This is a genomic window from Burkholderia sp. HMSC10F09, from assembly GCF_001806955.1.
Lineage (GTDB): Bacteria > Pseudomonadota > Gammaproteobacteria > Burkholderiales > Burkholderiaceae > Burkholderia > Burkholderia multivorans.
In genome coordinates this window covers 1-57,258 of record NZ_KV786628.1, presented here as the reverse complement: position 1 = coordinate 57,258, position 57,258 = coordinate 1, and the positions used below count along the sequence as shown (strand labels likewise).

Annotated in this window: 50 protein-coding genes, 1 tRNA gene and 2 pseudogenes (1 of these 53 only partly in view); 34 read left to right on the top strand and 19 right to left on the bottom strand. The window is 64.9% G+C overall.

The genetic code is table 11. The features are described from left to right. A protein-coding gene (gene tsaD / locus HMPREF3115_RS08670; protein ID WP_006404126.1) for a tRNA (adenosine(37)-N6)-threonylcarbamoyltransferase complex transferase subunit TsaD crosses the window boundary here: on the bottom strand, positions 1-497 show its start. 544 nt of this gene lie to the left of the window's left edge; only the first 497 of its 1,041 coding nucleotides appear in the window; it begins with the start codon at positions 495-497; the stop codon falls past the left edge of the window. 121 nt (positions 498-618) lie between these two features. Here tsaD and HMPREF3115_RS08665 point away from each other — a divergent pair, with 121 nt between their 5' ends. From HMPREF3115_RS08665 to HMPREF3115_RS32300, 8 genes and pseudogenes are all read left to right on the top strand, one after another. Beyond that, entirely contained in the window at positions 619-1,848 is a 1,230-nt protein-coding gene (locus HMPREF3115_RS08665) for a BaiN/RdsA family NAD(P)/FAD-dependent oxidoreductase (RefSeq protein ID WP_227747568.1), read from the top strand. Between the two features lie 75 nt (positions 1,849-1,923). After that, on the top strand, positions 1,924-2,136 hold the full coding sequence (gene rpsU, locus HMPREF3115_RS08660) for a 30S ribosomal protein S21 (RefSeq protein WP_004190342.1): 213 nt from the start codon (positions 1,924-1,926) through the stop codon (positions 2,134-2,136). 172 nt (positions 2,137-2,308) lie between these two features. Continuing rightward, entirely contained in the window at positions 2,309-2,755 is a 447-nt protein-coding gene (locus tag HMPREF3115_RS08655) for a GatB/YqeY domain-containing protein (RefSeq protein ID WP_006404124.1), read from the top strand. Positions 2,756-2,822: 67 nt separating this feature from the next. Then, entirely contained in the window at positions 2,823-4,688 is a 1,866-nt protein-coding gene (gene dnaG, locus HMPREF3115_RS08650; protein ID WP_070554118.1) for a DNA primase, read from the top strand. Positions 4,689-4,777: 89 nt separating this feature from the next. Next, on the top strand, positions 4,778-7,189 hold the full coding sequence (rpoD, locus tag HMPREF3115_RS08645; protein ID WP_083302174.1) for an RNA polymerase sigma factor RpoD: 2,412 nt from the start codon (positions 4,778-4,780) through the stop codon (positions 7,187-7,189). A gap of 129 nt (positions 7,190-7,318) precedes the next feature. Further along, a tRNA-Ile gene (locus HMPREF3115_RS08640) sits at positions 7,319-7,394 on the top strand. Between the two features lie 766 nt (positions 7,395-8,160). Next, entirely contained in the window at positions 8,161-8,607 is a 447-nt protein-coding gene (locus tag HMPREF3115_RS08635; RefSeq protein ID WP_035946253.1) for a MerR family transcriptional regulator, read from the top strand. A 1-nt stretch (position 8,608) separates the two neighbouring features. After that, positions 8,609-8,810 (top strand): annotated as a pseudogene (locus HMPREF3115_RS32300) (acetoacetate decarboxylase); the annotation flags it as partial. Positions 8,811-8,844: 34 nt separating this feature from the next. Here the strand turns inward: HMPREF3115_RS32300 and HMPREF3115_RS08630 are convergent. Further along, entirely contained in the window at positions 8,845-9,753 is a 909-nt protein-coding gene (locus HMPREF3115_RS08630; protein WP_035487900.1) for a LysR family transcriptional regulator, read from the bottom strand. Positions 9,754-9,839: 86 nt separating this feature from the next. On the opposite strand from HMPREF3115_RS08630, the gene HMPREF3115_RS08625 reads away from it, so the two are divergent. From HMPREF3115_RS08625 to HMPREF3115_RS08545, 17 genes are all read left to right on the top strand, one after another. Further along, positions 9,840-11,462 carry an ATP-dependent acyl-CoA ligase gene (locus tag HMPREF3115_RS08625; protein ID WP_059937558.1) on the top strand — a complete coding sequence of 541 codons (1,623 nt, stop codon included), beginning with the start codon at positions 9,840-9,842 and terminating at the stop codon, positions 11,460-11,462. 111 nt (positions 11,463-11,573) lie between these two features. Beyond that, positions 11,574-12,929 carry an MFS transporter gene (locus tag HMPREF3115_RS08620; protein ID WP_006404116.1) on the top strand — a complete coding sequence of 452 codons (1,356 nt, stop codon included), beginning with the start codon at positions 11,574-11,576 and terminating at the stop codon, positions 12,927-12,929. Positions 12,930-12,953: 24 nt separating this feature from the next. Continuing rightward, positions 12,954-14,120: a thiolase family protein gene (locus HMPREF3115_RS08615; RefSeq protein WP_070554114.1), complete on the top strand. Its 1,167-nt coding sequence runs from the start codon at positions 12,954-12,956 to the stop codon at positions 14,118-14,120. After that, positions 14,117-14,422 (top strand): Zn-ribbon domain-containing OB-fold protein, encoded by a 306-nt coding sequence (locus tag HMPREF3115_RS08610; protein WP_006404114.1) that lies wholly within the window; start codon positions 14,117-14,119, stop codon positions 14,420-14,422. Before HMPREF3115_RS08615 ends, HMPREF3115_RS08610 begins: the two co-directional genes overlap by 4 nt. Positions 14,423-14,539: 117 nt before the next feature. Then, positions 14,540-16,030, top strand: a complete 1,491-nt coding sequence (locus tag HMPREF3115_RS08605; protein ID WP_070554112.1) for a 2-hydroxymuconic semialdehyde dehydrogenase — start codon at positions 14,540-14,542, stop codon at positions 16,028-16,030. Beyond that, positions 16,027-16,452 (top strand): RidA family protein, encoded by a 426-nt coding sequence (locus tag HMPREF3115_RS08600; protein ID WP_006404112.1) that lies wholly within the window; start codon positions 16,027-16,029, stop codon positions 16,450-16,452. Before HMPREF3115_RS08605 ends, HMPREF3115_RS08600 begins: the two co-directional genes overlap by 4 nt. A 48-nt stretch (positions 16,453-16,500) precedes the next feature. Then, positions 16,501-17,034, top strand: coding sequence for a 3-hydroxyanthranilate 3,4-dioxygenase (locus HMPREF3115_RS08595; protein WP_006404111.1), 534 nt, complete (start codon positions 16,501-16,503; stop codon positions 17,032-17,034). 25 nt (positions 17,035-17,059) lie between these two features. Further along, positions 17,060-18,094 (top strand): amidohydrolase family protein, encoded by a 1,035-nt coding sequence (locus HMPREF3115_RS08590; RefSeq protein WP_070554111.1) that lies wholly within the window; start codon positions 17,060-17,062, stop codon positions 18,092-18,094. After that, a complete protein-coding gene (locus HMPREF3115_RS08585; RefSeq protein ID WP_006409489.1) occupies positions 18,084-18,797 on the top strand; it encodes an SDR family NAD(P)-dependent oxidoreductase in 714 nt (237 codons plus the stop codon). Before HMPREF3115_RS08590 ends, HMPREF3115_RS08585 begins: the two co-directional genes overlap by 11 nt. A 52-nt stretch (positions 18,798-18,849) precedes the next feature. Beyond that, positions 18,850-20,088: a dienelactone hydrolase family protein gene (locus HMPREF3115_RS08580; RefSeq protein ID WP_006409479.1), complete on the top strand. Its 1,239-nt coding sequence runs from the start codon at positions 18,850-18,852 to the stop codon at positions 20,086-20,088. 116 nt (positions 20,089-20,204) lie between these two features. Next, positions 20,205-21,326, top strand: coding sequence for a porin (locus HMPREF3115_RS08575; protein ID WP_227747553.1), 1,122 nt, complete (start codon positions 20,205-20,207; stop codon positions 21,324-21,326). 154 nt (positions 21,327-21,480) lie between these two features. Then, positions 21,481-22,266, top strand: a complete 786-nt coding sequence (gene trpC / locus HMPREF3115_RS08570) for an indole-3-glycerol phosphate synthase TrpC (RefSeq protein WP_070554138.1) — start codon at positions 21,481-21,483, stop codon at positions 22,264-22,266. A gap of 62 nt (positions 22,267-22,328) precedes the next feature. Then, entirely contained in the window at positions 22,329-23,126 is a 798-nt protein-coding gene (locus HMPREF3115_RS08565) for a 2-keto-4-pentenoate hydratase (RefSeq protein WP_083302175.1), read from the top strand. Further along, positions 23,123-23,890, top strand: coding sequence for a 2-keto-4-pentenoate hydratase (locus HMPREF3115_RS08560; RefSeq protein ID WP_070554107.1), 768 nt, complete (start codon positions 23,123-23,125; stop codon positions 23,888-23,890). Before HMPREF3115_RS08565 ends, HMPREF3115_RS08560 begins: the two co-directional genes overlap by 4 nt. A 133-nt stretch (positions 23,891-24,023) precedes the next feature. After that, positions 24,024-24,986, top strand: a complete 963-nt coding sequence (locus HMPREF3115_RS08555) for an acetaldehyde dehydrogenase (acetylating) (RefSeq protein WP_070554105.1) — start codon at positions 24,024-24,026, stop codon at positions 24,984-24,986. Next, on the top strand, positions 24,983-26,026 hold the full coding sequence (gene dmpG, locus HMPREF3115_RS08550; RefSeq protein ID WP_006409488.1) for a 4-hydroxy-2-oxovalerate aldolase: 1,044 nt from the start codon (positions 24,983-24,985) through the stop codon (positions 26,024-26,026). The genes HMPREF3115_RS08555 and dmpG overlap by 4 nt, the downstream gene beginning before the upstream one ends. A gap of 79 nt (positions 26,027-26,105) precedes the next feature. Continuing rightward, on the top strand, positions 26,106-27,044 hold the full coding sequence (locus tag HMPREF3115_RS08545) for an MBL fold metallo-hydrolase (RefSeq protein ID WP_070554103.1): 939 nt from the start codon (positions 26,106-26,108) through the stop codon (positions 27,042-27,044). A 165-nt stretch (positions 27,045-27,209) separates the two neighbouring features. Here the strand turns inward: HMPREF3115_RS08545 and HMPREF3115_RS08540 are convergent, their stop codons facing one another. Next, the gene (locus HMPREF3115_RS08540) at positions 27,210-30,866 is read right to left on the bottom strand and encodes a CheR family methyltransferase (RefSeq protein WP_070554102.1); all 3,657 of its coding nucleotides are present in this window, start codon (positions 30,864-30,866) and stop codon (positions 27,210-27,212) included. 322 nt (positions 30,867-31,188) lie between these two features. Here HMPREF3115_RS08540 and HMPREF3115_RS08535 point away from each other — a divergent pair, with 322 nt between their 5' ends. Then, entirely contained in the window at positions 31,189-32,769 is a 1,581-nt protein-coding gene (locus HMPREF3115_RS08535; RefSeq protein WP_070554099.1) for a hybrid sensor histidine kinase/response regulator, read from the top strand. Positions 32,770-32,964: 195 nt separating this feature from the next. Here HMPREF3115_RS08535 and HMPREF3115_RS08530 read toward each other — a convergent pair whose 3' ends face one another. Next, positions 32,965-34,443, bottom strand: a complete 1,479-nt coding sequence (locus tag HMPREF3115_RS08530) for a sensor domain-containing diguanylate cyclase (protein ID WP_070554098.1) — start codon at positions 34,441-34,443, stop codon at positions 32,965-32,967. Between the two features lie 259 nt (positions 34,444-34,702). Here HMPREF3115_RS08530 and HMPREF3115_RS08525 point away from each other — a divergent pair, with 259 nt between their 5' ends. Next, the gene (locus tag HMPREF3115_RS08525) at positions 34,703-34,996 is read left to right on the top strand and encodes a hypothetical protein (protein WP_070554096.1); all 294 of its coding nucleotides are present in this window, start codon (positions 34,703-34,705) and stop codon (positions 34,994-34,996) included. A 25-nt stretch (positions 34,997-35,021) separates the two neighbouring features. Here HMPREF3115_RS08525 and HMPREF3115_RS08520 read toward each other — a convergent pair whose 3' ends face one another. From HMPREF3115_RS08520 to HMPREF3115_RS08485, 9 genes are all read right to left on the bottom strand, one after another. Next, positions 35,022-35,984, bottom strand: a complete 963-nt coding sequence (locus HMPREF3115_RS08520; RefSeq protein WP_070554093.1) for a Csu type fimbrial protein — start codon at positions 35,982-35,984, stop codon at positions 35,022-35,024. After that, positions 35,981-38,266, bottom strand: a complete 2,286-nt coding sequence (locus HMPREF3115_RS08515) for a fimbria/pilus outer membrane usher protein (protein WP_227747552.1) — start codon at positions 38,264-38,266, stop codon at positions 35,981-35,983. Before HMPREF3115_RS08515 ends, HMPREF3115_RS08520 begins: the two co-directional genes overlap by 4 nt. A gap of 106 nt (positions 38,267-38,372) precedes the next feature. Then, positions 38,373-39,095: a fimbrial biogenesis chaperone gene (locus tag HMPREF3115_RS08510; protein WP_070554090.1), complete on the bottom strand. Its 723-nt coding sequence runs from the start codon at positions 39,093-39,095 to the stop codon at positions 38,373-38,375. A 15-nt stretch (positions 39,096-39,110) separates the two neighbouring features. Further along, a complete protein-coding gene (locus HMPREF3115_RS08505; protein ID WP_083302172.1) occupies positions 39,111-39,584 on the bottom strand; it encodes a Csu type fimbrial protein in 474 nt (157 codons plus the stop codon). Between the two features lie 631 nt (positions 39,585-40,215). Beyond that, entirely contained in the window at positions 40,216-40,464 is a 249-nt protein-coding gene (locus HMPREF3115_RS08500; RefSeq protein WP_070554086.1) for a hypothetical protein, read from the bottom strand. 239 nt (positions 40,465-40,703) lie between these two features. Continuing rightward, the gene (locus HMPREF3115_RS08495; RefSeq protein WP_070554085.1) at positions 40,704-42,134 is read right to left on the bottom strand and encodes a cryptochrome/photolyase family protein; all 1,431 of its coding nucleotides are present in this window, start codon (positions 42,132-42,134) and stop codon (positions 40,704-40,706) included. A gap of 5 nt (positions 42,135-42,139) precedes the next feature. Next, positions 42,140-42,376, bottom strand: coding sequence for a hypothetical protein (locus tag HMPREF3115_RS28825; protein WP_083302170.1), 237 nt, complete (start codon positions 42,374-42,376; stop codon positions 42,140-42,142). A gap of 15 nt (positions 42,377-42,391) precedes the next feature. Then, positions 42,392-43,561, bottom strand: coding sequence for a zinc-dependent alcohol dehydrogenase (locus HMPREF3115_RS08490; RefSeq protein ID WP_006404093.1), 1,170 nt, complete (start codon positions 43,559-43,561; stop codon positions 42,392-42,394). An 85-nt stretch (positions 43,562-43,646) separates the two neighbouring features. Beyond that, positions 43,647-44,306 carry an O-methyltransferase gene (locus HMPREF3115_RS08485; RefSeq protein ID WP_070554084.1) on the bottom strand — a complete coding sequence of 220 codons (660 nt, stop codon included), beginning with the start codon at positions 44,304-44,306 and terminating at the stop codon, positions 43,647-43,649. Between the two features lie 333 nt (positions 44,307-44,639). Here HMPREF3115_RS08485 and HMPREF3115_RS08480 point away from each other — a divergent pair, with 333 nt between their 5' ends. The 4 genes from HMPREF3115_RS08480 (at position 44,640) to HMPREF3115_RS08465 (ending at position 46,562) form a co-directional block, all read left to right on the top strand. After that, entirely contained in the window at positions 44,640-45,371 is a 732-nt protein-coding gene (locus tag HMPREF3115_RS08480; protein ID WP_083302169.1) for a TetR/AcrR family transcriptional regulator, read from the top strand. Positions 45,372-45,534: 163 nt separating this feature from the next. Further along, positions 45,535-45,774 (top strand): hypothetical protein, encoded by a 240-nt coding sequence (locus HMPREF3115_RS08475; protein WP_006404087.1) that lies wholly within the window; start codon positions 45,535-45,537, stop codon positions 45,772-45,774. A gap of 199 nt (positions 45,775-45,973) precedes the next feature. After that, positions 45,974-46,159 carry a hypothetical protein gene (locus tag HMPREF3115_RS32295; RefSeq protein ID WP_227747551.1) on the top strand — a complete coding sequence of 62 codons (186 nt, stop codon included), beginning with the start codon at positions 45,974-45,976 and terminating at the stop codon, positions 46,157-46,159. A gap of 190 nt (positions 46,160-46,349) precedes the next feature. Next, a complete protein-coding gene (locus HMPREF3115_RS08465; RefSeq protein WP_070554082.1) occupies positions 46,350-46,562 on the top strand; it encodes a hypothetical protein in 213 nt (70 codons plus the stop codon). Between the two features lie 13 nt (positions 46,563-46,575). On the opposite strand, the gene HMPREF3115_RS08460 is transcribed toward HMPREF3115_RS08465, so the two are convergent. After that, a complete protein-coding gene (locus HMPREF3115_RS08460; protein WP_035946240.1) occupies positions 46,576-46,875 on the bottom strand; it encodes a hypothetical protein in 300 nt (99 codons plus the stop codon). A gap of 180 nt (positions 46,876-47,055) precedes the next feature. Between HMPREF3115_RS08460 and HMPREF3115_RS08455 the strand changes: the two genes are divergently transcribed. Together HMPREF3115_RS08455 and HMPREF3115_RS08450 are read left to right on the top strand one after the other, a co-directional pair. Then, the gene (locus HMPREF3115_RS08455; RefSeq protein WP_070554135.1) at positions 47,056-48,027 is read left to right on the top strand and encodes a chromate resistance protein ChrB domain-containing protein; all 972 of its coding nucleotides are present in this window, start codon (positions 47,056-47,058) and stop codon (positions 48,025-48,027) included. 13 nt (positions 48,028-48,040) lie between these two features. After that, positions 48,041-49,255 carry a chromate transporter gene (locus HMPREF3115_RS08450; RefSeq protein WP_070554081.1) on the top strand — a complete coding sequence of 405 codons (1,215 nt, stop codon included), beginning with the start codon at positions 48,041-48,043 and terminating at the stop codon, positions 49,253-49,255. A gap of 258 nt (positions 49,256-49,513) precedes the next feature. Here the strand turns inward: HMPREF3115_RS08450 and HMPREF3115_RS08445 are convergent. The 4 genes and pseudogenes from HMPREF3115_RS08445 to HMPREF3115_RS08430 form a co-directional block, all read right to left on the bottom strand. Next, positions 49,514-49,828, bottom strand: a pseudogene (locus HMPREF3115_RS08445) (hypothetical protein); the annotation flags it as partial. A gap of 350 nt (positions 49,829-50,178) precedes the next feature. Then, a complete protein-coding gene (locus tag HMPREF3115_RS08440; protein WP_070554076.1) occupies positions 50,179-51,663 on the bottom strand; it encodes an efflux transporter outer membrane subunit in 1,485 nt (494 codons plus the stop codon). A gap of 7 nt (positions 51,664-51,670) precedes the next feature. Next, positions 51,671-53,260, bottom strand: a complete 1,590-nt coding sequence (locus HMPREF3115_RS08435; protein ID WP_006404073.1) for an MDR family MFS transporter — start codon at positions 53,258-53,260, stop codon at positions 51,671-51,673. Then, a complete protein-coding gene (locus HMPREF3115_RS08430; protein ID WP_053298820.1) occupies positions 53,253-54,371 on the bottom strand; it encodes an HlyD family secretion protein in 1,119 nt (372 codons plus the stop codon). The genes HMPREF3115_RS08435 and HMPREF3115_RS08430 overlap by 8 nt, the downstream gene beginning before the upstream one ends. Before the next feature lie 91 nt (positions 54,372-54,462). Between HMPREF3115_RS08430 and HMPREF3115_RS08425 the strand changes: the two genes are divergently transcribed. After that, positions 54,463-55,293, top strand: coding sequence for a CerR family C-terminal domain-containing protein (locus tag HMPREF3115_RS08425; protein ID WP_006404071.1), 831 nt, complete (start codon positions 54,463-54,465; stop codon positions 55,291-55,293). A gap of 43 nt (positions 55,294-55,336) precedes the next feature. Here HMPREF3115_RS08425 and HMPREF3115_RS08420 read toward each other — a convergent pair. Then, positions 55,337-57,258: mechanosensitive ion channel domain-containing protein (locus HMPREF3115_RS08420; protein ID WP_070554075.1), on the bottom strand; the 1,922-nt coding region annotated here is incomplete at its 5' end.

The window sequence follows — 57,258 nt, the reverse complement described above, 5'->3', positions numbered from 1 at the left end:
AACGCTTCGCCGGCCGCGTCGTCGAGCGTTTCGCCGAGCGTCTCGTACACGCCGACGTCGGTCACGCGCATCAGTTGCGTATGTCCGCCCGACACGAGCAGCGCGACGAACGGGAACGGCGGCGGCTCGGCGACGAGCAGCGGCGACAACAGATGGCCTTCGAGATGGTGGATGCCGACGGTCGGCTTGTTCCATGCGAGCGCGAGCGCGTTCGCGATGCTCGCGCCGACCAGCAGCGCGCCGGCGAGCCCCGGGCCTTGCGTGAACGCGATCGCGTCGATGTCTTCACGGCGCGTGCCGCTTTTCGCGATCACTTCCTCGAGCAGCGGCAGCGCGCGCCGGATGTGATCGCGCGAGGCGAGCTCGGGCACGACGCCGCCATAGTCGCGGTGCATCGCGATCTGCGAATGAAGCGCGTGCGCGAGCAGGCCGCGCTGCGTGTCGTAGAGCGCGAGACCGGTTTCGTCGCAGGAGCTTTCGATGCCGAGAACGAGCATGGGTGCGGGCGCGGCGCGCTGCATCGAGCGCGCCGCAGGAATATCGAGTAACCGGAAAGTATAGCAGGCAAGGGCCCGCCGCCGCTCGCGCCGGGCCCGGACGCGGTGCCGGGCGGGTACAATCCGCGCCATGGAAACTTACGACATCGCCGTGATCGGCGCGGGCGCGGCCGGCATGATGAGCGCCGCGGTGGCCGGGCAGCTCGGTCGCCGCGTGGTGCTGATCGACCACGCGCCGCGGCTCGCCGAGAAAATCCGCATCTCGGGCGGCGGCCGCTGCAACTTCACGAATCTCCATGCGGGCCCGGACAACTATCTGTCGGCCAATCCGCACTTCGCGCGCTCGGCGCTTGCACGCTACACGCCGCGCGACTTCCTCGCGCTGCTCAAGCAGCATCGCGTGACGTGGCACGAGAAGCACAAGGGCCAGCTGTTCTGCGATCACGGCAGCGACGCGATCATCGACATGCTCAAGCACGAATGCGACGCAGGCGGCATCGCATGGCGCCGGCCGGTCGTCGTCGACGCCGTGCGTCACGCCGCAGACGACGGCTTCACGCTCGACACGCAGCAGGCGGGCCCGATCCGTGCGCGCGCGCTGATCGTCGCGACCGGCGGCCTGTCGATCCCGAAGATCGGCGCGACCGACTTCGGCTATCGGCTCGCGAAGCAGTTCGGCCACAAGCTCGTCGATACGCGGCCCGCGCTCGTGCCGCTGACGTTCGCGCAGCAGGACTGGGCGCCGTTCGCGGCGCTGTCCGGCGTGTCGCTCGAGGTGCGCGTGTCGACCGGCGACAAGAAGCGCGGCGGCGAATTCGTCGAGGATCTGCTGCTGACCCATCGCGGGCTGTCGGGGCCCGGCATCTTGCAGATTTCGAGCTACTGGCACCCCGGCGAGCCGATCCGGATCGACCTGGTGCCGCAGCGCGACGCCGTGGCCGAACTGCTCGAGGCGAAGCGCACGTCGAAGCGGCAGATCGGCTCGCTGCTCGCGGACTGGGTGCCGTCGCGGCTCGCGCACGTGTGGCTCGACACGCACCGCGTGGCCGCCGACGCGCGCCTCGCAGATCTGCCCGACAAGGTGCTGCGCCAGATCGGCGACGCGCTCGCCGGCTGGACGCTGACGCCGAACGGCACCGAAGGCTACAAGAAGGCCGAAGTGACGAAGGGCGGTGTCGATACGCGCGAGCTGTCGTCGGCGACGATGATGAGCGCACGCGTGCCGGGGCTGTTCTTCGTCGGCGAGGCGGTCGACGTGACGGGCTGGCTCGGCGGCTACAACTTCCAGTGGGCGTGGGCATCCGGGCAGGCCGCCGGCAAGGCCGCCGCGGAGTTCGCTCGCGGTGCTTGACGTCTTAGTGCCTTTGTGCAAAGCCTCTGCTATACTCGTTAATCTTTCCCTGCAAACCTTTATTCGTGTCGGATCATGACGATCATTCGCGTTAAAGAAAACGAGCCGTTCGAAGTTGCCATGCGTCGCTTCAAGCGCACGATCGAGAAGAACGGTCTGCTGACCGAGCTTCGTGCGCGCGAGTTCTACGAGAAGCCGACGGCCGAGCGCAAGCGCAAGAAGGCTGCGGCGGTGAAGCGTCACTACAAGCGGATCCGCAGCCAGATGCTGCCGAAAAAGCTGTACTGAACGATTGGGCGCCGCGCGGTTGGCCGAGCGGCGCACCGGCGAAACCCGCGCGACCGGGCAGCGAGTCGCCGATGCCGGATTCGAGCAACCCGCTTGAGACACTGTCCAAGCGGGTTTTTGTGTTGACGCCCATTGGCGGGCGTCGCGTCCACGTTTCCATCTCGGGTGAAAGATGAGTTTGAAAGAGCAGATCAGCGATGACATGAAGACCGCGATGCGCGCGAAGGAAAGCGAGCGTCTCGCGACGATCCGCCTGCTGATGGCTGCCATCAAGCAGCGCGAAGTCGACGATCAGGTCACCCTCGACGACGCCGGCATCACGGCCGTGATCGACAAGATGATCAAGCAGCGCAAGGACTCGATCAGCCAGTTCCAGGCCGCCGGCCGCGACGACCTCGTCGCGAAGGAGCAGGCCGAGCTGACGGTGCTGAGCGCTTATATGCCCGCGCAACTGTCGGACGCCGAAGTGGCTGCCGAAGTGCAGGCGGCGGTCGCGCAGACGGGCGCAGCCGGCCCGCAGGACATGGGCAAGGTGATGGGCGTGCTGAAGGGCAAGCTCGCGGGTCGCGCCGACATGACGGCCGTGTCCGCGCAGGTCAAGGCCGCGCTGTCGAAGTAAGTCGCGTTATCCGGCGCGCGGCAGCGTGCGCCGGGCGTCGTATCGTCCTCTTTCGCTCGATCCCACGGTGATTCCGCATTCGTTCCTGCAGGATTTGCTGAACCGCGTCGATATCGTCGACGTGGTGGGCCGGTACGTGCAGCTCAAGAAGGGCGGCGCGAACTTCATGGGGCTGTGCCCGTTCCATAACGAGAAGAGCCCGTCGTTTACGGTCAGCCCGACGAAGCAGTTCTATCACTGCTTCGGCTGCGGCGCGCACGGCACGGCGATCGGCTTTCTGATGGAACACGCGGGGCTGACGTTCCCGGAAGCCGTGCAGGAACTCGCACAGTCGGTCGGTCTGACCGTGCCGCACGAGCCGTCGACGCGCGGCGGCGGCGGGGGCGGCGACTATCCGGCGTCCGTATCGAAATCGGTGGCGACGGCGCTCTCCGACGTGATGGCGACCGCGTGCGACTACTACCGCAAGCAGTTGCGCGGCGCGCCGGCCGCGATCCAGTATCTGAAGAACCGGGGCCTGACCGGCGAGATCGCCGCGCGCTTCGGGCTCGGCTACGCGCCGGACGGCTGGCAGAACCTCGAGGCCGCGTTCCCGGACTACCGCGACGATGCGCTCGTCGAGTCGGGGCTCGTGATCGTCAGCGAGAAAACCGACGCGCAGGGCGCCGCGCGCCGCTACGACCGGTTCCGCGAGCGGATCATGTTCCCGATCCGCAACGTGAAGGGGCAGGTGATCGGCTTCGGCGGCCGCGTGCTCGGCAGCGGCGAACCTAAGTATCTGAACTCGCCCGAAACGCCGCTGTTCAACAAGGGCAGCGAACTGTACGGGCTGTTCGAGGCGCGGCTCGCGATCCGCGAACGCAAGTACGTGCTGGTCGTCGAAGGTTATATGGACGTCGTTGCGCTGGCGCAGCTCGGTTTTCCGAATGCGGTCGCGACGCTCGGCACCGCGTGCACGCCGATTCACGTGCAGAAGCTGTTGCGGCAGACCGATACGGTGATTTTCAGCTTCGACGGCGATTCGGCCGGCCGGCGCGCCGCGCGGCGCGCGCTGGAGGCTTGCCTGCCGCACGCGGCGGACAATCGGACGATCCGATTCCTTTTTCTGCCGCCCGAGCACGATCCGGACAGCTATGTGCGCGAGTTCGGCGCGGATGCGTTCTCGGACCAGGTCGAGCGTGCGATGCCGCTGTCGCAATTTCTGTTGAACGAAGCAATTGCGGGCAAGGCGCTCGACCAGCCCGAAGGCCGCGCGAAGGCACTGTTCGACGCGAAGCCGCTGCTGCAGGCGCTGCCCGCGAATGCGTTGCGCGCGCAGATCATGCACATGATCGCAGATCGCCTCGATATTCCGTTCGAGGAAGTGGCGGCGCTGTCGGAAGTCGATGCGCGGATCGCGGCCGCACCGCGGCAGGCGCCGGCGCGCAGCGATCGCCGGCGCGTGACGGAGAGCGAAAAGCGCGCGTTGCGCACGCTGGTCATGCATCCGCGTATCGCGCTGGCGCTCGACGACGAGCAGGTCGCGACGCTGCGCGCGCTGCCGCGCATCGGCGAACTCTTTGCGGAAGTCGTCGACCACGCGCGCGCGCTCGGCGACGGCGCGGAGTTCCGGCTGCTGTCCGACGTGCTGCGTACGTCGCCGAACAGCGCGACGTACGAGGAAATTTTCCGCGAAATTCTGGACTATGATGAAAACGTCCGCGATTTGCTGTTACAGAATCCGGACGACGAGGCGGTGGCCGAGCGGCAGCGCGAACAGGAACGGATCGCCGGGGAGGAACTGCAGGCGGCCGTGCTGAAGATGCGCTACGACGCGTGCTGCGACCGGCTCGATCGGCTGGCGCGGCAATCCACGTTCACCCCCGAGGAATTGGCCGAATTGACGGAATTGAACCGGCAGCGAACCGACATGAAACGTCGGCTCGGGCTGTAGGCAGCCGGGGCGCCAGGAGAGAGGCTCCCCAGCGTGCTATAATATAAGGTTTCCAGCGGTTTGTTTTCTAAGCAGAGGCGAGATTCGCGATGGCAAAGACGACAGGCGGAAAGAAAGCAACGGGCAAGGGCTCGACGGAGCCGACCAAGAAGGTCACAGCGGCCAAGTCTGCTTCTTCCGCCAGGACGACGTCTTCGGCTACATCAACCCCTGCAGGAAAGAAAACCGCGGCCGGCACTGCTCAAGCTGCGCCGGCGCCGGCAGCCAGAACACGGGCTGCCGCCAGACCCGACTCCGGGCCGGCCAAGCCGGCGGCGAAGCGGGCAAGTGCGAAAAGCGCAAGGGACGCGGCTGCCGCGGCGGACGAAACGGCAGTACGTACTACTCATGCACCCACGGTTCAACCGGCTGTCGTCCAGCAGCCGCGAGTCGATATAGCCGGTACGGCGAACTCCATGACGAAAAAGCTGAACGAAGTATCCGTCGATGACGACGCAAATCAGAGCGACGAGCAGCCCGCAGCGGCGGCTGCGCCGGGCAAGTCCAAGGCGCGCGACCGCCGCGCCAAGGAAAAGGCGCTGCTGAAGGAAGCGTTCGCGACGAGCACGCCCGGCACGGCCGAGGAGCTCGAAGAGCGCCGCGTGAAGCTGCGCGCGCTGATCAAGCTCGGCAAGGAGCGCGGCTTCCTCACGTACGCCGAAATCAACGACCACCTGCCGGACAACTTCACCGAGACCGAAGCCCTCGAAGGCATCATCGGCACGTTCAACGACATGGGCGTGGCGGTTTACGAGCAGGCGCCGGACGCGGAAACGCTGCTCCTGAACGACAACGCGCCGGCCGCGTCGTCGGACGACGAAGTCGAAGAGGAAGCGGAAGTTGCGCTGTCCACCGTCGATTCCGAATTCGGCCGCACGACCGATCCTGTGCGGATGTACATGCGCGAGATGGGCACCGTCGAGCTGCTCACGCGTGAAGGTGAAATCGAGATCGCGAAGCGTATCGAAGACGGCCTGCGTCACATGGTAATGGCCATCTCCGCATGCCCGACGACGATCGCCGACATCCTCGCGATGGCGGAGCGCGTCGCGAACGACGAGATTCGCGTCGACGAGCTCGTCGACGGCCTGCTCGATCCGAACGCTTCGGACACCGACACGGACGGTTTCTCCGCGAAGGAAGCGGAGGAGATCGAGAACGAGGACGAAGAGGTCGAAGAGGAAGAGGAAGAAGAGGAAGAGGAGGACGATGACGGCGCCGCGCAGGCGACCGCCAACGCCGCCCAGCTCGAAGCGCTGAAGCGTGCCTCGCTCGAGAAGTTCGCGCTGATCAGCGAGTGGTTCGACAAGATGCGCCGCGCGTTCGAGAAGGAAGGCTACAAGTCGAAGTCCTACCTGAAGGCGCAGGAAACGATCCAGAGCGAGCTGATGACGATCCGCTTCACTGCGCGTACCGTCGAGCGCCTGTGCGACACGTTGCGTGCGCAGGTGGACGAAGTGCGCCAGGTCGAGCGTCAGATCCTGCACATCGTCGTCGACAAGTGCGGGATGCCGCGTTCGGAATTCATCGCGCGCTTCCCGGGCAACGAGACGGACCTCGACTGGGCCGAGAAGATCGCGGCCGAAGGCCATTCGTACAGCGCGATCCTGTCGCGCAACATCCCGGCGATCCGCGAACAGCAGCAGCGCCTGCTCGATCTGCAGGCGCGCGTCGTGCTGCCGCTGAAGGACCTGAAGGAAACCAACCGCCAGATGGCGGCCGGCGAACTGAAGGCGCGTCAGGCGAAGCGCGAAATGACCGAGGCGAACCTGCGTCTCGTGATCTCGATCGCGAAGAAGTACACGAACCGCGGCCTGCAGTTCCTCGACCTGATCCAGGAAGGCAACATCGGCCTGATGAAGGCGGTGGACAAGTTCGAATACCGTCGCGGCTACAAGTTCTCGACGTATGCGACGTGGTGGATTCGTCAGGCCATCACGCGCTCGATCGCGGACCAGGCGCGCACGATCCGTATTCCGGTTCACATGATCGAGACGATCAACAAGATGAACCGCATCTCGCGGCAGATTCTGCAGGAAACCGGTCTCGAGCCGGATCCGGCGACGCTGGCCGAGAAGATGGAGATGCCGGAAGACAAGATCCGCAAGATCATGAAGATCGCGAAGGAGCCGATCTCGATGGAAACGCCGATCGGCGACGACGATTCCCATCTCGGCGACTTCATCGAGGACACCAACACGGTCGCGCCGGCGGATGCCGCGCTGCATGCGAGCATGCGCGACGTCGTGAAGGACGTGCTCGATTCGCTGACGCCGCGCGAGGCGAAGGTGCTGCGGATGCGTTTCGGTATCGAAATGAGCACCGATCACACGCTCGAGGAAGTCGGCAAGCAGTTCGACGTCACGCGCGAGCGGATTCGTCAGATCGAGGCCAAGGCGCTGCGCAAGCTGCGTCACCCGAGCCGTTCGGACAAGCTGAAGTCGTTCCTCGAAGGGAACTGATTTTCGGCTTCTTCCTGTCGAACGCCGCCGGCATTCATCGGATGCCGGTGGCGTTTGTTCCCTTTGTTGTTACAATGCCGGCCCGGCGTCTCTGCCGGTGGCGTATGTAGCACGCTCCGCATTCCTCCAGGGCCTGTAGCTCAGCGGTTAGAGCAGTCGACTCATAATCGATTGGTCGCGGGTTCGAACCCCGCCGGGCCCACCAAATTCGCTTCGAAGGTTATCCAAGGAAATTGTGCCGTTAAGCATAAGTTGTCCACGACCTGGACACGTTATGCTTTATCGGCGACTGGCTATACGTTTGAGGTTTGGTTCGCGGTGGCAACCGACCGCAATTCGACGCGAAAAAAGCCGACCCGGTGGGTCGGCTTTTTCGTTTCTGATGGCCGGTGCCTAGTCGGTCCGAGCGCCTCCTTGCCTCTCTGGTGTCCGTCTATGACGCCTCAAAATGCGGTCACGACTTCGTGAAGCGACCTACTACGACTGGGGACCTGCTGTCCCGAAAGTAGCAAGCCCGCGAGCCGAGTGCGAAGCGGTCCAAGTGTTGAGGACCGAACGCGCGTTGGGTTCCCGGGCCTGAGGGCTGGTAGGGATTTCGCGGTCGCTGTTCCACTACGAGTCGTGCCGTCGAGATGACGACGAAGCGTTGACGGGTCCCATGATCAACACTCCTGTTCAATATTCAAGTTGACAACCCGTTACGTGCGCGGCGATCGTTGCTGCTCGGTAGCGGGCGACTCCTCTTGTGACGGCGACTGACGAAACGGCAACATGACTATCGCGCTGGGATCCCGCCACTCTACCGGCGACGCGCAGGCCACCGGCGTCACCATTTGCGGCCGGAGTGAGACAATGCTCTCCGTTTGTCGAGACAAGTTGAAATGCCCGGTAGGTCGCGAGGCGGTCGCTAGTCACCGGTCAACTTTAGGATTAAAGTCAACGTTGATTCCAATAGTTTTTTTGGGTGTGGCGTGAAAATCGGAGAGTTGGCGAAGCGCAGTGGTCTCACGGCCTCACGTATTCGTTTCTATGAGGCAGAGGGATTGATCAGGGTGGAGCGCCAAGCGAATGGCTATCGGGAGTATCCCCCGGAGGCGGGAATTCTCCTGGGGTTGATCTCGATCGCGCAGCAGGCGGGGTTTACGCTCGAGCAGATTCGGCAACTGCTGCCGGTCGGCCCGGGCGCATGGGACCATGGCGCATTGCTGGATGCACTCAAGCAGAAGGTGGATGAGATCGACACCATTCGCAAGCGTCTCGACCATACCCGAGCCCAACTTGTCGTCGCGATCGAGAGTATCGAGGACAGGCCGGACGGAATTGAATGTGTCGACAACAAGAAGCGCGTGCTGGACCGTCTCCGTGAAGCAGGGATTACGCCGGATCTAGGCAAACTCGACGGTTCCACCACCGGCTGAGGTGCGTGCCGGCGGCCACTACGACCGTTACCGAATGAACCGGGACCTCGACGAGGTGGCGAGAGATCCTGCCGCAGGAAACATCGATTTTTTGCAGAATTCCGAAACTGATCGCCGCATCCACGGTTGATCCGAAGTGGGCGCCAAACTTCTACTACCGCTCAAGTAACGTTCAGCTGCTGTTCCCGTCACCTGCCGAGCGCTGAAGTGTGTTGCGCTATGTTTTTCGATATGCAGTCAATCGTGATGTAGCGTCTCGATGACGAGCTCGCGGAACCAGCGGATCCCTTCGTCATTGTCGAAGTTGCGATGCCAATGGACGGTGGATTCAATCTCTGGAATTTCCGCCGGCATCGGATAGATCGAGAACTGGCCCGTTTCATTGAACATGAGCGCCGCGCCTTTATGAAGCGTCACCATCCAGTTCGTGCGCTGCAGGATCTGCGGAACCACCGTGAAGTGGGGCACGCGTAGCGCAATCCGTCGGTGCAAACCCTGCGTGCGCAAGATATCGTCGATCGCAAGGTGGCTGCTGTCGCTGGTCGTCACGCTCACATGCAGAAACTCCAGAAATTTTTGCCGCGACAACTTCCGGGCCGGTAGCCCGTCGCGCTTGCGCGTCATGCACACAAACTCGTCGCGAAACAGCAGCGCGTGATTGGTGACCGGCAGGAGCGACGGAAGATTGCCGATAGCGAGATCGATCTGCCCGAGTCGCAATTTCTCCTCGACCTCGCGCAGCGGCACTTGCTCGGCGGCCAACCGCACCTCCGGCGCAATGCGCTGCAATTTCTCGCAGATGCGCGGCAGAAAAACGTGTTCGCCAATGTCGGACATGGCCAGCCGAAACTCGCGCGTACTCGTCGCGGGATCGAACTCTTCGCTTTGCCGCAATGCTTCGCGGATCGACGCGATGGCGTTGCTAAGCGGGACAGCCAATCTTTCCGCGGTCGCCGTGGGCAACATTCCATCAGGCGTCCGAACAAAAAGCGGATCGTCGAACAGTGAGCGCAGACGCCCCAGCGAATAACTGATCGTGGGCTGCGACAAATGAAGCCGCTGCGCCGCACGCGTGAGGCTGCGCTCTTCGAGAATCACCTGGAAGACGCGCAGCAGGTTCAGATCGATGCTATGAAAATTGATCACGTCTATGTACACAAGAAAATTGATCGATTTGACCGATATCTTAGCCGAACCTAGACTGGCCTCACACATAGGAGAGGCAAGTGTTCATGGAACTGACAGATACGATCGTCGAACAGTGTGCAGACGAACCAGCGGTTGTCTCGTTGCGCACTTTGCCGGCCTTGCTGGCAGCACGCGTTGCCCGAAACGCCGAGGGACCGCTTTTTTCAGACGGAACCACGGTATGGAGCGGCGCCGATGCCATCGAGATCGCGGCGCGCCGAGCCGGCACACTGGCCGCACATGGCATCAAGCGCGGTGATCGCGTCGCATTGCTCTGCGGAAACCGTGCGGAATTCATGGAAGTCGTCCTCGGCTGCGGCTGGCTCGGCGCGGTGGTCGTGCCGATCAACACCGCGTCGCGCGGTCCGCAGCTCGAGCATATCCTGCGTAACTCCGGCGCGCGCTTGCTGGTCGCCGAAGCGCATCTTGTGGATGTCGTGCACGCGCTCGATGCGCGAGATCTCCCGCTCGAGCACATCTGGCTTATCGACGAACCGGCGGCGAATTCGCTGGCGCCCCGTTACAGCACGACGCCGCTTCCGCGAGCAACCGAGTCGATTCCGGCCGCGGACGTCGACGAAGGCGATGCTTTTGCCGTGCTCTATACCTCCGGAACGTCGGGGTTGTCCAAAGGCGTGATCTGCCCGCATGCGCAGTTCTACTGGTGGGGATACAACACTGCGCGCGATCTGGGCGTTGTCGCCGGCGACATCTTGTACACATGCTTGCCGCTGTTTCATACGAACGCGTTGAACAGTTTTTTTCAGGCCATGTTGCACGACGCGCAACTGGTCGTGGGCCGGCGTTTCTCTGCAAGCGGCTTCTTCGACGCGCTGGTGGCCACGCAAGCCACCGTCACGTTCGTTCTCGGTGCGATGGTGCCCATTCTGCTCGGCAGGCCGGTCACGGCGAACGAGCGTAAGCATCGGGTACGTGTGGCACTCGCACCGGGCGTGCCGGGACATTTCCAGGAAGAATTTACGGCGCGCTGCGGCATCGCGTTGATCGACGGGTACGGCTCGACGGAAACCAATGCCGTGATCGGCGGCGTCGCGAGCGTTCAACGCCCGGGATATATGGGCAGGCTGGCTGAAGGCTTCGAAGCGCGCGTCGTCGACGAGCACGATCGGCCGGTCCCGGACGGCCAGCCCGGCGAGCTGATCCTGCGAGCGAGCGAGCCGTTTTCCTTTGCCAACGGCTATCTGGGCATGCCGGCCGAAACGGTGAAGGCCTGGCGCAATCTGTGGTTTCACACCGGCGACCGCGTCATACGCGAAGCCGACGGCTATTTCCGTTTCGTCGATCGTCAGAAGGATGCGATTCGCCGCCGCGGCGAGAACATCTCGTCGTACGAGGTCGAGCAGGTGCTGTTGAGCCATCCGTCGGTCGAGACCGCAGCGGTATTTGCCGTGAAGTCCGCGCTCGCCGAAGACGAGGTGATGGCCGTCATCGGCCTGCGAGACGGCGAGGCGCTGGAGCCACTCGATCTGATCCGCTACTGCGAACCGCGATTGCCCTACTTCGCCGTGCCGCGCTATCTGGACTTCGAGCAAGAGCTGCCGAAGACGGAAAACGGAAAGATCCAGAAGTTCAAGTTACGGGAAACCGGCGTGACTGCGACGACGTGGGATCTGGAAATGTCGGGATACCAGCTCAAGCGTCGATGACGCGAAGGTCGCTATTTTCCTGAAGGCGCGGCGGACAGGTTCGCGACAGGGCGATCCGCTTCAACGCTTGGCAACTGAGACAGCAGCAATGAGTACATCTCGAATGTACACATGGAGCCTCCCATGACTAGCATGAGAACGTTTTCTGCCGCGAGCACGCCCCCTCAAGTGGCGCCCGAGCTCCCGACGGCGTCTGTCGACGAAAGGTCCCTGCGGCGAATCGTGTTCGCGTCCGTCGCGGGGAACGCGCTCGAGTGGTATGACTTTTTCCTGTACAGCACGGCCGCAGCGCTCGTTTTCGGCGAGCTGTTCTTTCCGAAAGGAACCGATCCGCTCGTGGGCACGCTGGTCGCATTCGCGGGCTTTTCCGTCGGGTTCGCCGCGCGTCCGTTGGGTGGCGCGCTGTTCGGGCACATCGGCGACCGCTACGGTCGAAAGAGCGCCCTCGTGTGGACGCTGTCGATCATGGGAGGCGCGACGTTCCTGATCGGCTTCCTGCCGACTTACCCTCAGGTCGGCCTGTGGGCGCCGGTGCTGCTGATGGTCCTGCGCATCCTGCAAGGCATCGCGGCCGGCGGGGAATGGGGGGGCGCAGTGCTGATGATCAGCGAGTCAGCGCCGCCCGAGCGGCGTGGATTTTACGCGTCGATGAGCCAGATCGGCGTCGGCGGCGGCTTCGTGCTGTCGGCCAGTGTTTTCTTCGTCGTGCAGATGTTGCCGAAGGACGCGTTCATGGCGTGGGGCTGGCGCATTCCGTTTCTGCTGTCGATCGCGATTTTCGGTGTGGGCGTCTATATCCGTTCGAGGTTGCCCGAGAGCGCCGAGTTCGCGAAGGCCGAGGCCGAAGGCAGACGGGCGCGGATGCCGGTGCTCGATGTGATCCGCAAGCATCCGAAGGAAGTGCTGATGGCAATGGGGCTGCGCGTGGCGGAAAACGGCGCGTCATACATCGTCATTGCGTTCGCGCTCGTTTATGGGAAGTTCATCGGCGTACCGAACCAGATCATGCTCGCTGGCGTGATCGTCTCGATGGCTGTCGAACTGATCACGCTGATGTTGTGGGGCCGCCTGTCCGATCGCCTGGGCCGCAAGCCCGTGTACATGATCGGTGCCGTCGGCGTCGTGATCATCGCGTTCCCGTTTTTCTGGCTCCTCGATACGAAGGTCCCGGCGCTCATCTGGCTGGCCTTCCTGCTCGGCAATGCCGTGTGTCACGGCGCGATGCTCGGCACGCAACCGGCCTTGATGGGCGAGCTGTTCAGCACGGAGGTGCGTTACTCGGGGATGGCGCTCGGTCACGAGGTGTCGTCGGTCTTCGCAGGCGGCTTGTCGCCGATGCTGGCGACGGCGCTGCTCGCGCACTACCACGCAGCGTGGCCGGTGGCATTGCTGATGGCGGCCCTGGGGATGATCACCGTGATCTCGCTGTTGTTCACCCATGAGACGGTTGCCCGTCGCGAGCGTTGAGCGTCGCACGCAAGGAGATCGAATATGACACTCGAGCAATGCGACGACGTGCTGCTGACCGCCGCGGTGGAAGTACCGTACCAGCGACACGCGCCGTCGGATTCCACCGGCGACCTGCTGGCCCGCGCGTTTGCCGCTGCCCTTGATGACTCGGGGTTTTCGGCGAAAGACATCGACGGTCTCGGCGTCGCGTCTTTTACGCTGGCTCCGGACCATGCGATCGACCTCGCGTGGCGGCTCGGGATCAGCCCGCGCTGGAGCATGGACGATTGTCACGGTGGAGCAAGCGCGATCAACCTGCTGCAGCACGCCATACGCGCGGTTCAGCATGGTGACGCGAAGGTGATTGCGCTGGTGTCCGGCGATCGGTTCGAGCCGGCCGACTTCAAGCAGCTCGTCGATCACTACAACCTGACGACGCGCACCTGGCTGCGGCCGCTCGAGCTCGGCGGGCCGAACGGACTGTTCGCGATGCTCACGCAACGTCACGCGCAGCATCACGGCCTGACCCGCCGCGACTATGGGGCGCTTTGCGTCGCGCAACGTGCGTGGGCGGCACTGAATCCGAACGCCGTCTATCGCACGCCGCTGACGATCGAAGACTATCTCGACGCGCCGATCGTCGCCGATCCGTTGGGACGATTCGATTGCGTCCCCGTTGTCAGCGGCGCCAACGCGGTGATCGTCGCGCGCGCCGATCTCGTGCGCCAGGCCAGGAACGTCCGTGTGCGTTCGCTGCAATGCCTTTACAACAGCGACCACCAGACGGGCGACGGCACTCGCACTTCACTGGCTGCGATCGCCGGCGAATTGTGGCGACAGGCAGGCGTCACGCCCGACGACATCGACATGGTCTCGGTCTACGACGACTACCCGGTGATGGCGATTGCGCAACTGGACGATCTCGGCTTCGCGCCCGACGGCGACTTGCGCGCGATGATCGCGCGCATCGAATCGCGCGCGCTGCCGGCGAATACATCCGGTGGTCAACTGTCCGCCGGGCAGGCAGGCGCCGCGGGCGGCATGCATGGGCTCGTCGAGGCGATCACTCAGCTGCGCGGACGGGCAGGCGAGCGGCAGGTGCCGAATGCCCGGCTGGCGGTCGTCAGTGGCTACGGCATGGTCGAGTATCGCTACGGCATGTGTGCGAATGCCGTCGTGCTGGAAGCGGTTGAGCGGGGTGCGCAATGAAACTCGAGGTATTCCAGTGCAAGCAATGCGGTTCGACAGTGTTTCCGGCGCGCTATTTCTGTTTTGAATGCGGCGGCGCCGAGTGGCGCGAGCGAGCGGTCGAACACGGCCGTGTCGGCGAATTGACGACCGTGCGCCGTCGCGTCGGCGCACAAGACGGCGGCGACGTGCTTCTTGCCAGCGTGACGACGGATGCCGGCCCGACCGTCATCGCGCGGCTCGAAGGCGCGGTGCGAACGGGCGACCGCGTCCGCGTTGCAGTCGACGAACAGAACCGCGTTGTCGTGCTGCCGATCGCCTGACCCACGCGGAAATGTGTTCGTCGAACGAGGCCGGTCGCACCGGCGGGTAGGCGTCGGGATCCGGGCACGCTCGGACATGTGCACGGAACGGCAAAATTTATCAAGCAGGAGAAGGGTGTGACATCTCAATTGACTTCGACCTTGCGCGACCCGCAGCTGTTGCGCCATTACATCAACGGTGAGTTTGTGGCGAGCGACACACGCTTTCCAAACCTGAGTCCGGTCGACGGTCGCAAGCTGGCCGACGTCTGCGAAGCAGATGCCGCGCTCGTCGATAGCGCCGTCCGTGCGGCTCACGCGGCGCAAAAGGCGGGCTGGCGCGACACGACGCCCGCGCAACGGGCGGCATGGCTGCATAAGATCGCGGACGGCATCGAGGCCCGCTTCGACGAATTCGTCGCGGCCGAAGTTGCCGATACCGGCCGGCCCGTCGCGCAGGCCCGCACCCTCGACATCGCACGCGGCATTGCCAATTTTCGGACCTTTGCCGATCTTGTCCGCACCGCAAACGGCGAGTATTTCGAAACCCATACGGCAGACGGCGGCGAGCTGATCAACTATGTGACGCGCAAGCCGCTCGGCGTGATCGGCATCATATCGCCATGGAATCTGCCTCTGCTGTTGCTCACGTGGAAGGTGGCACCGGCGCTGGCGATGGGCAACTGCGTGGTCGCCAAGCCCTCCGAGGAGACGCCCAGCTCTGCAACGTTGCTCGCCGAAGTCATGCACGAGGTCGGCTTGCCGCCGGGCGTCTTCAACCTGATTCATGGGCACGGGCAGAACGCGGCCGGCGAATTCCTGACGCGTCATCCGGGTATCAGCGCAATCACGTTCACCGGCGAGTCGCGCACCGGCAGCACGATCATGAAGGCCGTTGCGGACGGCGTGAAAGAGGTGTCGTTCGAGCTGGGCGGCAAGAACGCGGCTGTCGTGTTCGCGGACGCCGACTTCGATGCGGCGGTGGCCGGTGTGCTTCGATCCAGTTTCACCAACGCCGGTCAGGTCTGCCTGTGCAGCGAGCGCGTTTATGTGGAGCGGCCGATCTTCGAGCGCTTTGTCGCGGCGCTCAAGGAACAGGCGGAAGGATTGCGCGTTGGCGCGCCGGAAGATCCCACCACGACGATGGGGCCGCTCATTTCGCGCGGCCATCGCGACAAGGTGATGTCGTATTTCCGTCTTGCGGTCGAAGAAGGCGCGACTGTCGTGACCGGAGGCCGTGCACCGAGCTTTGGCGACGCACGGGACGACGGTGCGTTCGTGATGCCGACCATCTGGACTGGTTTGCCGGATTCCGCCCGGTGCGTCCGGGAAGAGATCTTCGGCCCGGTGTGCCACATCGCGCCGTTCGACGACGAAGACGAGGTCGTGAAGCGCGTCAACGACAGCGCTTATGGCCTGGCTGCCAGCATCTGGACGACTCAGCTTGCGCGCGGCCATCGGGTCGCGAGGCAGATCGAGACGGGCATCGTGTGGGTCAATGCGTGGTTCGTTCGCGATCTGCGCACGCCCTTCGGCGGCACCAAACTGTCGGGGCTGGGACGCGAGGGCGGCCGCCATTCGCTCGACTTCTATTCCGAATTGACGAACGTCTGCGTGAGGATCGCATGAATCCGACTACTTCAGCGCGCGTCGTGCCGGGCAAGGCCACGCCGCGCGGGCGCTTCCCGCATATCACGCGAGCCGGCGACTTTCTGTTCGTGTCCGGCACCAGTTCGCGACGTCCGGACAACACGATCGATGGCGCATCGGCGGACGAATTCGGCACGGCCACGCTCGATATCCGGCGCCAGACGCGCGCCGTGATCGAGAACCTGCGCGACATATTGAAGAGCGAGGGGGCGGACTTGTCGAACCTCGTTGAGATCTCGGCATTCCTCGTGAACATGAGCGATTTCGGCGGCTACAACGAAGTGTATGCGGCGTATTTCGACGAGTCGGGCCCGGCACGAACGACTGTCGCGGTTCACCAGCTGCCTCATCCGCATCTGCTCATCGAGATGAAGGCAGTGGCATACGTTCCCGCGCGCTGAAATGCGAACCGCGGGATCAACATGGCGATCCCTTTGAGTGAGACAAGCATGCTGAGTTATGGAAAGCCGTTCAACTTCCAGCGTTGGATCGACGAACACGCGCATTTATTGAAGCCGCCGGTCGGCAACCAGCAGATATGGCAGGACAGCGATTTCATCGTCACGGTGGTGGGTGGGCCGAATCATCGGACCGATTATCACGACGATCCGCTCGAGGAGTTTTTCTATCAACTGCGCGGCAACGCATATCTGAATCTGTGGATCGACGGCAAGCGCGAGCGCGTTGAACTGAACGAAGGCGACGTGTTTTTGTTGCCCCCGCATGTCCGTCACTCGCCGCAGCGGCCGGAGTCGGGCAGCGCGTGCCTCGTGATAGAGCGTCAACGTCCGGAAGGCGTCGTGGACGGATTCGAGTGGTATTGCGATGCATGCGGCGAGCGCGTTCACCGTGTCGAACTGCAGCTCAAGAGCATCGTCCGCGATCTGCCGCCGCTCTTCGATGCGTTTTACGCATCGGAGGAGCAGCGCCGCTGTCCGCGCTGCGGCGTCGTCCATCCGGGCAAGCCAGGCCGAACCGATTAACCGAACCCGTCCAGGGCAAACCAACATGACAGTGCGAATCGACATGCATGCCCACTTTTTTCCGCGTATTTCGCGGGAAGAAGCACGGACGCTCGATCCCGAGCATGCGCCGTGGCTCCGGGTCGATCCGGACGGCGACACCGGGACGATCGTGACCGGAGAGCGCGATTTCCGGCCCGTCTATCGGGCCTTGTGGGATCCCGCGACGCGGATCGCCGAGATGGACCGATGCGGCGTGGACATCCAGCTGATGTGCGCGACGCCCGTGATGTTCGGCTACCGGTACGACGCGGTAGCGGCGCATGAATGGGCCGCGCGAATGAACGATCGCGCGCTGGAATTCTGTTCGTACGCACCGGCGCGCCTGATGCCGCTGGCTCAAGTGCCGCTGCAGGACGTCGAACTGGCCTGTCGGGAAGCGTCGCGTGCCCGCCGCGCCGGCCATCGTGGCGTGCAGATCGGCAATCACCTCGGCCCGCGCGATCTCGACGACGATCAGCTGGTGGCGTTTCTGACGCATTGCGCGAACGACGACATACCGGTGCTCGTCCATCCGTGGGACATGATGACCGACGGCCGCATGAAAAAGTGGATGTTGCCGTGGCTCGTCGCGATGCCGGCCGAAACTCAGTTGAGCATCTTGTCGCTGATTCTTTCCGGCGCGTTCGAGCGCATTCCGAAGACGCTCAAGCTTTGCTTCGCGCATGGCGGCGGCAGCTTTGCGTTCCTGCTGGGGCGCGTGCAGAACGCGTGGGAGCAGCGAGACATCGTGCGCGAGAACTGCCCGAATCCGCCAATTTCGTACGTCGATCGTTTCCATGTCGATAGTGCCGTGTTCAGCGACGGCGCGTTGCGGTTGCTCGTGGAGACGATGGGCGAAGACCGTGTGTTGCTCGGCTCCGACTATCCGTTCCCGCTCGGCGAGCAGGTCGTCGGCGAACTGGTTGCGAACCATCCGCAATTGAGCGACGCAGCGAAGGAGAAAATCCTCGGCGTCAATGCGCAACGCTTTTTCAATCTGGTGGATGACACCCGCTCCGGAGATCGTCATGCAAATTGAAGGCTGCGTCGCATGTGTGACAGGCGCCGACCGCGGGCTCGGTGCGGGACTGCTTGAAGCGTTGCTGGCGCGGGGCGCGCGCAAGGTCTATGCGGGCGTCAGGCAAGCCGGCCGGCTTGCCGGCGATGATCCGCGCGTCGTGCCGGTCGAGCTGGACATCACGAACGTCGAGCAGGTGGCGACGGCGGCGGCGAGTGCCACGGACATCACGCTCCTGATCAACAACGCAGGGCTGAACCGGATGCAGCCGGTCCTGGAAGCCCATGACGCCGAAGCGGCGCGTGCCGAAATGGAAGTGAATTACTTCGGGACGTTGAACATGATGCGCGCGTTCTCACCGGCACTCAAAACGAACGGCGGCGCCATCGTCAACATCCTGTCGATACTCGCGCGCGTCGCGCTGCCGTCCATGGCGTCGCTGAGCGCATCGAAGGCCGCGGCGCTTCGAATGACGGAAGGCGCACGAGCCGAGCTCGCGCCGCATCACGTCCGCGTTATCTCCGTGCTGCCCGGACCGATCGATACGGAAATGAGCCGGGACGTTCCGCCGCCGAAGATCGCGGTACGGGAAGCAGTCGACGCCGTGCTCGCAGCATTGGAAGGCGAAGCGGACGAGGTCTACCTGGGCGCGATGGCGCAAGACATCGCACGTGCGCTCGCGGCGGATCGTCAGGCACTGCACGCGCGCCTTTTGACGCTTTGAGCGACCGCGGAAATCGTAACTACGTTGCATTGAGCAAAGGACGAAACAGATCATGAACGGTGAATACATCGACATCGACGCCGGTAACGGCCAAGCCTTCTCTGCGTACCTCGCGCGGCCCCGTCAAGGGTCCGGGCCGGGTCTGGTCCTGTTGCAGGAGATCTTCGGCATCAACGACTACATGAAGGAAACGGCCGATCGGTTTGCCGAAGAAGGGTATGTCGTGCTGGTGCCCGACCTGTTCTGGCGCATGAAGCGCGGCGTCAACCTCGGCTACACCGGCGAGGACTTCGCGACGGCGCTGCGATATAACGACGAGTTCGATGTCGATCTGGCAATCACCGACATCGCATCGACGATCAAGACGCTCCGCTCGCTCGACCAGCATGCTGGAAAGGTCGGCGCCGTAGGCTATTGCCTGGGCGGCAAGCTCGCGATGCTGGCGGCTGCCCGCACTGATATCGACTGCGCGGTGAGTTACTACGGTGTGGGGCTCGATGCCTATCTGGACGATATTCCCTCGATCCGATGCCCGATGGTGTTTCATTTCGCCGGTAATGACGCGCTGTGCCCCGAGGCAACGCGCGAGACGATCCAGTCAGCGCTTTGCGCGCTGCCTGCGGTCGAGCAATACGTGTATCCCGGGTGCGATCACGCGTTCGCGACGCCGAAGCGCGAGCATTTCGACAAGCCGGCGGCGATGATGGCCTATTCGCGCACCATCGCACTGTTGCGTAAAGTGCTCGGGCCCGTCTATGACCTGAATGCGCTGTGGGAACTGCACTGCTATCACGAATTCGATTCGCGCGATGTCGATTCGATCTTGCCGACCATGGTTTCCGCACCGTACGTCAACCATGTGCCGACCATGACGGGGGGCGTCGGCCACGACGATCTCAAACGCTTCTACAAGTATCACTTCGTTCACGCGAATCCGAAGGACACGCATTTCATTCCGATCTCGCGCACCATCGGCGCAGACCGCATCGTCGATGAATTCATTTTCTGCGCCACCCACGATCGCGAGATCGACTGGATGCTGCCCGGACTCGCCCCCACCGGCAAGTACATCGAGATTCCGATGCTGGCCGTCATCTGCTTCCGCGGCGACAAGCTGTACAACGAGCATATTTACTGGGACCAGGCTTCGGTTCTGGTGCAGATCGGCGTGCTCGATCCGACAGGACTGCCGGTTGCCGGCATCCGTACGGCAAAGAAACTGATAGACGAGACGTTGCCGAGCAACGAGTTGATGAGGAACTGGGCGTCGAGCGAAGGCAAGCCGATCTAAGGTTTTTCAGACCGCGGGAGCGTCATCGTCGGCGCGAGCCGGATCCGCCAGCCGGGCTTTGTTCTCAAAAGAAAATCGCGCCGCCGTTGCGGCGCATCAACCATACAGGTTCCATCATGAAGATAAAGTTAGGGGTACTGGCGGTCACGGTGATGGCGTCGACCTCGGCGTTGGCACAAAGCTCGGTGACCCTATACGGGATCATCTCGAACGGGCTCGGTTATGTCAGCAATCAGGGCGGCCACAGCAACTGGACGATGATAAGCGGCGCCAACCAGAACAATCGCCTGGGATTCAAGGTGACGGAAGATCTGGGCGGCGGCCTGTCAGCGGTCGGAATCCTGGAGAACGGCTTCGACAGCAACAGCGGCAAACTCGGGCAAGGCGGGCGGATGTTTGGACGGCAGGTATTTGTCGGCTTGTCGAGCCGGACGTACGGGACAATTACGTTCGGTCGACAGTACGACGTGCTGTGGGACTACCTGGACCGCATCGAACCCCAGGCGATGGGCCCCGGTCTTGGCGTCAGTGTCGGCAGCAACGACAACATCGAAGGCAATTTCCGCTACAGCAACGCCATCAAGTATGCAAGCCCGGTCTGGGGCGGCTTCGGATTCGAATCGCTGTATGCGTTCAGCAACAAGGCCGGCAGTTTCCAGCAAAACCGCGCGTTCAGTGCGGGCGTCAATTTCGACAGGCATACGCAGCGATATGCGCTGGTCTACGTCGAAATCGACCATCCGGGCACGGCCAATCCGAACGGTGCGGTGAGCGACGACTATGCCGGCGCGCCATTCCAGCTGTTTCATACCAGCCCGCTCAGTTCGTCGGTGGGCGTACGGAAACAGCGCGTGATCGCCGGAGGCGCCGAGTACGCGTTCGAGAAACTCCGCATCGGAGGCATCGTTTCCGATGTGCGCTACAACTATCTCGATAGCACGAGCCTGCATCTGGACAACCTTAGCGTTGTCGGTGTGTACCAGTTGACGCCGGCCCTGTTCGTATCGGCTGCGTACTTGTATACGCACGGCAGCTACGGTGGCGTCGTCTCGAACCCGCACTGGAACCAGGGGCAGGTGAGTGTCGACTATTTCCTGTCGAAGCGAACGGACGTCTATGCGTACGCCAACTACATCCGAGCGTCGGGATCCAACGCTCCCGCCGTGTTGTTCCTCTCGTCAAAATCGAGCACGAATGCGCAAACGGCTGTCGTGGTTGGGGTGCGTCACAAGTTCTGAGGTCGGGATCAGGCCGGTCGAGCGTCGACAAGCCGGGCGGTTGGACGGCCATGTCCGGCACGCGAGCCAGCAAGACCGACGCAGCAATCGATCACCGCCAATAGTACGTTGAGTGTCGGGCTCTATCAGGCTGGGTAATAGTTTGGATAACGGAATGAACACGATTCTCGACCGGATTGTCGAGTGCAAGACTCGTGAAGTGCGGCTGGCAGCCGAGCGCGTGCCCCAAACCGTCCTTCGAGAGATCGCAGCGACGGTCGACTCCAGGGACTTTATCGCTGCGCTTCGCGACAAGGCGGGACTGGGCTTACCTGGCGTCATTGCCGAGGTGAAAATGGCGAGCCCGTCCGAAGGGATCTTGCGGCCGGACTTCGACCCGGCGTCGATCGCGGCCTCGTACGAGGAAGCGGGCGCGGCCTGTCTGTCGGTGCTGACCGATCGGACGTTCTTCAACGGAAGCGCGTCGGACCTTCGCGCCGCGCGCGGTGCATCGAGCCTGCCGGTGCTTCGCAAGGACTTCATCGTAGACGCGTACCAGGTGTGGGAGGCACGTGCGATGGGCGCCGACTGCATCCTGCTGATAGCGGCGGTCCTCGATGGCAGCGCGATGCGCGAACTCGAAAGCCTCGCGTTCGAACTGGGCATGGCCGTGATCGTGGAAATCCACAGCGCGGATGAGCTGGATGCGGCACTCACGTTGAATACGCCGCTGATCGGCGTGAACAATCGCGATCTTGCGACGTTCTCCACAAATATTGAAACAACCCTTGTGATGCGCCGCCTGATCCCCGCCGACAGGATGGTCATTTCGGAATCGGGAATTCGAAGCGCGGACGATGTAAGAAAGCTCCGTTCGATAGGCGTCGATCATTTTCTGGTTGGCGAAGCACTGATTCGCGCCGAGCACCCCGGTGTTGCGCTCAAGCAGATGTTCTATTAGGCCGCGCTCCGCAGTATCGATCGATATTTTCTCGCACTAACAGCTGAGAGGTCATGAAAGCCATGCGAATTCAAGAGGCGGCTGCCGCGCTGCGTGATGCAGCAAAGACCCGCAAAACCATCCCGCCGTTGCGCGAGACATACGAGCAACTGAGCATCGACGACGCGTACGCGATTCAGCGGATCAATACGGATCGGCATCTGGCCGATGGTCGCCGCCTCGTCGGCTGCAAGATTGGCCTGACGTCGGTCGCGGTACAGAAGCAACTCGGCGTCGATCAGCCTGACTTCGGCATGTTGTTCGATCACATGGGCTATGGCGACAGCGAACCCATTCCCGCTGAAATCCTTACTCAGCCGAAAATCGAAGCCGAAATCGCGTTCGTCATCGGTCGCGATATCACGGTGACGAATCCCGGCCATCTGGACGTGCTCGGTGCCATCGAGTACGCGCTGCCGGCGCTGGAAATTGTCGGCAGCCGCATCGCGGACTGGAACATTCGCATCGCGGAGACGATTGCCGATAACGCGTCGTCGTGCGCGTACGTTCTGGGCACCCGTCCGTGCAGGCTGTCGAGCATCGACCTGCGTCTGTGCGGGATGGCGATGGAGCGGTGCGGGGAACTCGTCTCGGTGGGGGCAGGAGCCGCGTGCCTCGGCAATCCGCTCAACGCGGTCGTATGGCTTGCGCGAACGATGACGACGCTCGGCACCCCGCTCAAGGCCGGCGACCTGGTGTTGTCGGGAGCGTTGGGGCCGATGGTGGCTGTCCGCCCCGGCGACGTTTTCGACGCACGCATAAACGGGCTTGGCTCCGTCCGTGCAGTTTTTGACCACGATCGAAGCGAGGCACGCCAATGACCACGACGATGGAATACGCGCGGTTGCTCGACGACGCCGCAGTCAATGCGACCGAGGTGGCCCAGTTCGACCCGGAAAGCCGGCTGTCGCTCGATACGGCGTATGCGATTCAGGCCGCGTCGATACAACGGCGTGTCGAACGCGGCCACCGTCGCGTCGGTGTCAAGATGGGCTTTACCAGCCGCGCGAAGATGTTGCAAATGGGCCTGTCGGATGTGATCTGGGGACGCTTGACCGCCGACATGCAGATCGAGGAAGGCACGGCGATCGATTTTGCGCGATTCGTGCATCCGCGCGTCGAGCCCGAAATTGCCTTCGTTCTGAAGCGATCGCTCGACGGCGACGTGACAGCGCCACAGGCGTTGGCCGCTGTCGAGGCCGTCGCGCCCGCGCTCGAAATCATCGACTCGCGCTACAAGGACTTCAAGTTCACGTTGCCGGAAGTGATAGCGGACAACGCGTCGTCGAGCGGCTTCGTCATCGGTCCGTGGTGCGATCCTCATGTCGACCTGTCGAATCTTGGCCTCACGCTGAATATTGACGGACGCGTCGTGCAGGTGGGGTCGACCGCGGCATTGCTCGGCCATCCGTTGCGTTCGCTGGTTGCCGCTGCCCGGCTTTCAGCGCGCGCGGGCGAACCGCTGCAAGCCGGATGGGTCGTGATGGCCGGCGGCGCGACGCCGGCCGAATGGATCAAGCCGGGACAGCATGTGTCGGTCGATATCGAACGACTGGGCAGTGCGTGCTTCGACGTCAGGAACTGACGCGGTGCACGCGTTCTCGCGAACGCTCGCGGATAGTCGAATTGAGCATCCGGTGCGGCTGGCGTGTCGCCGCCCGCACTACCTGCGGACAGCGCTGTTCGGTTGGCCGTGCAGTCACATTGGGGAGTCGCAGATGAATGACAGGGTGAAGGTCGCGATCATCGGTCCCGGCAATATCGGCACCGATCTGATGATCAAGATAATGCGAAACAGCAGGCATCTGAAAATGGGCGCCATGGTCGGCGTCGATCCGAATTCGGAAGGGTTGGCGCGGGCGGCGCGCATGGACGTGGCGACGACGGCGGATGGCATCGACGGCTTGCTGCGGCTGGATGTATTCAAGGAAATCGATATCGTTTTCGATGCGACGTCGGCGGGCGCGCACGGACGTCACAATGAACTGCTGCAGGCGCACGGGGTTCAGGTGATCGACCTGACGCCTGCCGCGATCGGCCCGTATGTGGTCCCGTCGATCAATCTGGAAGCAGAAAGCGCGACAAACATGAACATGGTCACCTGCGGCGGGCAGGCCACGATTCCGATCGTCGCCGCTGTTTCGCGCGTGGCCAAGGTGCACTACGCGGAGATCGTCGCGTCGATCTCCAGCCGGTCCGCCGGCCCGGGAACGCGCGCGAATATCGACGAATTCACCGAAACGACGCGGGCCGCGATCGAAAAGCTCGGCGGCGCCGAGCGCGGTAAGGCGATTATCGTTCTCAATCCGGCGGAGCCGCCGTTGATCATGCGCGACACCGTGTTCGTGCTGTCGGACAACGCGGAGCCGGCGGCTGTCGAGGCCAGTATTGCCGAGATGGTCGGACGCGTGCAGGAATACGTCCCGGGTTATCGCCTGAAGCAGTCGGTGCAATTCGACGTAGTGCCGCCGGACAGGCCGCTCAACGTGCCGGGCATCGGGCCGCGGCACGGCTTGAAGACATCGGTGTTTCTCGAGGTAGAAGGCGCTGCGCACTATTTGCCTTCGTATGCAGGCAACCTCGACATCATGACGTCGGCGGCACTCGCCTGCGGCGACATGATGGCCCGGCGCCGGATGGCCGCCGGCATCGCTCGCGGCTTCAAGGAGACGACGCAATGACTTCAGCAGAAAAGAAGCTTTACATCTCGGACGTGACGTTGCGCGACGGCAGCCATGCGATCCGTCATCAATACGGCATCGACCATGTCAGGGCGATTGCCGCAGCGCTCGACGATGCCGGCGTCGACAGCATCGAGGTCGCTCACGGCGATGGCCTCCAGGGATCGAGCTTCAACTACGGATTCGGCGCCCATACCGACGTCGAGTGGATTGCAGCCGCTGCGGAAAGCGTCAAGCGGGCGAAGATCGCCACGCTGCTGATTCCCGGCATCGGAACCACCCATGATCTACGGCAGGCGTTCGATGCAGGCGCACGCGTCGTGCGCGTGGCAACGCATTGCACGGAAGCCGATGTATCGCGCCAGCATCTCGACTTTGCGCGCGAACTCGGTATGGATGCGGTGGGTTTTCTGATGATGAGCCACATGACGACCCCGCAGAAGCTGGCTGAGCAGGCGAAAATGATGGAAACGTTCGGCGCCACCTGCGTTTATGTGGTCGATTCCGGTGGTGCGCTCGGCATGAACGAGATCCGCGACAGGTTCCGTGCCCTCAAAGCGGTATTGAAAGCCGACACGCAAACCGGAATGCACGCGCATCACAACCTGAGCCTCGGCGTGGCCAACTCGCTGGTTGCCGTGGAGGAGGGATGCGATCGCATCGATGCGAGCCTGGCCGGCATGGGCGCGGGCGCGGGCAATGCGCCGCTCGAAGTGTTCATTGCGGCGGCACAGCGACAGGGCTGGAATCATGGCTGCGATTTGTACCGGCTCATGGACGCGGCCGACGATCTTGTCCGGCCGCTTCAGGATCGGCCGGTACGTGTCGACCGCGAAACGCTCGCGCTCGGTTTCGCCGGCGTTTATTCGAGCTTCCTGCGTCATGCGGAAGTCGCCGCCAGCAAATACGGGCTGAAGACCGTCGACATTCTGGTCGAACTGGGCAGACGCAAGATGGTCGGCGGCCAGGAAGACATGATCGTCGATGTCGCGCTGGATCTGTTAAAGCGGCGACAGCCGGCCACGAGCGATGCGCAGTGAGCCGTCGTGGCGGCGGCGTTGCCTTGTGTTTCTTCCACAGTCGCAGCGAGTGACTGCGACTCGATTCTGGTGAACCACCATGCGAACCCTGTCGGCTTCCCGTCAGCATCAACCGCTGGTCTATCGGTTGAATATCGGTGCAGTCAAAGTGACCGTCATCGCCGAGTCGGTCGCGCCGCTGCTGCGATGGCAAGAACTCTATCCCGACGCGACGGAGCAGTCCGTATCGGCATCCGTCGTTAGCACCGATCGCAAGCTCTACGACGTCGGCAGCGGGCGGCTGGTCATCGCTATCCAGGGCTTTCTGATTGAAAGCGGCCGTACCACGCTGATGGTCGACACTTGCGTCGGCGACTGCAAGGCCAGGGCGCGAGTCGAATTCAATGAAGCCCGTTTCGGCTGGCTGAGCCGGCTGCAGGCGGCCGGCATCCGCGCCGAGGACGTCGACAGGGTGCTTTCCACGCATCTGCACGTCGATCATGTCGGCTGCAACACCTACTACGCTGACGGCAGGTGGCGCCCCACGTTTCCCAACGCGCGCTACCTGTTCGTCAACGAGGAATTCGAGTTTTGGTCGAGCAAGCTGGCGAGATCGCCGCTGGAGAGAACCGGCGACTACATCGGCGACAGCGTATTGCCGCTTTTCGACGCCGGACTCGCCGATATGGTCGATTCGCGACATGTCATCGATTCGTCCATTCGCTTGATTCCTCTGCCCGGACATACGCCCGGTCATGTCGGCGTCTGCATCGAAAGCAATCGCGAGCGAGCGATTATTTCCGGCGACCTGTTTCATACGGCGCTGCAATTCGAAAATCCGGACTGGAGCACGAGGTTTTGTGTCGATCCCGAACAATCGCGTCGATCCAGGCGAGCGTTCTTCGAAGCACATGCCGACACCGATACACTGATTTTGCCGGCGCACTTTCCCTATCCGTGTGCGGGGTTCATTTGCCGCGAGGGGCGTGGCTACGCATTTCGATTTATCGGTTCAGAGAAGATATCGACAGTACTCTAGCCCGGCGCGGTGTTGTTCGATGAACTGGACGCGGAGCGGCGGTGTCGATGCGCAACGGCCGACATGGCCGACCGGCTCCGTCGATCGCTGCGTGGCCGCCACCATCGACCTGTATTGCCGGCGAGCAGCCGGCGGATGCCGAGGACGTAGCTCCGCGTCGGCTGGCTATCTGCCCCGCCCCAGAGACAGCTTTTCCAGCAGCACCTTCACGTCCACCGGCTTCGGCAAATGATCGTCGAAGCCGGCGGCAATTGCGGCGTCCCGATCGTGTATCGACGCGAGGCCCGTCAGGGCCAGCGCGTAGATGCGCCGTCGGCCGCCTTCGCGACTGCGCACGTCGCGCAGCAGTGCATGGCCGTCGGCGCCGGGCATGGCGAGATCGCTGACGAGAATATCGAAAGAGCCGGCAGCGAGACAAGCGAGCGCTTCTTTCGCACCGGAAGCGATCTGCACTTGCGCGCCGAGCCCGCGCAGCAAGTGCGCCAACGGCTCCTGGGCCGGCACGTCGTCGTCGACGAGCAGCACCGACAGGCCGTCGAGCCGTGCCGATTCCGCGGGTGCAGCAGCGACGGTTCCCTCTTCGGTCGCGGCGGTCTGCAGCAACGGTATGCGAACCGTCAGCCTGGTACCGCGACCTTCGCCCTCGCTGCTGGCGGTCACCGTGCCCCCGTGCGCCGTCACGAGATGCTTGACGATCGAGAGGCCCAGGCCAAGGCCGCCATACTGGCGCGTGCGACTGGTGTCGGACTGCATGAAACGGTCGAACAGACGCGGCAGCAATTCCGGTTTGACGCCGATGCCGTTGTCGGCGACCGAGAGCTCGATGAGTGCACCGAGACGCGTCAGCGCGACCTCCACGCGGCCGCCTTGCGGCGTGAACTTCAGCGCATTGCCGATCAGGTTGGAGGCGACCTGCTGCAGACGACGCGCGTCGCCGCTGACGACCGCCTGGCTTTGCAATCCCGACGTCGCGAGCATGATCTCCTTTTTGGCCGCCACCGGGCGATGGCTTTCCACCACGGTGCGTACGGCCGCTGCAAAGTCGACCGGCTTCGAATCGAGCGAGAACCGTCCCGACGAGATGCGCGAGACGTCCAGCAAATCGTCGATCAGTTCGGCCTGCAGCTGACAATGCCGCAGAATGGTCGTGACCGCGCGCTGACTCATTTGCTCGTCGGTCGGCATGCCGCGCTCGCTTGCCGTCATGAGCACGGCCGCCCAGCTGGAGATCACGTTCAGCGGTGCGCGCAGCTCGTGCGATACGAGGGCGAGAAAGTTGTCCTTCGCGGTATTGGCCCGTTCCGCATCGAGTTGCGCGGACTGCGCGGTGCCGAGCGCGCTTTTGAGCTGATGGATGTCCTGGAAGGCGAGTACGGCGCCGTCGATGCGATCGTCGGCCGTGCGATAGGCACGCACGTTGACGAGCCACCATCGGCCTTCGCTGTCCTGATACTCGTGCTCTACATCCGCCAATCCCTGCACGGCCGACTGCACGACGCGTTCGAGGTCGACCGCCGAGAACAGGCTGTTCAACTGCGCCAGCGGTTGTCCTACGCTGTCGTCCGGCAATCCGAACAGCGCTTGCGCCTGCGGCGAAAAATGTCGAAGGCGCAACTGCCGATCCAGCACGACGACCGGTAGCGGGATGCCTTCGACCAGATTGCTCAGATCGTCGTTGACGCGGTCGAGTTGCTCGTTGCGCGATTTCAGCTCGTCGTTCAGCGACGCAAGCTCCTGATTGGCCGACTCGAGTTCCTGCTTGGCCAGCAGCAGTTCTTCGTTCGCGCTTTGCAGCTCTTCGTTGGTGCTGAGCATTTCCTCGTTGGCCGTGCGCAGTTCCTCATTGGCCGATTCGAATTCGGCGACGACCGTCTTGAGCTGCGCTTGCGTGGCCTCGAGTTCGTCGGACAGCGTGGTGACCGTGCGCTCGAGTTCCTGAACGCGGCTGTGCGGCGAGCCCGTATTCGTGTTCTGTGGCGCGGGTGCGTCGTCGGGCAATCGTTCCAGCGTGACCAGATAGTGCGGCACCAGGTCCTCGGCGGCCAGCGGCAGGACTTCCAGCGCGAAATGCGTGTCGCCGAGCGCGACGCGCTCGCGCCGCACAGGTTGGCCCGTCCGCTTGGCCTCGATCAGCGCGGTGCGCACCGTGACGTTGAGCTCGGGCTGCAACAAGCGCGGCAGAGCAAGCGACGCCTCGCCGCTCGCCGGCGCGACGAAACCCGACACGTCGCCGCGAAAGTGCACGACGTCGCCTTTGTCGTCGACGACGAAACCCGGTGGCGCATAGCGCTCGAGCGCGGTGCGGTTGGCCGCCTCGAGAACGGGATCGGCCTGCTGCGCGCGCCGCGCCGGCGGCGCAGTGCCCTGGCTCGCCCACGGACGCAGTGCATCGATCGGGAACGCGCCTTGCTGCCGCTTGGCCGCCGGCACCTTGCGGTACAGATGCGGCGCGCCGGCGTGCTCGAAACCGTCGGCACCCGACACGGTCTCGGCGCGGCCGAGCAGCAGAAATCCGTCGGGCCGGCAGGCGTAGTGCAACACCTCCAGCACGTGCTGTTGTGCCTCCTTGCGCAGGTAGATCAGCAGATTGCGACAGCTGATCAGGTCCATGCCCGAGAAAGGCGCGTGGGTCAGCACGTTGTGCCGCGCGAACACGCACATTTCGCGAATCGCCTTGCGCACCACATAGCCGCCCGACGTGGCGGCGAACGTTCTTTCACGAAACGCCTCCGGCACGTCGTCCACCGACGCCAGGCTGTAGCGGCCGGCCCGCGCAATTTCGATCGATGCCTCGTTGATGTCGGTGCCGAAGATCTGCACGCGGCGATGCAGCGCGTCGCGATCGAGTGCCTCCCTCAGCAGCGTCGCGATGGTGTAGACCTCCTCGCCGGTCGAGCAGGCGGGCACCCAGACGCGGATCGGGTCGTGCTTCAGTTCCAGCAGCGCGGGAATGACCGACTGCCGCAGCACGTTGACGAACTCCGCGTCGCGAAAGAAGGCCGTGACGCCGATCAGGATGTCGTCGCGCAGCGCCTCTGCCTCCCGCGCATCGCTGCGCAGCAGCTGCAGGTAGGCATCCACGTCCCGATCCTTTTGCAGCAGCACGCGGCGCAGGAAGCGGCGGCGTAGGTTGACGTCCTTGACGTAGGCGAGGTTGATGCCGGTTTTTTGCTGAACAATGGAGATGGCCGTGCCGAGCGCGTCGTCGTCGGCCGTCTGCGCATCGGCCGCGTCCGCGCTGCGGGCAGGATCGCCGAAGCGCCGCACCAGGCACGGGGCGATGTCCTCGGGCGACAGCACTTCGTCGACCAAACCCGTGTCGATCGCCGCTGTCGGCATACCCTGATGAGCAGCCGTTTGCGGCTGCTGTGCGATGACGAAGCCGCCGGAAGCCTTCAGGTCCACCAGTCCGCCTGCACCGTCCTGCCCGGTGCCCGAGAGGATCGCTGCCGCACCGTTGACGTCGGGATCCTGCGCGAGCGACGCCAGGCACGCGTCGATCGGCAAGTTGAGTCCGGCCTGTCTGCGCGTCAATCGGAAATGGCCGTCCAGTGCAATCACGCCCGCGTTTTCAGGCAGCACGTATATGCGGTCATGCTCCATCTTGCGCAGATGGACGAGCTTTTCGACCGGCATGCGTGCATCTGCCTGCAGGATGTCGGGCAGCCGGCTCTCCTCCTTCGGATCGAGGTGCGTGATGACGAGCACCGCGAAGCCGGGATCGCTCGGCAGCGCGGCGACGATCGCGCGCAACGGGTCGAGGCTGCCAGCCGATCCTCCCAGCACGACGAGCTTCAACTGTTCCGACAAAATCGCCCCCACGGCCAACTCCTGCTCATTGTATTAGCGTGGGTCGCAGTGTATCGCCGCCCTGTGCGCGCATCAACGGCCGTTCGGCTGCGGTTGCATGCCATCGCGGTACACGCACGGTGGGGCTGGCACATGGACGACTTACGCGGCACACTACCGATTCGCTGCAGGCCTTGGCCTGCAGTTGCATTTCTGTAAGCGAAGAAGCGGACCGTGACGCCCGGACAGTTTCGAATCGGCTAGCGTACGGCCGGCGCTCGCGCCCGGGACGACGGCCAAGTCCCGCCATCGGGCAATCGATCGAGCACGCCTGCGGACCTGAGAGCGAGAACAGATGACGACCTACCTATTGCCGCATCCGGTGGAATCCGCCGAGCAAGCGCGCGACAGACTCGAGCGCGCCGTCGACGCCGCCGAACTCGGCACCTTCTATTGCCCGTTGCCGCTCGACCGGCTGTTCTGGAATGCGCGCTGCAAGGTGCACTTCTGGCTGGACCCCGATACGCCGGACGACGAAATCGATATCGACACCTTCTACCGGATCCTGCACGCGGACGATCGCGCAAGCGTGCGCGCCGCGGTCGACGCCGCCGTGACGCACGGCGGCTTGTTCGATATCGAGTATCGAACGGTCTCTGCGCGTGGCGACGTCCGCTGGCTCAGGGCCAAGGGAAGTGCGCACGTCGGCGCCGACGGGCGCCCGGTCCGGCTCGACGGCATTACGATCGACATTTCGGCGCAAAAGCGGCTGGAGCGCGAGCGCGACGCGCTGATCGAGAGCGAACGTGTCCAGCGATTCGCCGCACAAAGCGCGAGCGGGTCGAAGGATGCCTTCATTGCCGCGGTGTCGCATGAGCTCAGAGCGCCGTCGACAGCCATCCTCGGATGGGCGGACATGCTCGGCGACGCAGCCGACGACCCGGCGGTCGTCCGGGAGGGTGTCGCCGTCATCCGCCGAAATATCCTCGCGCTGACGCGATTGGTCGACGACCTGCTGGACGCGAGCCGCTTGGGGCAGGGCAAGTTCGCGATCGAGTCGGCGCCCGTGTCGATCGCCGAATGCCTGAACGCCGCATTGCAGGACGTCGTGCCTATTGCCGAAACGAAAGGCGTGCGGATTGCCGAGCCGTGTGCGGGCGACGGCCTCGTGTCGGGCGACGCAGCGAGGCTCGAGCAGGTCTTTCGCAATCTGCTCGACAACGCGTTGAAGCATACGCAGAGCGGAGGACAAATCATGCCGTCGCTCGTCGTCGGTCCGGATACGGTCCAGGTCCGTATCGCGGACACGGGCGCCGGCATACCTGCCGATCGGCTCGAACAGATATTCGAACCGTTCCTGCAGATACGCAATCCATTGCATGCGCAAGCAGGCGGCCTTGGCCTCGGTCTTTCCATCGCGCGCAGCATCGTGGTCATGCACGGAGGCGAGATCACGGCGTGCAGCGACGGGCCGGGCAAAGGCGCAACGTTTACCGTGACGTTGCCGCGGCTCGCGCAAGCGGGACATCGGGAACGGTTCTTGCGCGACGCCGCGCCGAGCGACACGTCGATCGAGGGCAGCGACATACTGCTGGTCGAGGACGATGCCGATGCGCGCGATGCGCTCGCGACGATCCTGCGCCTGAAGCGCGCCGTGGTCCGCACGGCAAGCTCGGCCGAGGAGGCGCGCCTCGCAATCCGCGGCGGTGTGCCCGACCTGATCGTGTGCGATCTCACGATGCCTGAAGAGACCGGAATCGACTTCGCAAGAACGCTTCGCCGGGACGGTATCGATATTCCGATGATCGCGCTCACAGGCCACGCGCGGGAAGAGGACATGCGCATGGCGACGGAGGCCGGCTTCGACGCGTACCTGACCAAACCGATCGATACGGCGCATCTTGTCGCGGCGATCGAAAAGCTCGTGCACCGCTGAAAGCGCGGGATACGCGATGCATCGGCCGCCGTCGGTGTCGGCGCCCCGTATCGGCACGCTCGCGACCGGGAAGGCGGGTGACGATGACGGTCTCGTCGAGGACGGCGAAGCGGCCGTCGCACTATCGTCGGCGACCGAAAATCGCAACTGGCCGATACCCGCGGGCCGCCGCGGCACTTGTCGTCGGCCGGTCGCTCAGGCAGTCGGTTCGAATTGCGTGACCTTGTTGCGCCCCGTGGCTTTGGCGTAATAGAGCGCTTCGTCGGCAGCCTTGATGATCGCGTCGGGTTCGACGTCCTGCTCGGGTTTCCAGCTCGCCAGGCCGATGCTCGCGGTCACGCGTCCGAACTCGCTGCCGACATGTTCGAGTCCCAGTGCGTCGATGGCGATTCGAATCCGTTCGGCAATCTGCGCGGCGCCGTTCTCCGCCGTATCGGGCAGCAGGACGACGAACTCTTCGCCGCCATAGCGGGCGGCGACGTCCGCGGGCCGGCGAATGTTCTCGCCGATGCAGCGCGCGACCGCGGCGAGGGCATCGTCGCCGGCCTGATGACCGTACGTGTCGTTGTATGCCTTGAAGCGATCGACGTCGACGAAGAGCAACGAAAAGACCGACCGTACTCGACGTGCACGGCGCCATTCGCGATCGAGCACCTCGCCGAAGCTGCGGCGGTTGTTGAGGCCTGTGAGCCCGTCGGTACGCGCGAGCAGGATCAGCTCCGATTCGGCTCGCATCCTGCGCCGCAGCTGCGCGCCGAGCAATACGGAAAGCGCAATGAAGGCAGCGCCGAACGTGGCGACCAGCGCGCCGATCGTGAGCGCGCGACGACGCCATGCCGCGTAAATGTCCTGTTCGGCCTCGGCGACCATCACGATGAGCGGCAGGTTCGGCAATGTCTTGAAGTAATACAGGCGGCGAACGCCGTCGATGGACGACCTCTCGAGAAACGATCCTTCGGGCGCGCTTCGGAAGCGCCGGAACGTGGCGGCCTGGCTGATATCCCGCCCGATCGTATGCAGTTCGTAAGGCTGGCGCATGACCATGATGCCGTCCGTGCCGATCAGGGAAATCGATCCGTGCGGCCCCAGCGCGAGCCCGGCAAACAGCTTGTGGAAATACTCCAGGTTGATCGCGATCAATGCGACGCCGGCGAAGGAGCCGTCCGCGTTCGACACGCGACGGCTCAGCACGATGCTTGGCGTGCCGCCGCGCAGCCGCGATGCGAATGGATCGCTGACGTACAGCCCCACGTCGGCGCGGTCGCGGTGGACGGTGAAATACTTGCGATCCGAGAAGTTGCCGTGGCGCGGCACGTCGCTCTGCGAATCGAGAACGATATTGCCCTGCGCATCGAGGACCAGCATCGAACCGAGATACTGGGCCGTCATCGCGTGGTCGAACAGCACGCCACGGCGAAGCGCAGGCGAAGCCGCCATCACGTCCGGGCGCCGAAGCCCCTGGAGGACGGCCTCCAGCGACAGATTGTAGAGTTCGACGTTGCGCGTGATGTCGCGTTCGGCGACGAGCGCGAGATTGCGGGAAGTCTCGCGTGCCCTGTCCAGCGCATCCTCGCGGCTCTGGAACAGCTGGAGTATGCAAAGCCCCATCAGCGCGAAGGCGATCAGCACGCCCACGGCGACGACATAGTGAGGCGCTGAAGAGCGCGGTTGCATCCGTTTCCTCGTTCTAGAGCGGCGCACGAGCGCCTGTATTGTTCAATTGGCTTTTCCACATACTAAAAAAGGGGCGGGTGCTGCGCAAGCACGAGCGACCCGAACACGTGAAGACTGCCTGCCCGGGATGACCGCGGCATGGCGGCGCGAGTCGCCGCGTCGACCGCCTGCGTCGGCGCGCGACGGCGCTCAAGTTTCCGGCGGACGCACCGATATTCAGCGTATACGCAAGACAGACGGATCGAAGGAGGACCGAAGCATGAACGCAGCCGGCCGATTCAGATACGGAACGATCGCGATGGCGGTATTCGCCGCGTGCGCGCTCGCGCGCGCGGCGGAGCCGTCGATTCCGCTCAAGGTAAGTCTCGTCATTCCGGAAACCTGCACGATCGGACAGGGCGGCCGTACCGCTGCGGGCGCCGAAATGCCGAGCGTGACGTGCACGCACGGCACGCCGTTCGTGCTCACCCGCGTGTCGGCAATGGACGTTCCGGCCGTGCCGCGCCGCGCCGCGAGTGCCGGCGACGCAAGCGCATGGACGGTCACGTTCTGAATGCCGCATCGCGGGCCGACCGTCGCTAGAAGCTGATCGTCGCCGTAATCGTGTCGCTATAGTTGCCGGGGGCCGGCGTCGTCTGGGCCGGCACCGCGCCGTACACGGTCACGGCCTGCGCGTTGCCGGTGCCGACGCCCGTGACGGTCGACGTGCCGCCCGAACCGTCGCCCCATGCGATCGAACGCGCGGCATCCGTATACAGCCCATAGCCGATACTGCCGCCGCCGCCGCTGCGTTGCATCTGTCTGGCCGCGACGTTGCCGCTGCTGCCGCCGTTCAGCGCGATCTTCCACGCATCGCCGTTGGTGCATTGCGCGGTGATTGAACCCGTCGCGGAGAGCGGCTTCGACAGCACGCTGGCCGTGCCGAACGCGACGTTCGTCGCCGTGATGGTGCAGTTGTTGACGACGTTCGCCGTTGCCGTAAACGGGAACGAGCCGCTCGGCGACGTCAGCGACGCACACGTGGGCGCACCGGCCAGATAGAAGCCGACATTCAGCGACGTCGTGTTGCCGCCGAATGTCTGCGAGTAGGCCGTCGTGCTGTTGCCGACGGTGGGCACCGTCGGCTGGTTGGCGGCGATTTGCCCGTAGACCGTGACGGTCGCGCTAGCCGACGTGCCGAGCGCGGGTTTGACGAGCGTGACGGAAGCCGGCGTCGTACCCGAGTAAATGGAGCCCCATGCGACGGAATGGGCGGCATCGAGATAAAGGTCGTACTGCATCGCGTTGCTGCCGTTCACGAGGCTGCGCGGGCTCGTCCCGCCAAGGTTGAGGCATACCAGTACGTTCGGTGTCAGCGTGACGGCCGACCACGTGCACGTGACGTTGACGGTGCCCGTCGCGGCCACCGCTGCCCGAGCGATCGGACTGACCGAGCCGAAGTTCACCGCCGACGCCGTGGCCGTGCAGCTTTCGGCATGCGCGTGACGCGGGACGCCGCACCAGGCGACGAGCGCGACGAGGAGCAGCAGCGCAAGCTTCATTGCGTCGGGCGGCAGGCAAGCGGGCCGACGGTCGGCAGCGTGCCGTCGGCGGGCTGCGTGAACGTGAATTCCGCCGTGCATCGCCGGCTTCCGTAGTCGATCACGAGATGGTTGTCCTCCTTCAGTCCGTCGATGAACGTGAGACCGTCGTAGCCCACGATCGTATTCGCGCCGCTTTCGACGTGGCGCACGCGCGCGCCGGCCGGCAACGGATGGCCGGTGTCGTCGCGGAGCATCACCGACGCCGCCCGGTATCGCGATACGCCGAAACGGGCGACGACGCCCGATTGCGCCTGCGGGACCACCGTCATCGACGTGCGGTCGATGCGCGCGTCGGCCGGCAGTTTCATCGCGTCGATCGCGATCCGGTTGTTCTGGTACGCGTTTAGATCGGGCACGAGCAGATGGCCCGTGCGGTCCGTCGTGCCGATCACGCGATTCTCGTGCAGCACCGGGATGCCGGCGACGCCGTCGGTCGACACGAGCGCGAAGCCGTCGTCGATGCGGCGCGACGGTTGCAGACTGCCGTCCATGAACACGAGCGCACCGTTGACGTCGACCGACGCACCGCTCTGGCGGTCGATGCCTTGTGCCGCCGCGATCACTTCGCCGGCGTGTCCGAGGTAGCGCAACTGGGCCTGTCGATAGGGCACGGCACCCGTGCCGCCCGTCTGTACGCCCCAGCCCCAGCCGCCGCCGTAGTCGGGCGGACGGCTCGCGTCGACCGTGTAGTTGGACTGACCGTTCTGACGGCCGACCGTCGTGTTGATCGACGTGTTGCCGCCGAGCCCGATGTTCAGCGACACGAATGCGCCGCTCGTGCCGTGCTGAGCGAAATCGCGGTACGCGCTGACGGTCACCGATGCGAGATTGCCGAGCCCGAGCGTATAGGACGCCGTACCGATCCGCGCACTGGGACCTTGCGGCAACCGGAAGCCGATATAGCTCAGCGACAGCGTCTGCCGATGCATGAACGGCAGCGCGAGCGTCGCCTGGTCGGTCGCCGACGGCACCGGCGCGCCGTCGCGGGATGCCAGATCGCCATAGCGGCGGAACGCGCGGGTCGTCTGCGCGTTGATCGAGAAACGCGGTTCGATCAACTGATAGCCGACGCTGACCTGGGTGCCCGCGTAGCGGCCCGCGCTGCCCGCGATCGCGCCGCTGACGACGCCGGCGTAGCCCAGTCGCGCGAGCGCGCCGACGCCGACGTTGACGACGCCCGCGGTCGCTTCCGCATGCGCTTCGACGGTGAGCGTGTCGCTCAGGCCGCGACGCGCCGAACCGCTGATCGCGGGGCGTGCGTCGTAGTCGAACGATTGCAGTCCGTAGTTGCGGCGCAGGAAGCCGGCCTCGAACGAGTAGCTCGACAGCCCTGCGGCGAGCATCCGTGTATCGACGTAGAGCGGCACCGATGTCTCGACGGTGCGTCCGAGCGCGTCGCGCGTGATGACGGTCGCCTGACCGGCACCCAGGATGCCCGGCACGTCGTGGATGATGAACGGGCCGCTCGGCACGTTGCCGGTGTACTGCCGCACGTTGTTGATGTACAGGTCGACGGCCGACGGCACGGCGGCGGAGCCCGACAGCGACGGAATCGGAAACGTCACGAGATCGGGCCGCAGTGCGAAGTTGCTGCGCCACTGAAAGCCGCCGAGGCGGACGGACCGCGTCCACGCGAGCGATCCGGAGATCGCGTCGCCGATCTGCGTGGTACTCGCTCGCGCCGGATCCGATCGGCTCCACGACGTATCGAAGCGCGTGTAGCGCCGATGGCCGTTGTAGAAGTACGCGGTCCCGGTGTTGCTGAATACGCCGTTCGCGTCGAAGTAGCGCACGTCCGTATAGAACGAGAATTGCCGTTCGCCGACGGTCTGCGCATACGCCTCGTAGTTGACCGCAATGCCGCGCGACGCCGTGGGCGGCTGGGTAGCGGGCAGTGCTCGGCTGTCTACCGCGTACGGACGGCGCAGCGCGTCGGGCATCTGCAGATCCACCGTCTGACGTGCCGCGTCGTAGCGGTAGCGGAGCCCGGCGATCGTATCGAGATCGACGGTTGCCGTATCGGCGATGCCGAGCCGGTCGGTCGCAAAACCGAGCGTGCGCAGGTCCGCACCGCTCGCCGACAGATGACCGTCGCGTTCGCGGAAATGCGCGAGCAAGGCCGTGCTTTCGCCGTTCACCGAGACCTCGAGGATCACGTCGTGCGCGTCGTCCGCCATGACGAGCGCGGACGTGTCGGCTGCGCGGGCCGCGCCGAACGCCAGCAGGCCGCCGGCCATCATCGCGGCGAGCGTGGCGCGCGGCGAGCGTGGCCGCGCTGCCCGTGCCGCGCGCGACGGCGGTTCGGCATGCGGCGAAGGAGGCGCAACCAGGACGCGCACCGGCGGATCAGCCCGGCGGCTCCACCGCGACGACGGCGCTGACCGGCTGCGAATTCACGGCCGCCCGTATCGTGACGCGACCGCCGAGCGCGACGCCGGGCGGCAGCGGGACGCTCCATTGGCCGGTTCGGCCGGCGAGCGCATAGCCGAGCAGCCCTTGCGTCAACGGATAGGCGCGGCCGTCCGCGGCGACCAGGCGGACCGACGCGAGCTGCGCGCGGCGGCCGCCCGCGTTGCGCACGCGCAGCACCCAGCCGCCGTTGTCGCGCAGTAGCGTCCAGTCGAGTCGAGGCGCGCCGTCGCCGGCCGGTTCGACGAACACGGGAATGGAATAGCGCAGACGAATCGAGACGCCGTTGGTCGGCGCCTCGCCGGGCTGCGGAAGTTCGTCGATCAGCAGTCGGTAGCTCTGCTCTGTATCGGGCGCTGCCCGAGCCGCCCGGACGACGCGAACCAGCTGATCGCCCTGCGTGCCGACCTGGATCAGCGGCGGACTCGCGATCAAGTCCTGCGTGGGTGTCAGCGTGTCGTGCCCGTCCGTCTGATCCCAGCGGAAGACGCGTACCTGGCCGTACACGGGCCGCTCGCCCGGATTGCGCAGCGTGATGCCGGTTGCCGTGTCGTCCGGGCCGAACTCGATCGTCACCGGGGAAATCTGCAGCGACGCAGCATGTGTTGCGCCGTTCGCGCATAGCAGCAGCGCGGCGAGCGTTCGTCGTAATGCGGTCATGCGATGCGAAGCCCGTCAGAAGTAGACGGTCGCCGTGACGGTGGTCTGGTAGGTATCCGGCTTCGGCGTCGCTTGCGCGGGCACCTGGCCGTAGACGGTAAGCGCTTGGGCGGCGCCGGTGCCCGTACCGGCAACGGTGTTGGTGCCCTGCGTATTGCCCCAGATCGTCGTGCGTCCCGCATCCTGATAGAGCTGGAACGCGACGGTGGTCGTCGTGTTGCCGGTCGAGGTGCCGGCCATCAAGCGACTCGCGACGCTCGAACCCGTCACCGTCCCTGCATCGAGCCCGACGTTGTAAGGCGTCGTGTTCGTACAGGTGACATTGAGTGTCGTCTGCTGGTTGATCGCCGTGGCCAGCACGCCGTTCGTGCCGAAATTGAGCGGGTTCGCCGCGATCGTGCAGTTCGGCTGCAGCGTCAACGTGACGGTGAAGGTCGCGGTTGCGGTGCCGTTCGAATAGGTCGCCGCATGCGCCGCACCGCCTAGCATGGCGGCCGACAGTATCCAGAGTCCTGCGATATGGCGGGTTATTTTCATTCATTGCTCCGACGCGAAACGGCAATATCGAAAGGAAGTCGCCGGGCAATTATCAGTTCAATACGACACGTTGCGCAATACCGGAGTAAGTTTCTACGTCGGTCGATTATCGTTTCGGTATATTGTGCAATGCCGGTTTTATTTTCTGAAAGATGTTGAGTAAAATTTTCCAGTCGGTTGCGTGCGTGTGAATGGCAAGCGCAGGCCGGTCCCGCCGTGCCGCACGCGCCGGCCGATTATCCGGACGCGGTTATAAGCAAAATCGAGCGATTTGAAGCGTCCATAGGAATCCACAATCGCCCGAAAATCGGCGGTCGGGAATTGTTACAGGGGCGGTTGTCGATGTCGGCCGCGCGATTCGATATCGAAGAAATGTTTCCGATGTCGCGCGATAACGTCATCTTTTGATAGATTTTCGCGAGCCCGATTATGACCCGAAGTATCGGCGCGATCTGGCGTTTCCCGCGCGTCACGGGAACGCGTCGGGCCGCGACAACGCGCCGGGCACGGGGGCGTTACGGTTTGCCGGGTCGGCTTCGAATCGTTTGGCGCGGCGACGAAAACGGCGCCGACGAGGGCGCGTTCAGGAGGACGAGGCGGAGCCGAGCAACGCCTGAAGGCGTTGTGCGTCGGTCGCGTAACTTTGTTCGAACCCTTCGGCACCGAGCTCGGTCATGAGGCAGCGCCACAGGTCGAACGCGCCGATGGCCGCGCCGAGATGCAGATCGGCCGCGTGACTGCCGCGCGGACGCGTGGCCGCCGCCATCAGATGGTGCTGTATCTCCCGTTCGGCGCAGGTGGTGACCTGAACATAGCTCAGACGATTTTCCATGATGACCAAGTCGGATAGTGACCGGACGAGACTTCAGCAACTCGATGACTGACGCCGATATTATCCGCCGGTGATCGTATCGCGATGTTAAAAGTCGTGACGCACGGCGAGCGCAAGCCGAAGAAACGGCGAGCCGGGCCGGGGCTGCCAAAGTCTACCAGCGGCCGCGCGGGCCGGCGGCGATTTTCGCGATCGGGGTTTGCCCGCGCAGTGCCCGCGCGACGGCCACAACGACGGCGTCACGCGTCGCCGCGTGGCCTTTTAAGCCGCGCATACGCCGCCAGCGCGGCTTGTCGCGAAGCGGCAAGGTCGACCATGGACGCGGGATAGCCGCAGGCTGACAGCGCGGCCGGATGCTTCCACGGCTGGTGCAGCACGTTGGCCGGCAGCGCCGACAACTCCGGGAGCCAGCGCTTGAGATACGCGGCGTCGGGGTCGAACTTGGCGGCTTGCAGATACGGATTGAATACGCGGAAGTACGGTGCGGCATCGGCCCCGCAGCCGGCCACCCATTGCCAGCCCAGCGTGTTGTTCGCCAGGTCTGCATCGACGAGCGTGTCCCAGAACCATCGCGCGCCGTGCCGCCAGTGCCGACGGAGGTTCTTGGTCAGAAAGCTCGCGACCACCATTCTCACGCGATTGTGCATCCAGCCGGTCTGCCAAAGCTGCCGCATGCCGGCATCGACGAGCGGAATGCCGGTACGCCCCTGCTGCCAACGCGCCAAGTCATCATTGTCGTCGGGCGCCCACGCAAAGGTGTCGAAGCGTGCATCGAAGTTGGCGTCGGTCGTGTGCGGGAAATGGTAGAGCAGATGATGCGCAAACTCGCGCCAGCCGAGCTCCCTCAGAAACGGCTCCAGGTCGGGCCGATCGCGGTCGGTCGTCCGCGATGCGCGTTCTTGCAGCGTTCGTAGAATCTGCGTCGGCGTGATCTCGCCGTAATGCAGGTGCGCAGAAAGCCGCGAGGTACCCATGCGGGCCGGCGCGTCGCGCGCGTCGCCGTATTCAGCCAGCGCTTCGTCGACGAACTCCGCCAGACGTTCCCACGCGCCCGCTTCGCCGGGGCGCCACGCCTCGGCCAGTCCCGCGTCCCATCGAACGCGCGGCAGCAGGCCGAGCGCCTCGACGGCAGTCGAATCGTCCGTCGTCATCCATCGGCGAGGCCGTGCTGCCGGTAGCGGATGGCAGTCGGACAAGCTCGTGCGCAGCTTGCGCCAGAAAGGTGTGAAGACGCGATAGGGCTGCCCGGAGTCGGTCGCGACTTTCCAGGGTTCCTGCCAGAGCGCACCGGGGTAGCTATGCGCGGCGACGCCTTGCGCGCGCAACGCGCTTTTCAGCGCCGTATCGCACGCGATGGCAGCCGGCTCGTAGCGGCGCGTCCAGTACACGCACTGTGCGCCGACCGCGCGTGCGAGCGCCGGCACGGCGATCGTCGGGTCGTTCTGCATCACGAGCAATCGCCCGCCTTGCTGCCGAAGTGCTCGATCGAGCGACGTCAGGCTGTGGTGCAGCCACCAGCGGCTCGCCGCACCCGGCGACCAGATCGCGTCCTCATCCGGCGTGTGTACGTAGACGGGCAGCACGGCATCGTGCCGCGCGCATGCCGCCGACAACGCGGGATGATCGGAAAGCCGCAGGTCGCGGCGAAACAGTACGATTGCGACAGACATTCGGATCAGCCGCGCATCATGCCTGCCGTCGAGGCGTTGTCGCCCGGCGGCTGTTCGCTAACGATGCCGTTTTTCCCTTTCGGAGCAGGTTCTGATCGGACCATGATCGAGACATTGTTGTATCGGTTGAGCGCGCAGTTTACCGGGCGTCGCGCGACACGGCGCAGGCATGCGTTCGCGCCGGTCTGCCGCTCGATACGATCGAAGCGGCCGCACGGTGTCGGCGTCGAGCGCGCGGCCAACGCCGTTCACTGCGCCTACGGCTTCATGACCACCTTGATGCAGCCGTCTAGCTTGTCGCGAAACACCTTGTACATGTCCGGCCCTTTCTCGAGCGGGACGGTATGCGTGATGACGAACGACGGATCGAACTGACCGGACCGTATGCGCTCGAGCAGATCGTCGGTCCAGCGGTTGACGTGCGTCTGTCCCATGCGGAATGTCAGTCCCTTGTTCATCGCGGCGCCGAACGGGATCTTGTCGAGCACGCCCGCATACACGCCCGGTATCGAGAGAATGCCCGCCGGGCGGCACACGTAGATCATCTCGCGCAGCACGTGCGGCCGGTCCGTTTCGAGCATCATCGCCTGCTTGACGCGGTCGTAGATCGCGTCCGCGGACCGCGTCGCATGCGACTCCATCCCGACCGCATCGATGCATTTTTCGGGGCCCTTGCCGTGCGTGAGCTCGCCGAGCCGGTCGAGCACGCTTTCCTGCTCGAAATGAATCGGAATCGCGCCGCTTCGCTTTGCCATCTCGAGCCGTTCGGCAACGCGATCGATTACCACCACTTGCCTGGCGCCCAGCAGCAGCGCGCTGCGGATCGCCATCTGGCCGACCGGACCGGCGCCCCACACGGCGACCGTGTCGGTCGGCTCGATCTCGCAATTCACCGCCGCCTGCCAGCCGGTCGGCAGAATATCGCCGAGGAACAGGACTTGTTCGTCGGTCAGGCCGTCCGGTATCCGGATGTGTGTGCGATCCGCAAACGGCACGCGCACGTATTCGGCCTGGCCGCCGGGATAGCCGCCGGTCAGGTGCGAATACCCGAACAGCCCGGCCGTCGTGTGGCCGAACACGCGATCGGCATCGCTTCGGTTGCGATTCGTGCGTTCGCAAACCGAGAAATTGCCGCGGCGACACTGATCGCATTCGCCGCAGAAAATCGTAAACGGCACGACCACGCGATCGCCGATCTTCAGCGATGCGTTGTCCTTGCCGACCTCGACGACTTCGCCCATGAACTCGTGGCCGAGAATGTCGCCGTGCTTCATTGACGGCATCAGGCCATCGAACAGGTGAAGGTCGGATCCGCAGATCGCGCATGCGGACACCTTGACGATCGCATCGCGGCCGCTTTCGATGATCGGGTCGGGAACGGTATCGCAGCGCACGTCGTGCTTGCCATGCCAGCGCAGTGCTCTCATGTTTTCTCCAATGACGGCGGAGCGGAAGCGCCGCCTCGGATGCGCACTCAGCAACGATCGTTCCCTGGGCGATGCCCGACGCATTTCAGACCGACCGCATCGACAGTTCGACGTCCGCACCGAACGGCACGGACAGATAGCCGTTGTGAGGATCGCGTACGCGCGCCAGATAGTCCGGGCAGTAGTCGGCGTTGTCCGCGACGATCAGCGCACCGGCGCGCAATCGACTTTCGACGAGATCCAGCACGTCGTTGTAGAGCGCCTTCGCGCCGTCGAGCAGCAGCAGGTCGATCGATTCCGGCAGGTCGCCGGCCAACGTCTGCAGCGCGTCGCCTTCGCGGATATTGACCAGATCGGCGACACCGCCCGCCGCCAGATGCGCGCGCGCCTTCGCGACCTTCGACGGTTCGAACTCGCTGCCGATCAGCCTGCCGCCGCCGTTGTCGCGCAGCGCCGCGGCCAGGTACAGCGTCGAGAGTCCGAACGACGTGCCGAATTCGACGATATGGCGCGCGTTCGTGCTGCGTGCAAGCTGATACAGCAGCACGCCGGTCTCGCGCGAGACCGGCAGCCACAAATCCTTGAGCTGGCCATAGAGGCTGCGATACTCGGTCTTGCTGCGCATCAGGCGTTCGCGTTCGTCCCGCGAAATGTTCAGTACGGCATGGCTGCCGTCGGCTTGGGCCTGCGCGAACAGGCTGTCGAGCAGCGGAGCGAGCGGTGCGGTGGTGAGAGTCGTCGTCATGACTGTCCTGCGTGAAAGGTTGGGGGTTGGCTCGGGGCAGAAAAACGCGAAGGATCATTCGCGTTGAGCAAAGAATATGACGAACCATTCGCATTGGAAATTCGCATTGGGATTCGCATTTGCGGCGTGACGGGTCACGCGTTGAGATCGCGAAAAATCCGCGCAATACGCCGTTTCAGCGTAGTTCGCGTGCAGCGCGCGACGTGAAGCAGAGGCGAAGGCTCAGGTTTTTGGTCAGGAAATCCGGAGCGGTGTTGCCGGCAAAACGCGATGGGGCAACGCCGAGGCGTCTGCTTGACGGACGATTGAGCAGGAAACCGATACCGCGCTAGTATGCGAACAATCATTCGCATTCGCGGACGCGCCACACCGTCCGATATCGACGCCCCGCGCGATGCACTCACGCACACGACGATCATGACCACACGCCGACGCACGCAAATCGCCTTTCGCAAGCAGCCGCAGCAAGCGCGTTCGACGGAACTCGTCGGCGCGATCCTGCAAGCGGCGGCACAGGTTCTCGCGAAGGAGGGCGCCGCACGTTTCACCACCGCGCGTGTGGCGGAGAAAGCGGGCGTCAGCGTCGGCTCTGTCTATCAGTACTTTCCGAACAAGGCGTCGATCCTGTTTCGCCTGCAGGCCGACGAATGGATGCAGACGACGCGGATGCTCGGCGACATTCTGCAGGACACGCGTACGCCGCCGTTCGATCGGCTGCGCACGCTCGTGCATGCGTTCCTGCGCTCGGAGTGCGACGAGGCGGAGGTTCGCAGCGCGCTCAACGACGCGGCGCCGCTCTATCGGGACAGTCCCGAGGCGCGCAGCGCGCGGGCCGAAGGCAACCGGATGATCGATGCGTTCATGGCCGAAGTGCTGCCGGCCGTGCCGGATGCGACGCGCACGCTGGCGACGGACCTGATTTCGACGACGCTCGGTTCGGTCGGCAGCAGTTTTTCGCGCGTGCGCCGCACGCGTGCGGAGATCCATGCCTATGCGGACGAACTCGCCGACATGCTGTGCGCCTACCTTCGCGCGCTTCGGCGCACGCACAAGCCGCGGGCTTGAGCGTCGCATGCGTCGAGCGTTCGGCCGCAGGCACGCCCCGTAGAAAGCCCCTATTGCGATCTATTGTTTCCAATCAATAATGAATGGCCGGGAAGGTTGTCAAACTGCTTCCCGAAACTATCATTGTCATTCGAGAACGCGGCAACGGAAACGGAGATCCGATATGTCCACCCTGTGCATGCAGGCGCTCGTCCGCGGTAAAACTGTCCAGGTCGTCGTACTGCCCGACGAATCGACGGCAAAGATTTACATCGTCGACGAAGATCATCGTTCGCACCGTCCGCGAACGATGAGTATCCGGCAGTACGTGGAATCGGGAATGTCCGACGAGGACATCGCCCAGCACGTCGTCGACGTCGTGTCGACGTCGATCGAGCAGCTCGAGCGGCTGCGATCTCGCTGATCGACCGAACGCAAACGGCATTGCGCCGCAAATCAGGACATCCCCCGAGCTTTCTTGTAGAACGCCCGTGCTACGCTCCGATGGAGGAGGGCCGGGGATGCCACGTATTCTTGCAATCGGGATATACAGAGTCTTCATTACCGCGATCGCGGTTCGACACGAAACCGGAGAAGTCGCGGGCTATGTCGGACGCATGCGCGTGACGACGCGTTCGGGTGTCGGCAGTGCGGTCGACGTCGCGTATCTGGATTCGATCCGGCATGCGAACGGGCAGTCGTTCGATTCGGAACTGTCCGCGTGCGACTACGTCGAGGAGCTGGCCGTCGCGCGCTACGGCGCGTGCAGTCCGGCGCCGTCGGCGAGCGTGCGGCAGTCCGAGGTCTGACGGATCGCGCGACGCGATCCATACCTGCGTCGTCGCGCGGCGGCGGTGCATGACGACCGCAACCATTCGCAATCCGTTATTGGGAAAAGCACTTAACCGCGGCCGATTGGTTAGCGGATATAGTGGATCCGATCACGGTGGTGCGCCGCTCACGAGTGCGCTGCCGCTAACGTTTGCCGATGGATGTCGTATGAAAAATATAAACGAGAAAGCTACGGGTGCCGCGTTGGGTGTGGCCGCAGGATTGCTGCTCGCAGGTGTCGGATTGAGTCTCGACCTGTTCCAGCGCGCGCTGCACGGCGCGGCCGCCGGCAACGACTTCGTCGCGTCCGGTGTCGCGATGCTCGGCATCTTCCTGTCGGTCTATTCCACACACGAATTGCGGCGAAAACGCCAGCACTGAGCGACGCGGCAGTTCAGCCGCGTGCCGCTCTATCGGCGGCGCACGTGCCGATCAGCAAGTCGTCGACGAGGATCTCGCCCGCGCGGCGGCCCGCGCGGAGCGCCGCGAGGCTGTCCGTGAACAATCGGCCGCCGTCGTCGGCGAGCCGGATCGGCGCCAGCACGCGCGACGGCGTGTCGACGGCGCGTACCTGGACGACCGCGACGAAACCGAATCGCGCGTCGTCCATCGTGTCGGCGTCCGGCGTTTCGTCGAGCCTGAACTCGCAGTCGACATCGATCGTGTAGCCGCGGTACGTGTAGGCACGGGTCATCTGTGCTCCTCGTTCGAGTGGAGGGAGGCGCCGGCGATGCGTACGCGCATCATATCGGTATGTGCCCGGATGCGGATCAGGGAAGCTACCGATGCGCACGCCGCGCCGGCCGGCGCGGCGCAAAAACGTAGCGATCTCTACACGATTGAAGCGGTCGCGACGTGCGACTATGCTGCGGCCATGAACGTTGCCCTCGATTCGTGGCTGCTGCTGATCGTCAGCCTGCCGACCTCCGGTGCGACCGCGCGGATGCGAATCTGGCGCGCGTTGAAGGCCATCGGTTGCGCCGCGCTGCGTGACGGCGCGTACCTGCTGCCGGCGCATGTGGAGCAGGCGTCGCAGCTTCGCGCGCTTGCCGACGATGCGCGCCGCGAAGGCGGACAGTCGTGGCTGCTCGACATCGTCGCCCGCGATGCCGAGCAGAATCGCGCGTTGCGTGCGCTGTTCGATCGCCGCGCGGATTTTGCCGCATGGCGCGCCGAACTCGAGAACGCGCACGACATGCTCGCGAACCTCGGCGCGGACGATCTCGCGCGCCTGAAGCGGCGCCATGCGCGCAGCTATCGCGCGATATGCGAGATCGATTTCTTTCCCGACGACGCGGCCGGCGCCGCCGATGTGCAGTGGCGACACTTTTCCGCCGCGATCGAAACCCGTCTGTCGGCCGGTGAACCGCATCCGGCGGCGGGCGCGATCGCGCGCCGCGACCGTTCGCGCCATCAGGGGCAGCATTGGGCGACGCGCCGGCGTCTGTGGGCCGACCGCGTCGCATGCGCATGGCTGATTCAGCGATTCATCGATCCGCACGCGCGCTTTCTGTGGCTGGACGATCCGGCCGACTGCCCGGCGGATGCGCTGGGCTTCGACTTCGACGGCGCGACGTTTACGCATGTCGGCGGCCTCGTGTCGTTCGAAGTGCTGCTCGCGAGCTTCGGACTCGACGACGATCGCGCGCTCAACCGCATCGCGGCGCTCGTGCATGCGCTGGACGTCGGCGGGACGACCGCGCCGGAAGCGGGCGGCTTCGAGGCGATTCTCGCCGGCGCGCGCATGCGGCTGCCCGACGACGACGCGCTGCTGCGCGAAATGAGTACGGTGCTCGACTCGCTGTATGCGCACCATGCGCACGGCACGCGCGCTTCATCGACATGACGGGCAGGCTTCCATGAACAGGTTTCCGAAAATCGACGCGTGCGACGCGCCGCCGGCTCCGGCCCCCCATGACCGCCCGGCGTACACGCTGGCGCAGATGATCGGCTATTTCGTGCGGCTCGGCACGTTCGGTTTCGGCGGCCCGGTCGCGCTCGTCGGTTACATGCGGCGCGACCTCGTCGACACGCGGCAATGGCTCGCGGAAGCCGACTACAAGGAAGGGCTGGCGCTTGCGCAACTGGCGCCGGGGCCGCTCGCCGCGCAGCTCGCGATCTACCTCGGCTATGTGCATTACCGCATTCTCGGCGCGACGCTCGTCGGCCTCGCGTTCGTGCTGCCGTCGTTCCTGATGGTCGTCGCGCTCGGCTGGGCGTACGCGACGTTCGGCGGCATTGCGTGGATGCATGCCGTGTTCTACGGCGTCGGCGCGGCTGTCGTCGGGATCATCGCGGTCAGTGCGCGCAAGCTCGCGGCCAAATGCGTCGGCCGCGACGTGCTGCTCTGGGCGATCTATCTGATCACGGCCGCGGTGACGGTCGTGACCGAATCGGAGGCGGCATGGCTGTTCGTCGCGGCGGGCGTCGTCGTGTGGCTGCGGCGCGCGCCGCCGCGGTGGTTCCGCGACCGCTCCGCGGGCATCGTGTCGGCCGCCGTGCTACCGGGCGCCGCCGGCGCGACCGCGATGGTCGGCTGGCCGCTGCTGATGCAGCTGGGCGCGTTCTTCGCGAAAGCAGGGGCGTTCGTGTTCGGTTCCGGGCTCGCGATCGTCCCGTTTCTGTATGGCGGTGTCGTGACCGACCATCACTGGCTCAGCGAGCGGCAATTCGTCGACGCGGTCGCCGTCGCGATGATCACGCCGGGGCCCGTCGTGATCACGGTCGGCTTCATCGGCTATCTCGTCGCGGGACTGCCGGGCGCCTGTGTCGCGGCGGCCGCCACATTCCTGCCGTGCTACCTGTTCACGATCCTGCCCGCGCCTTACTTCAAGAAGTACGGGAAGCTGCCGTCGATCCTCGCGTTCGTCGACGGCGTGACGGCCGCGGCGGTCGGTGCGATTACGGGCGCGGTGATCGTGCTTGCGCGCCGGTCGATCTACGATGTGCCGACCGTACTGCTTGCGCTCGCGACGGTTGCGCTGCTGGTCGGCTTCCGCAAGCTGCCCGAGCCGGCGATCGTTGCGGGCGCAGCGGTCGTCGGACTTGTCGTCTATCCGCTGCTTCACCCGTGAAAGCAGAAGGCCCGCGGCATGCGGGCCTTCGAGCGTTCAGCAATTGCCTTTCTTTGCCTGTCCCGGCGGACAGAAACCGTTCCCCGGGCCGCCTTGCGGCGCAACGACAACGGGCGGCCCCGGCACATATGCGACGCAGCCGGCGAGCAGGCCTGCCACGGTCGCTGCGGCAAGCAGCGCGATGATCTGTTTTTTCACTTCGTTCTCCGGTTAGGATCGGAAGGGCCGCGCGGCCCTTCCGACAATGAGGCAGAGTCGTCAGAAAGAAAAGTTGACGTTCGATGGATTCGTCGTCGCATCGACGTTCGCCGACTGCGTCGCGCCGGACTCCGCGTCCGCTTCGATCGTATATCGCGCGGCGGCGGTCGGTGCGGCGGCAAGCGCGACCGGCAGCGAACCCGTGTAGGTGCCGACGACGGGCGCCGCGGTCGGCACCGACAGTGAGTACGCGCCGGTATCCTGGTTTGCGTTGATCGACGTGATTTCGTATGCGTTCGCATCGATCGTCTGGAGCGCACGCACGAACGCGTTGGCGCTCGGCGTGGCCGTTCCGCTGACGGCGCCCATCGTCGACGTCTTCCGCGACTTCGAGCAGGCGGCGCATCGATTCCGACGCAGCGTCGTAGAAGATCTGGCCGGCTTCGGTCGGAACGACGTTGCGGGTCGAGCGCATCGGCAACTGCACGTCGAGCAGGCGTTCGAGATCGCTGATCCGTTTGCTGATCACCGATTTCGACAGGTCGAGCCGGCGCGGGCCTCCGTGATGCTTGCTGTTCGACCGCGAGCAGAAACGCGTGGATGTCGTCGTTGTTCGTCGGAATGCTCGTCGTGCTCACGCTGAAGGAACCGCATCGTGCCGAATCCGTGCGGCCGTGTCGTCGCCGGTCCAGCCGCGACGGCATGCGACGCGCGCGACCGATGCGCTACGCGTCGCCCGCCTCCCAGCCGAGCCCGAGACTTTTCTGCACCGACACGTAGTCCTTGATCAGCTCCGCCTGCGCCGCGATCACGTTCTGCTGCGCCGCGAGCGATTCGCGCTGCGTATCGAGCAGATCGATCATCGACGCGACGCCCGCGCGATAGCGCTCGGTCATCAGCGTCGCCGAATGCGTGGCCGATGCCTGCACCTTGGTCAGTGCGACGACATGGTCGCGCTGGTGCCCGTAGCGCTGCAGCGCGGTATTCGCGTCCTGCAGCGCGCCGAGCACGGCCTTCCGATAGTTTGCATCGGCTTCGTCGCGCGCCGCTTCGGCCGCACGCACGGCGCCGCGCGTGCGGCCGAAATCGAGAATGTTCCACTGCAGATACGGCGCGCCGATCCACGACGCATTCTGCTTGCGGAACAGATGGGCGGGATCGGTCGCGCTGAAGCCGAGATCGCCGAGCAGCGTCACCTTGGGAAAGTAGTCGGCGACATGCTCGCCGATCTGCGCGTTGCTCGACGCGAGCCGCCGCTCGGCCGCGCGAATGTCCGGGCGGCGCTTGAGCAGCGCGGCCGGATCGCCGACCGGCACCGACGCGGGCAGCGTCGGCAACGATGCTGCCTCGGTCGACAGCTCGGCATCGAGTGCGCCCGGCTCACGGCCGGTCAGGATCGCGAGGCGGTCGAGCGATTCGGTGACCTGCGCATCGAGCGGAATCAGCGACGCGCGTGTGTTCTCGACCTGCGTGGTGAGCCGCTCGATTTCTGCGTCGGCCGCGACACCGCGCGCACGGCGCTGCTGCGTGAGCTGGAGCATCTGCTGCTGCAGTTCGGCGGTGCGGCGCGACAGCGCGAGACGCTGCTGGCGGTCGCGCAGATCGACGTACGCGGTTGCGACTTCGGCCGCGATCGACACCTGCGTGTCGGCCAGATCCGCGTCGACCGCGTCGGCCTGCGCGGACGCCGCCTCGATCGCGCGCCGCGTGCCGCCGAACAGATCGATTTCCCAGGTCGCGTCGAAGCCGGCCGAATAGAGCTGCAGCGGGCCCGTGCCGAGCGTCGCCGGTGCGCTGCCCGACTGGCCCGATCCGTTCGACGGCAACAGCGCGCCGACTGTACTGACGTCGGGCTCGCGCATGCGGATCGCCGCGACCGTGGCGGACGCCTTCGGCAGTTCGGCCGCGCGCTGCTGCGCGAGCTGCGCGCGCGCGGCGCGCAATCTCGCCTGTGCGGCATGCAGATCCGGATTGTGCGCGAGCGCGGCGGCGATCAGCGCGTCGAGCCGACGATCGTGCAGCGCATGCCACCATGCGCTCGGCACGGGCGTGCCCGCGTCGATGCCGGTTGCCGGCGCGCGGACGAAGGTCGGCGTGTCGGGCGCGGCGGGCGCACCGCGGTAGTCGGGGCCGACCGTGCAGCCGGCCAGCAGGCACGCGGCCGCACACAGCGCGAGCGCAGGGCGGCGGGGCGGGAAGAGAGGCTTCATCGCGGGTTCAGTGGCCGGACGACATCGGCTGCGGCGTGCGCGGCGTCTTCAGCAGCAGCGCGAGCGGCACGCAGGCGAGCAGCGCGAGTCCCAGCAGGTAGAAGGTTTCGGAATAGGTCATCACGACGGCCTGTATCTGGATCTGCTGCGCGAGTTGGCCGAGCGCGCGCATTTTCGAATAGGCGAGGTCGCCGGTCTGCGCGAACCAGTTCGCTGCGTACGCCGACAATCGCTCCTGCCCGATCGACGCGTTGGCGGTGATCGACTCGCGCAGCGCGGCCGTATGGAACGTCGTGCGCCGGTCGATCACGGTGCCGATGATCGCGAGCCCGATCGAGCCGCCGAGATTGCGCGCCATGTTGTAGAGGCCCGCCGCGTCGCCCGAGTCCTCGCGCGCGACGGCCGCCATCGACGCCTGGTTCAGCGGCATCATCGCGAGCATCTGCGCGACGCCGCGAATCAGCTGCGACCAGACGAAATCGTGGCCGACGCTCTGCGCGGTCAGATCGATGTCGAGCATGCAGCTCAGACAGAACAGCAGCAGCCCGGAGATTACGAGGATGCGGAAGTCGACCTTGCCGAGCAGCCGCGGCAGGATCGGCATCACGAGAAAGGCGGGCAGCCCCGACAGCAGCATGATCGAGCCGGCCTGTTCCGCGTTGTAGCCGGCGACGATCGCAAGGAACTGCGGTAGCAGATACGAGACGCCGTACAGCCCCGCGCCGACCGCCGACACGATCACGATCACGCTCGCGTAGCGCGGATTGCGCATCAGCGACAGCCGCATGATCGGCCGCTTCGCGAAACGCTGCGACAGCGCGATCAGGATCATCCCCGCGAGCGACACGTAGCTCAGCGTGACGATCATCTGCGATTCGAACCAGCGTTCGCGCTGGCCTTCCTCGAGCACGACCGTCAGCGAGCTCAACCCGATCGCGAGGCCCGCGATGCCGAGCCAGTCCGCGTTGAAGAACGTGCTCCACTGAGGCCGGTCCGACGGCAGCCCGAATACGAGCAGCGCCATCAGCAGCAGGCATACCGGCAGATTCAGAAAGAAGCACCAGCTCCAGCTCACGTTCTCCGCGAGCCAGCCTCCGAGCACGGGGCCGAACAGCGGGCCGAGCAGCACGATCAGGCCGAACAGCGTCATCCCGACCGGCAGTTGCGACAGCGGCAGCCGCGTGCGGATGATCGTCTGCGCCGTCGGGATCAACGCGCCGCCGGTGAAGCCCTGGCCGATCCGGCCGACGATCATCATCGCGAGCGAATGCGACCAGCCGCACATCATCGAGAACGCGATGAACAGCGCGGAATTCACGAGCAGGAAGTTACGCAGCCCGAATACGCGCGTGAGCCACGCGGCGAGCGGGATCATCACGATCTCGGACATCAGGTAGCCGGTCGAGATCCACGTGCCCTCGGTGCCCGTCGCGCCGATTTCGCCCTGGATCTGCGGCAGCGCGGAGTTCGTGATCGAGATGTCGAGCGTCGCCATCAACGCACCGAGCGCGCCGGCCGCGACGGCGATCCAGTCGGTCACGCTCGCGCGGCCTTCATGCGGCGGCGCGGGCGGCACGGTGGCAGTCGGCTCAGCCATGACGGTTCTCGTTGCGCGCCGAGCGCGTGTCGACGTCGACCGTCACCGATAGCCCCGGCAGCAGCATGTGCCGCGCGCGCTCGTCCGGTGCGATGCGGATGCGCACCGGCACGCGCTGCACGATCTTCGTGAAGTTGCCGGTCGCGTTCTCCGGCGGCAGCAGCGCGAACTGCGCGCCGGTGCCCGGCGCGAAGCTGTCGACGACGCCCGACAGCGTATCGTCCGGCAGCGCATCGACGTGCAGTTCGACCGGCTGGCCGACACGCATGCGGCCGATCTGCGTTTCCTTGAAGTTCGCGACGAGGTAGATCGCATCGACCGGCACGACCGTCAGCAGCCGCGTGCCGGGCTGCACGTACTGGCCGACGCGTACCGTACGGTCGCCGACGCGCCCGTCGAGCGTTGCGCGCACGGTCGTGTTGTCGAGGTCGAGCCGCGACTGCGCGGCGCTCGCCTGCGCGGCCTCGAGCTGCGCGCGCGCCTGCTGCAGCTGCGCGCCGAACGACGCGATCTGCGTGCGCGCGGCGGCGATCGCGGCGTCGTTGGCGGCGAGCGTCGCGAGCGCCTGGTCGCGCGTGCTCTTCAGTTCGGCGACGCGCTCGCGCGTTTCCGCACCGGTCGCCGCGAGCGGCGCATAGCGCGCGTATTCGTCGCTCGCATGCCGTGCGTTGATCTGCGAGACCTTCGCCTGCGCTTGCGCCTGTTCGAGATTCGCGCGCTGCTGGCTGATCTCGGCCTCGGCGCGCGCGATGTCGGCGCGGCGCGCATCGACGGTTGCGTTCGCCTGATCGAGCGCGACCTGGTAAGGGCGGACGTCGAGCCGCACGAGCGGATCGCCGGCCTTCACCGGCTGGTTGTCGCGCACGTATACGTCGGTCACGTAGCCGGCGACTTTCGGTGCGGCGGTCATGCTGTCCGCCTGCAGATAGGCGTCGTTCGTGCTTTCGATGAAGCGGCCGACGGTCCACCAGCGGGCGAACCATACGGCGCCGCCGATTGCCGCGAGCACGGCGATCGCGAGCAGGATGCGCCGCTTCGAGACGCCGTTGCGCGGCGTTGTTCCGTTTTCCTGACGATCTGCTTTCTGTGGCGGGTCTTGCGGCGTCGACATGTAGGATCCAATTTATTCCGAGCGGAAGAATTATTCCAGTTGATAAAAATGTGTCAAGTAGAATGTCGTTCGATCGAGTGACGAGGAAGGCATGAGCGAAGCGAAGAAGCTGCGGCGTACGTCGACCGGCGGGTATGCGCGCGGCGACGAAACGCGTCAGCGGATCATCGAGGCAGCGATCGAACTGTTCGGCGAGCGCGGATTCGCGGGCGCATCGACGCGGGACATCGCCGCGAAGGCCGGCGTGAACGCGCCCGCGCTGCAGTACTACTTCGAGAACAAGGAAGGCGTGTACCGCGCGTGCGTGGAATCGATCGCCGAACTCGGCTGGGCGGTGTTCGGGCCCGCCGTCGCGCAGGCGCGCGCGGCGCTCGACGCCGATGCGGACGCCGACACGCTGATCGACGCGTTCGTCGACATCCTGACCGTGCTGGCGCAACGGATGTTCACGGTGCCCAAGACGCTGAACCAGCGGATGTTCTTCGCGCGCGAACAAAGCGGTCAGGAGCCGGCGAGCGCGAGCGAGATCTTGCTGAAGCGCATGCGCAAGCCGCTGCACGACGTGACGACCGAACTGATCGCGCGGATTTCGGGACGGCCCGTCGACGATCCCGTGACGCGCCTGCGCGCACTGAGCCTGTTCGGCCAGCTGACGGTGTTCCATGTCGCGCAGCGCTCGGCGCTGCAACTGCTTGGGTGGGAGTCGTTCGATGCGCCGCGTGCGGCGCTGCTCGGCGAGACGGTGGCCGACCAGACGCGTTTGCTGCTGCAGCAGTGGCATGCGCAGCGCGGCGCGAACGACCGGCGTACGCGCACGCCGGCGAAGCGTACGGGAAAGCATGACGCCGCCGCGCCGGCCGCAGCCGACGCGCCACGTGCCCCGACGCGTGCGCGGCGCGCGAAGAAGCCTGACGCGACGTAACGCGCGCTGCGCCGGCGCGCGGCCGGCGCACTAGCGGGCCGCGCTATTGCGCCGGCTTCGGCGCCGACGTCGACGAATCGACCGGCGGCTGTCCGGTCGCGCCGTCGGGCGCGGCGCGTTCGCCGCCGCCGTTTTCATCGCTGCGTTGCCGATCGACGCCGCCATCGCCATCGCCTTCATCTTCACGCCGCGAGCCTGCTGCATACGCGACGAGGCTGCGCTGCGGATCGGCAATGCGGATCCCGCGTTCGCGGAACAGCTGCGCGATGCGGCGGTTGAATTCGCGCTGCACGCCCCAGCGCGCGGAATCTCGGCACTGCATCTGCCCGGCCAGCGCGATCGCCGCACCGTCGACCTGATCGACGCCCCAGTAGCTGAAGTCCGACAGAATGCCGTCGCGATACTGCGGATCGTCGCGCAGCGCGGCGCCGATTTCCTTCAGCGTCGCGACCGCGCGGTCGATGTCCTCGCCGTACGCGATGCTGACCTTGACGGCCGCGTTGCCGAGCCCGCGATTCGTGTTGTTCACCGTCGTGACCGAGCTGAACGGAATCGTATAGAGCGACCCGTCGCCGCCGCGCAGCCGCACCGTGCGAATCGACAGGTATTCGACCGTGCCTGACACGCCGGCGAGCGTCACCCAGTCGCCGACCTGCATCGCGTTCTCCATCAGCAGAAAGATGCCGGTGATGAAGTCCTGCACGAGCTTTTGCGAGCCGAAGCCGAGCGCGACGCCGAAGATGCTCGCGCCGGCGAGCAGCGGCCCGACGTTGACGCCGATCTCGCTGAGGCCCGTCAGCACGACGACGAGCGCGATCATCACGAACAGCAGCGTGCGCAGCATGGGCAGCAGCGTGCGCAGCCGCGCGGCGCGCACGAGGTTGCCCTCTCGCGTCCAGCGCTGCAGCCGCCGCTCGATCGCGATGTTCGCCGCCTCCCAGATGACGAGCGCGACCGCGGCCGCGATCGCGATCGTCGCGAGCGCCGACGCGAGCCGATGGCCGATCGTGCCGCTCTCGAACGCGCGGAATACCGGCACGCCCCACACTTGCAGCAGCAGCGCAACCGTCACGATGGCGATGACGGCCGACACAATGCGGCGCAGCAGCGGGTAGTAGCGGTACGCATGCAGATGGACGAGCGTGCGATCGTCGTCGCGTTCGTGGAACAGCCGCGCGAGCGCGCCGAACACGACGATCGACACCATCCGCATGCCGATCAGCACCGCGATCGAGCGGCCGCCGAGCGCGATCAGCACGCGATAGCCGTTATGGACGTCGAGCGCCCACACGAACCACAGCGCCATCACGATGAATACCGCGACGGGCGCCCACGCGTCGGCGAGCGCATTGCAGACGGCCGCGAGCGTCGGCCGGTCGCTCGCGATCGCGCGGATGCGCGCCGCAACGGGGCGACGGCACTGCAGGATCAGCACCGAGATCATCACGTGCGCGACGAGCGCGACCGCCTTCTGCAGCGCGACGTGACCGGCTTCGGTGAGGCCGAGGTTCGCGGCGATCTCGACCGCGGCCGTGCAGGCGCCGACGACGATCACGATCCGTGCGATCGAGCGCTGCGCGAAGGCGGCCCACGCGTCGCTGATGTGCAGCAGCCGCAGCTGATGCGCGTCGGGCTGGAAGAACAGGCGGCTCACGATCGTCACGAGCCGGCCGATCGCGTAGATATCGATCAGCGCGCCGAGCGCGGCCTCGACCGGCGTGCCGTCGTCGGTGACGAACGACATCATCAGCCCGGCGATGCCGACGAACACGAGCAGCGGCACCGAGCGCAGCAAGAGACTTACGATCGCGCGCGGCATCCGGTGCAGCAGCGTGGTGTGACGGCGCGCGTGGCCGCGCCCGCGTGACGACGACGGTGCGGCGTCCGCTGCATCGGGTGGCGGCGTGTCGCGCGGCGGCGCTGCGTCGTCGGCGCGCGCATCGTCGTCCGACGCAGTCTCGCGCG

Bases quoted from the DNA above. Each gene is read 5' to 3' on its own strand.
- rpsU (WP_004190342.1), top strand. From the start codon at position 1,924: ATGACGATCATTCGCGTTAAAGAAAACGAGCCGTTCGAAGTTGCCATG.
- HMPREF3115_RS08655 (WP_006404124.1), top strand. From the start codon at position 2,309: ATGAGTTTGAAAGAGCAGATCAGCGATGACATGAAGACCGCGATGCGC.
- rpoD (WP_083302174.1), top strand. From the start codon at position 4,778: ATGGCAAAGACGACAGGCGGAAAGAAAGCAACGGGCAAGGGCTCGACG.
- HMPREF3115_RS08625 (WP_059937558.1), top strand. From the start codon at position 9,840: ATGGAACTGACAGATACGATCGTCGAACAGTGTGCAGACGAACCAGCG.
- HMPREF3115_RS08620 (WP_006404116.1), top strand. From the start codon at position 11,574: ATGGAGCCTCCCATGACTAGCATGAGAACGTTTTCTGCCGCGAGCACG.
- HMPREF3115_RS08615 (WP_070554114.1), top strand. From the start codon at position 12,954: ATGACACTCGAGCAATGCGACGACGTGCTGCTGACCGCCGCGGTGGAA.
- HMPREF3115_RS08610 (WP_006404114.1), top strand. From the start codon at position 14,117: ATGAAACTCGAGGTATTCCAGTGCAAGCAATGCGGTTCGACAGTGTTT.
- HMPREF3115_RS08600 (WP_006404112.1), top strand. From the start codon at position 16,027: ATGAATCCGACTACTTCAGCGCGCGTCGTGCCGGGCAAGGCCACGCCG.
- HMPREF3115_RS08595 (WP_006404111.1), top strand. From the start codon at position 16,501: ATGCTGAGTTATGGAAAGCCGTTCAACTTCCAGCGTTGGATCGACGAA.
- HMPREF3115_RS08590 (WP_070554111.1), top strand. From the start codon at position 17,060: ATGACAGTGCGAATCGACATGCATGCCCACTTTTTTCCGCGTATTTCG.
- HMPREF3115_RS08585 (WP_006409489.1), top strand. From the start codon at position 18,084: ATGCAAATTGAAGGCTGCGTCGCATGTGTGACAGGCGCCGACCGCGGG.
- HMPREF3115_RS08580 (WP_006409479.1), top strand. From the start codon at position 18,850: ATGAACGGTGAATACATCGACATCGACGCCGGTAACGGCCAAGCCTTC.
- HMPREF3115_RS08575 (WP_227747553.1), top strand. From the start codon at position 20,205: ATGAAGATAAAGTTAGGGGTACTGGCGGTCACGGTGATGGCGTCGACC.
- trpC (WP_070554138.1), top strand. From the start codon at position 21,481: ATGAACACGATTCTCGACCGGATTGTCGAGTGCAAGACTCGTGAAGTG.
- HMPREF3115_RS08565 (WP_083302175.1), top strand. From the start codon at position 22,329: ATGCGAATTCAAGAGGCGGCTGCCGCGCTGCGTGATGCAGCAAAGACC.
- HMPREF3115_RS08560 (WP_070554107.1), top strand. From the start codon at position 23,123: ATGACCACGACGATGGAATACGCGCGGTTGCTCGACGACGCCGCAGTC.
- HMPREF3115_RS08555 (WP_070554105.1), top strand. From the start codon at position 24,024: ATGAATGACAGGGTGAAGGTCGCGATCATCGGTCCCGGCAATATCGGC.
- dmpG (WP_006409488.1), top strand. From the start codon at position 24,983: ATGACTTCAGCAGAAAAGAAGCTTTACATCTCGGACGTGACGTTGCGC.
- HMPREF3115_RS08545 (WP_070554103.1), top strand. From the start codon at position 26,106: ATGCGAACCCTGTCGGCTTCCCGTCAGCATCAACCGCTGGTCTATCGG.
- HMPREF3115_RS08535 (WP_070554099.1), top strand. From the start codon at position 31,189: ATGACGACCTACCTATTGCCGCATCCGGTGGAATCCGCCGAGCAAGCG.
- HMPREF3115_RS08530 (WP_070554098.1), bottom strand. From the start codon at position 34,443: ATGCAACCGCGCTCTTCAGCGCCTCACTATGTCGTCGCCGTGGGCGTG.
- HMPREF3115_RS08525 (WP_070554096.1), top strand. From the start codon at position 34,703: ATGAACGCAGCCGGCCGATTCAGATACGGAACGATCGCGATGGCGGTA.
- HMPREF3115_RS08520 (WP_070554093.1), bottom strand. From the start codon at position 35,984: ATGAAGCTTGCGCTGCTGCTCCTCGTCGCGCTCGTCGCCTGGTGCGGC.
- HMPREF3115_RS08515 (WP_227747552.1), bottom strand. From the start codon at position 38,266: ATGATGGCCGGCGGCCTGCTGGCGTTCGGCGCGGCCCGCGCAGCCGAC.
- HMPREF3115_RS08510 (WP_070554090.1), bottom strand. From the start codon at position 39,095: ATGACCGCATTACGACGAACGCTCGCCGCGCTGCTGCTATGCGCGAAC.
- HMPREF3115_RS08505 (WP_083302172.1), bottom strand. From the start codon at position 39,584: ATGCTAGGCGGTGCGGCGCATGCGGCGACCTATTCGAACGGCACCGCA.
- HMPREF3115_RS08500 (WP_070554086.1), bottom strand. From the start codon at position 40,464: ATGGAAAATCGTCTGAGCTATGTTCAGGTCACCACCTGCGCCGAACGG.
- HMPREF3115_RS08495 (WP_070554085.1), bottom strand. From the start codon at position 42,134: ATGTCTGTCGCAATCGTACTGTTTCGCCGCGACCTGCGGCTTTCCGAT.
- HMPREF3115_RS08490 (WP_006404093.1), bottom strand. From the start codon at position 43,561: ATGAGAGCACTGCGCTGGCATGGCAAGCACGACGTGCGCTGCGATACC.
- HMPREF3115_RS08485 (WP_070554084.1), bottom strand. From the start codon at position 44,306: ATGACGACGACTCTCACCACCGCACCGCTCGCTCCGCTGCTCGACAGC.
- HMPREF3115_RS08480 (WP_083302169.1), top strand. From the start codon at position 44,640: ATGCGAACAATCATTCGCATTCGCGGACGCGCCACACCGTCCGATATC.
- HMPREF3115_RS08475 (WP_006404087.1), top strand. From the start codon at position 45,535: ATGTCCACCCTGTGCATGCAGGCGCTCGTCCGCGGTAAAACTGTCCAG.
- HMPREF3115_RS08465 (WP_070554082.1), top strand. From the start codon at position 46,350: ATGAAAAATATAAACGAGAAAGCTACGGGTGCCGCGTTGGGTGTGGCC.
- HMPREF3115_RS08460 (WP_035946240.1), bottom strand. From the start codon at position 46,875: ATGACCCGTGCCTACACGTACCGCGGCTACACGATCGATGTCGACTGC.
- HMPREF3115_RS08455 (WP_070554135.1), top strand. From the start codon at position 47,056: ATGAACGTTGCCCTCGATTCGTGGCTGCTGCTGATCGTCAGCCTGCCG.
- HMPREF3115_RS08450 (WP_070554081.1), top strand. From the start codon at position 48,041: ATGAACAGGTTTCCGAAAATCGACGCGTGCGACGCGCCGCCGGCTCCG.
- HMPREF3115_RS08440 (WP_070554076.1), bottom strand. From the start codon at position 51,663: ATGAAGCCTCTCTTCCCGCCCCGCCGCCCTGCGCTCGCGCTGTGTGCG.
- HMPREF3115_RS08435 (WP_006404073.1), bottom strand. From the start codon at position 53,260: ATGGCTGAGCCGACTGCCACCGTGCCGCCCGCGCCGCCGCATGAAGGC.
- HMPREF3115_RS08430 (WP_053298820.1), bottom strand. From the start codon at position 54,371: ATGTCGACGCCGCAAGACCCGCCACAGAAAGCAGATCGTCAGGAAAAC.
- HMPREF3115_RS08425 (WP_006404071.1), top strand. From the start codon at position 54,463: ATGAGCGAAGCGAAGAAGCTGCGGCGTACGTCGACCGGCGGGTATGCG.